The organism is Neorhizobium sp. 05N33 (genome assembly GCF_056397445.1).
The window spans coordinates 625644-681506 of record NZ_JBFTNK010000001.1; the positions used below are offsets into that span (position 1 = coordinate 625644).

The window sequence follows — 55863 nt, forward strand, 5'->3', positions numbered from 1 at the left end:
TGACGCTGCCAGGAGACTGGACATCTAACGCTAGATGATCAGCAGGCTGTGGGCACTCGGCAACCGTGCCCCAATGACGGCACCCTGCAGCTGATCCAGGAACAACGGCCCGAAAGACCGCGGCCGGATCCGGAAGCAACGACGCCGCAGGCTTGAAAGCCGAGGGGAAAGCTATCGAACCCGGGCGGCGTCAATCCTGTGCGCTAGGGAGACAACCGTATCAAAGTTCCGTCCATCGCCGCAGCAATGATCGCCGCTGCGATCTGCCGGAGAGGTCCGCGGGCGATGAGCATCTCCGGCGGCGGGTGTTTTCCCGGACCCGGATCAATGAAGGCCGAACATTCGTGATCCAACTCCAGCATTGCTATGAACGATGTCGCGACAATCATTTCTCCGCAGGCAGCGCATCGCAGGATATACGAGCCGCCGTGGACGACCGATTCCGTTTTCTCCAATCCGCAAGCCCTACAGAGTAACATACTATTCATGGCCCAAATTTAACCGCGCACATTGCTTCTGATCATGAGGTCATGAGGCGATCGCCAGGATAACGGCGATGACGAGCAGCAAGGGCCCCATCCACCTGAAATGACGAACCACCGGCAACTTGTGCGCCGGATTTCGCGACAAGGACAGATAGCCAAAGCCCAGGGACGTCATCCACAGCCCGGCGCAAAACATGATGAACTCGTCGATATAGGTTGCGATCATCGCGGTTGCTCCTAGCTTTGAACGGCACCGTTAAAACCTGTATATTCACTCGCCGTCATCAGATAAAGCACCGGCGCGCGGACGGAAGGAAAAAGTGCAGAGCGTTCGACACTTCCGTGCGATACGGTCACGATGTCACTGTTGACCTCCAGGCTCCGCACCGTTGGTAATCATCGACGGCCAGAAAGCTGCTATAATTAATTGAGCTCCCATCACACGCGGACCGACGAGCCACCTATAGAAAGACGGTGCTTAGGGTGGAGACGAAGCGATTCCACAACAACCCGACGCAGATTTTCGGCGGAAGGCAGCGTCAAGATTGTCTTGCGTTGGACCGCTGCAAACATGCATGATGGAGAAGTTCATTGCATCAGCGGGGATGAGGCATCGCTCCGGCAACGGGTCCTGCGCGGAGATATCCAAATGGCCGACACGAACAATGTGAGACGTTGGTTGCTCGTATTGGCGCTTCAAAATCCGGCTTAATTGAAAGAAATTCGGTTGAAAGCCACGATAGGCTTGAAAGATGTGGCTCTGGATGCCGGTGTTTCGCTCAGTACCGCGTCCCATGTTCTCAACGGAACAGCGCCCATATCCATAGAAGTTCGGGAGCGGGTGCTTAAATCCGCGCAAAGGCTGGGATATCTGGAAAAGCGCCGAAGCCGGGCGACGATCGCCACGCTTCGCACGATCCTCCTGGCGATCACCAGCGAAGCGGCGCCTCACAGCGACGTCAATCTCGTCAGCTGGACGATGCTCAACAGCCTGCGTCAGGAATGCGAGCGCCTCAGCATCCGGATCGTCCCTTTCGTCAGCGCCGGCAGCCGGATCGACGCGAGTGAGGTGCGCCGCATGGCGCAGGTCGAAAATGTCGACGGCATCGTCATCCTCAACGACGACCGGCCGGAACTGATCCGCGTCCTTGCCGCAGGACGGGCGCCGCTCGTCATCCTGAATGGCGAGGACCCTTCGATGCTGGTCGATACGGTCACCGGTGAAAACCGCTTCGGCGCCCGCCAGGGAACAGAGCACCTGCTTTCGCTCGGCCATCGCCGTATCCTGCATCTGACCTGGAAGGGCAGGACCACCATCCGCCGCCGGTATGACGGCTATGCCGATGCACATCTTGCGGCCGGCCTTACCGTATCGCCGGAGATGATCGTCGAGGCGGAGGGATACGAGCCCCACCAGGGCGAGCAGGTGATCCGCCAATTGCTTTCCGAAGATAGCAGCCTGCGCGGCGCAACCGCGATCTTCTGCGCCGCCGATAACCTGGCGCTCGGCTGCCTAAGGGCGCTGGCGGCATTCGGCATGCGCGTGCCGGAAGAAATGTCCGTGCTCGGCTTCGACGATATCGTGCCGGGGGAGTTCAGCACACCGCCGCTCTCGACCGTCCAGTTGCCGACCGACCGGCTAGGGGCGGCCGCTATCAGCCTTCTGGAACAACGGCTCGTCGCCAACGACCCGCTGCGGCCGGCCTACCGGCTGGAGCTCGGCTGCAAGCTGGTGCTGCGGGGTAGCGTCGCGCTGCCCCGCAGGTGAAGTTCATTTCATTCCGGTGCCGGCAATGCCGGTGGTGATGTATTTCTGCAGGAACAGGAAGACGACCGTGACCGGCGCCAAGCTCAGGAAGGTCATGGCGAGGATGTAATTCCACTGCACGGAAAACTCGCCCTGGAAGGCGTTGAGCCCGACCTGCAGGGTGAAGTTTTCGCGGCTGCTCAAGACGATCAACGGCCAGAGGAAGTCGTTCCACCGCCACAGGACGGAAAAGATCGCCAGCACCGCGAGTGCCGGCGCCGTCAGCGGCAGCACGATGCGCCAGAAGATCCGGAACTCGCTTGCCGCGTCGACGCGGGCCGCCTCGATGAGTTCGTCGGGAATGGTGAGCATGTACTGGCGCAGCAGGAAGACGCCGGTCGGCGAGGCAACGGTCGGAATGATGATACCCCAGAGACTGTCCACCAGGCCGACGCCGACGACGACCAGATAGGCTGGGACCATGACCACCGTCAGGGGGATCATCAGCGTTGAGATGATCAGCACGAAAATCGCCTTCTCGCCCCGGAACCGGTATTTCGACAGCGCGAAAGCCGCAAGCGCGTTGACGACGAGCGTCAGCAGCGTTGCCACGAAGGTGACGAAGACCGAATTCTTCAGAAAGGTGAGGAAGTCGAACCGGGTGAGCGGATCGGTATAGTTCTCGGTCGCGATCGTAAGCCGCTGGACCGGCGACATGTTCTTGACGTCGACGCTGAGAGGCGGTCCGGGATTGCTCGGATCGACCATCTGGGCTTTCAGCCCGATGCGCCGGACCATCGCCATCTCGCGCCGCTGACCGTCCACATCGACGGTCCAGAGGCTGAGCGGAGCCTCAAAGCCCGGTACGGTCTGCTGAACCGCCGCACGCGGCAGCAGCGTCGGCGGAAAGCGGGTGATCTCGGCGGCAGGCTTGAAGGAGGATAGGCCCGCCCAGACCACCGGAATGAGCACGGCGAGCGTGCCCAGGATCAGCCAGGCCCAGGAGAGAATATCGGTGACGCCGATCCGCCCCGGTCGGCGGGTGCGGGTCAGGAAGGCGATGGGTGAGAGGCCTTGCGACATGGTCAGGACTCCATCTTGCGGCCGAGCCGCAGCTGTATGAGCGTCAGGGCCAGCAGCACGAGGCCCATCAGCACCGACGCCGCCGAGGCGAGGCCGAAAAGGCGCAGGTCGCTGCCGAAGGCCATCTGGTAGATGTACTGCACGATGAAGCTGTTTGCGGTGCCGGGCCCACCGCCATTGGTCAGCACCCAAGCCTCATCGAAGATCTGGACCGAGCGGATCATCAGGAGGATCAGCACCACGAGCAGGTTCGGCCCGAGAAGCGGAAGCGTGATCCGGAACAGCGTGCGCCGGGGCGAAGCCGCGTCGATCGAGGCCGCTTCGTAGAGATCCTTCGGAATGGCCTGCAGGCCGGCGAGAAGGATCAGCGTATAAAAGCCCATGTGGAACCAGACCGAGACGACCACCACGAAGAAGCGCGACCAGCCGACGTCCAGCAGGAAGATTTCCGGCGGCACGCCGAGCGTCTGCAGGAAGGCGTTGAGCAGGCCGTTGCGGTCCAAAAACCACTTCCAGATCAGGCCGATGACGACCGGCGACAGCAGGACGGGATAAAAGAACATGGCCCGGAAGAAACCGCGGGCGGCCATCGCCCGGTTGAGGATGAGCGCCGTCACCAATGCCACGAGCAGGGTCGCGGCAACGTTGAAGCCGACGAACCAGAGCGTGTTCCAGACCGCCGTCCAGAACAGGGATTCGCGGCAGCTCCCCGGACGAAGGTAGTCCTCGCACTGCAGGAGCTGACGGAAATTGTCGAAGCCGACGAAAGGCCGCTCCGACACGAAAAGGCCAGTGCCGCCGGTAAAGGCGTAGCCAACCGCAATGGCGATGGGGAGGAAGGTGAAGATGCCGAAAAGGATGAGGTTCGGCGCGAGGAACAGATAGGGCATCCGCTTCCTGCCCATCAGCCGCTCAAAGCCGTTGATCGGCGCCTCGACGATGCCCATGACGAAGTCGAGGGCACGGCCGCCGAGATCGGTCGCCTTAGGCGTGCTCATGGACATCACTCCGTTGGCTAACGGCCTGCGGCAGAGCCAGGCCGCTATCGGGATCGAAGACGTGCACCCGGCCGGATAGCGGCATGATCCGCAGAAGGTCGCCGGGCCGCGGCGCGAAATGACCGGTCTGGTGGACGATGATCTGTTCGTCCCGCCCCTCGAGCGTCCCGTAGACATAGGTCTCGGTCCCAAGGCTCTCGTGATACTGGACGACGAACGGCAATCCTTCGTCGCCGACCGAAAAATGCGCGGGCCGTATGCCGACAAGCACGGCCTGGCCTATCTTCGCCGCGGTGGGGTCGATCGACGCGGTGAGCGGAGCGCCGTAGCCGGCGTCGATCGTCACCCCGGCTTCGCCGACCGCCGTCACCTGGCCCTTCAGCATGTTCATCCGCGGGGATCCCAGGAAGCCCGCCACGAAGAGGTTCCGCGGGTTGTCGAAGAGTTCGAGCGGCGTTCCGACCTGCTCGATCCGGCCGGCATTGAGCACGACGATCTCGTCGGCCATGGTCATCGCCTCCACCTGGTCGTGGGTGACGTAGATCATCGTCGTTCTCAGCTGGCGATGCAGCCGGGTGATTTCCGCCCTTGTCTGCACCCGCAGCGCCGCGTCGAGGTTCGAGAGCGGCTCGTCGAAGAGGAAGATATCGGGGTTGCGTACGATCGCGCGTCCGATCGCGACACGCTGGCGCTGGCCGCCGGAAAGCTGCCTTGGCTTGCGATCCAGATAGGGCTCGATCGCCAGCATCCGCGCCGCCTCCCCGATCCGCGTCTCGATTTCACTGCGCTTGAATTTCAGGTTTTCGAGCCCGAAGGCGAGGTTCTTGCGCACGCTCATATGGGGATAAAGCGCATAGGACTGGAAGACCATGGCAATCTTCCGTTCTGCCGGCGAAAGCTGGACCACGTCGCGCCCGCCGATCTCGATGCCGCCGGCGCTGATGTCCTCCAGTCCCGCGATGATCCTCAGAAGGGTCGACTTGCCGCAGCCGGATGGACCGACGAAAACGACGAACTTGCCGTTGTCGATCGTCAGGTCGATGCCGTGCAGAACGGTCAGCGCGCCGAACGCCTTGGTGACATTCGTAAGTTTCAGATTTCCCATTCCCTGCTCCCGTCAGGTTCAGTCACTTTATGGACGACGCTCTCGACGTTCCAGCCTTCCGGTATCGGTTGCGGCCTCTCGAAATGCGTCTCCTCGATCGTAATTCCCTCTGTGCCGGCGGTAAAAAGCGCCGGCATGCCGCCCGGGTAGTCGACAAGGCCGACCACCCGCCCGTCCGCGCCCTTCGTCCATGCATTCGCCCGGCCGGCAGCGTCAGCGCTCGGCGCGATATCCGCGTTGGTCGGCCTCAGATCATAACGAAGTCCGGTGCCGAGCGGGCCCTTCCGCTGCCGCAGTCGCAGCCGCGAGAGCCTGACGCCGTGGATTTTCGCGGCGGAAGTCGAAACGAGCGCGATCGCCCCGTCCATTTGGCCGCGCAGGTCCTCGACGACGAGATTTCGAACGGCGCCGGCCCGGCGGGTGGGGATGCGATCCACCACCGTCACCGTCAGCGCTTCGCCCGATCCCCAGAAGCCGTCGAGCGTCTCGTGGCAATCGACTTCTATCCGGGAGAAGCGGATATTGGTCATGTGGCCGCCGTCGCGCGAAAACAGTCCCAGTCCCCGGTTTGAATCGTGGACGCGGCAGTCCTCGAAGACGACGCCGGTGAAATCGCCGTAGGATTCCGTGCCGATCTTGAGCGCGCAGCTGTTGCTTGCGACCAGGCAGCGGCGCACGAGCACGTTTTCGCATTCTCCGATCGCTTGTCCGTCGGGTCCGGCGCTGGTCTTCAGGCAGATGCCGTCATCCGCGGTCGCTATGTCGCAGTCCTCCACAACCGTATGCCGGCAGGCGTCGAGCACGAGGCCGTCGGTATTCGGCATGCGCCGGTTGTTCGAGATCTTTGCGCCGCCGACATAAACGTCGTCGCAATTGACCAGGTGCAGCGTCCACATCGGCGAATCGACGATTTCCAATCGCTCGATCCGGACGCCGCGGCAGGATTCGAAGACCACCACCCGCGGGCGGAATTCCGCCGGGACAAAGGTGCCCATAGCCTCATCGTTGCCGGCGATGAAATGTTCGCCGCCCGCCTCGATCCGTCCGGGGCCGGTCAAGGCTATATCCGTCGCGTTTCTGGCGACGATCATGGCACGGTTCGAATTCTCGGCGACAACCGAAACCGATGTCTGCTCGTAGGCTCCGTAGTCGGCGGCTGGGCGTAGGATCGCGCCCATCGCCAGATGAAGCTCGACGCCGGATTGCAGCCGCAGGCCGCGCGTATTGTGGATACCTTCGGCAAGTTCGACGCAGCCGCCGCCGCGCGCGGCTACCTGGTCGATCGCCGCCTGAATGCGCGCCGTCTCGTCCTCCTGCATGGGCTCGATGAGAAGGGACGGGAACCTGTTCATGCGCCCTCCTCGCCCTCGAGCAGGACTTCCGTCAGAAGCAGCATCGTCAGCGCCTGCCCGTAAGGGGTCGGCAGGTTGGGGATCCGACGATAGAAATCCAGATCGTGCCCCATCGGCGTGCCATCCGAAACGCCCTGGACGACGCCCTCGCCATCGACCTGGGAGAGCACGGCCGCCAGCGCGCGTTCCGCATGCACCCGGTTGGAAGGATCCAGGATGCCCGCATCGATGCCGCGCAGGATGCCGTAGGCGATCCCGGCCGTCGCCGATGTCTCCAGGGGCGATGTTGGGTCGTCGAGGAGCGTATGGAACATGCCGTCGGGGCGTTGCAGTCGCTTCAGCGAGCGCACCTGGCTCGCAAGCACGTTCGACAGGAAACGCTTGTCCTTTTCCTCGAGGTCGGGAACGAGCTCGAACAGTTCGGGAATGGCAACCGTGATCCAGGCGTTGCCGCGCGCCCAGAAGGCCCTGGCGAAATTGTGCCGGCCGTTGAAGGTCCAGCCGTGATACCACAGGCCGGTGACGGGGTCGGACAGATAGCGGGAGTGCACCATGAACTGGTAGACGGCCTCGTCGATCCAGTCGCGACGTCCGCAGGCAACGCCCGCCCGCGCCAGAAACAGGCCGGCCATAAACAGCGTATCGTCCCAGAGCTCGCCGTCGTTCAGCCGTTCCTTGACGACGTGCTGAAAGCCGCCGTCCTCGGTCTTCGGAAGCCGGTGGACGAGCCAGTCCGCCCAATCCTCGACGAGCGCACGGAAATCCGGCCGGTCGACGTGTTCGATAAGGATGGCGAGCGGTAACATCGGTGCCGTGCTGTTGATCTGCCGCGGCGGCAGGCCCCGGCCGATTTGCCGGCCGTACCAGGCGACGAGGTCGTCGATGGCCTTCCGGTCGTCGGCGGCAAGCGCGCGGCGCAGGAAGCCGTAGAGGCCGACGCCGACCTCCCAGTCCCATTCGTCGAACTGGATACCGCCGTCCGCATCGGCACCGGCAAGGCCTTCCTTGATGCCCTTGAGGCGGCTGAACGCAACCGCGACCTGATCGATCGTCTCCTGCAGGGCCGGTTTGTTGAGGGTCATCGAATCCATCGGTCGGAATGTCCTTTATGCATAGAATGGATGGTCGCCGTCGCCGGCGGTCGTGCTGTCATAGGTCAGGACCGGCACGGGCTGGTCGTGAATGAACGGCCGCGGCTCTCCGCCAACGGTGAATTCGCCGGCATAAGAGAGCGTCAGTATTTCGCGGTCCGGCGGCGAAAGGCTCAGCACCTTGTCGTCGATGTCGAACGAGACGGAGGTGGCGCGGATACGTTCGGCGAAACGACGGAAAGCGGCTTCGTCGCCGGCGCCCACGACGGCCGCCCAGCCGGTGAGCGCACCCTCGGAGCGCACCTCGCACCCGGCGGTCGCTCCGTCGGTGACGAGATCAAGCCCGTTCGTGGCGTAGAGCGCCGCGAAACCGCGGCCCGAGCGGGTGATGAGCCAGTTTCCGTCCATGACGACCTCATCCAGGCCGTCGCGACCAAGATAGGCATGGGTCCAGGCATGGCGCGTGCCTTCGGTGTCGGCGATCAGCAGGGCGACGTCGCGATATTGCATCACGCGCGGCAGGATACCGTTGCCGGCCCAATAGGACGGACGCTGCGTGCCCCAGGGGTCGTCTTCGCCGGGATGGTTGACCCAGAGCCTCGCCATCGGGTGGCCGGCAAGCCGGATATCGAGGACGTGCTGCTGGTGCCCCCGGCGGCCCGTCTTGTGATCGACCACGGTCGAGAGCTGCGAAGCTTCCGTCTTGAAAAGCACGAGCTTGCCGCTTTCGAGCCCCTGGGCGTAGCGCGCTTCTATCGAGCGTCCGGGCGCCAGCTGGGCAAATTCCGGCAGGTCGGCCGGCGGCGCGTAGGAACCGGCGCAGAACATCGGCAGGGAAGCGACGCCGCCGTTCAGCCAGCCGCTGCCGAACGCCACGCGGGCGAATGGCGCCAGCTCCGTCAGAGGCCCGGCCCGCAGCTCCTTGTCGTAGGCGCGCCCCTGCGACCCGGCGGGAACGCCCGCCAGCGTATGCAGCGCGATCATCCGGAAGATCAGATCCAGCTGATGGCGAGCGCGCGGGGCGATATCGTCCCCGCCCCAGCGTTCGAGGGCGAGCAGACCGATGAAATCCACCGGATAATAGGCTGCGGAATTCCACTCGGCGAGGCCGTGCGCCTCGACGCTGTCGAACCAGCGGCGAAGCCGGCCTTCCGCCAGCCGCGCTTGCTCGCGGCCCGTCCTGCCGGAAGCGGAGAACACGGTATCCGGCATCAACTTGCCGGCGATCAGCTGGCTGGTGTGGAAGCACAGGACATGGTTCTCGCTCCAGAACCACATGACGTCGTTGCCGGGCTCGTCCACCCAGTAGCGGTAGCCGGCGACGGAGGCGCGGATGTCTGCCGCCGTCTCCGGCGGCAAGACATGCTCATATTCGCCGAGGAGCCAGAGGAGCGGCACCATCACGAAATCCGAGCAGTCCTCCCGCCGGTCGATGATCTCGAGCGTGGCGGCGATGATCCTGTCCATCGCCTCGCGTTCGATCTCGCCCGCTGCAGCCATGGCGAGCACGCGGCCGATCCGCTCGGCGCCGAAACGGGCGCTGAAGATCAGCGCCTCACGCTTGCGATCGGCAAGGGTGGCGGCGGCTTGCGGCAGGACGAGGCCGCTCATGAAGGCCGCGTCAATGTGGCGGGCGACGGCCGCGGCGCCGGAACCGATCTTCAGCCTGATGCCGTGATACCCGTCCGGCAGGCCTTTGATTGCGGGAGCGACAAGCCGCGTCTCGACGGCACCTAATATCAGATCCGCCTTCGCCAGCACCGCCCGGTCATGACCATGGCTGTAGACCTCGATGCCGACCGGCAGATCGGCCCCCGGCGGGGTGTCGAAGAGAATTTCCAGCGGGCGGTCGACGAAAACGTCGGCGGCGGGCCGGATGGCGCGCGCGAGGAGCTCGAGCCCCCGGACCTCCTGCCGGTCCAGTGCGGTGGGCAGGGCGATGTCCAGCGGCTGGGTATCGGCCAACTCCAGCTCGAAGAACCAGATCGTGTCCCGCTCCGCCAGGTCTTCGGTCAGCACAAGGACGTCATTGTCGCCGGCCTTCAGCCTCAGGACGATCCCGGTCTCGCTCTCGACGTTGCGCCGAAAAGGCTCGAACCGCACCTGTTCCTCGCCATTGACCCAGATCCGCACGCCGCCGCAGGTTCGCAGCCGCATCGGGACGTGGCGGGCAGCCTCGGCGCAGAAACTGCCGCGCAGCCAGCGGCCGACATGGGTGGGCACGTGCCAGAAGCCGGTGAACTCGACGCGGCGGTTCGGCCCCGGCAGGTTCAGGGAGGCCGGCTTCCAGTCGTGCTCGGCACGGACTTCCCGTCCGACCATCTGCGCCTGGAAGGCCTTCCTGCAAGGCAGGTCGCCGACATCCACGAAGCCGTTGATGAAGCGGTAATTGACGCGATCTTCCGCCGGCGCCGGCTCACCTGGAAAATACACCTGGCGCAAATCCGAGACGACCCATGCGGTGACGGTTTCGCCCGGGGCGACATGATAGCTGGCGCCGCCGGAACGGCCTGCGGCTGCAGGTGAGTGCTCCATGACTGCCTCCCTCAGATCATGAAAATCTTTTCATAAATTGAACTCGCACGTCAGCTTTGTGAGCAGTTTCGAATTTAACGCGACAAGACAGCTTGACGTTTGGATTGTCAAGCTTCAAAAAGGAAAAATTCGAAGGAAAATCCGAAAGGAAATCTTCCGAATTGTGAAAATATTTTCATTGGGAGGATGAAAAATGCAGAGACTTCTATCAGGGATAGGTGCGTTCGTATTCTCGGCCTTCGCTCTTTCCGGCGCGGCCATGGCGGACGCCAAGACCATTACTTTCCTGTTCACCGACGACGACCAGGGTTATGTCGAGCGCATGGCCGCCTTGAGCAAGGAGTTCGAGGCGTCACATCCCGACGTCAAGGTCAATTTCGTATCGTCCGGCTATGACGCGGTGGTCAAGCAGCTGCCGGTCCAGCTGGCGGCAGGCAAGGGACCGGACCTCGCCAAGATCACAGATTGGCAGCTCGCGCCCTATTATCTCGACATGCGCTCCTACATGAAGGACCCGGACGCCTTCGCCAAGCTCCACGGGGACAGCCTCAACCAACTCCGCCTGCCCAATATCAACGATCCGAAGTCGATCAACGGCTACGTCGCGTCCCAGACACTGAACCTGCCGTTCGTCAACAAGACCTTGTTCGAGCAGGCCGGCGAACCGCTGCCCGGCCCGAAGGCCACGCTCAAGGAGATCGTGGAAGCCTCCGCCCGCGTCGCAAAGGCGACGGGCGCGCAGATCCCCTTCACCATGGACCGGTCGGGCCACCGCTTTTCCGGCGGTGCCTATTCCTACGGTTCGGTCTATGTCAAGGACGGCAAGTTCAACTTCCCGGATGCAGGCGCGCGCAAATATATCGCCGACCTCTATTCCTGGACCCAGAACGGCAGTTTCCCGAAGGAAATGTGGGGCGCGGCCGGCGGCTCGCAGTACAAGAACATGGGCGACGAGTTCGTCAACGGCAATGTCGTCACCTATCTCGCCGGCAACTGGATGGTGAACCCCTTCCAGAAGAAGATCGGCAACGCCTTCCAGTGGACGGCCATCAATGCACCCTGCGGCGACGCGGGTTGCTATGCAATGCCGGGCGCGACCGCGATCGTCGGCTTCAAGCGCACCGAACATCCCGAAGCGGTAGCACAGTTCATCGAATTTCTCGGCTCCGAAAAGGTGCAGCGCGAAATCGCCGAGAGCTATGTCATCCTGACCGGAGCGGACATCAAGAACCCGCAATACAAGATCTCCAGCGACGACGCCAAGGCATCCATGGCGGTGTTTCTGGACAACAAGAAGAACGTTCCGCAGGCCGCGCGCGATTTCGAACGCATGAAGGGCGGGACGGCGATCTACCAGCAGATCGTCCAGCGCATGAGCCAGCTCATCGTTGGCGAATTGAGCCTGGAGGAAACCTACAAGAATCTCGAGGCCGACGCCGGCAAGATCAATGAGGCGCTGGCAGCAAAGTGACGATCAGGCATGCCGGGTGGCGATGCAGCCCGGCATGCCTTACCGAAGACCTGAGGTAAGAACTGCTGCGATCGGGTGACAGGTGCTCGGCTGCCTGTCTCTCAGACCGGCAGCTAAAGGCCCGCCCCGGTATCAATTTCCAAGGGCCACGCGCCAGTCGCCCTCAGGCCGGCTCACCCGGCTGCGGCACCGACAGTGGTCATGCCGACCACCAGCAAAGCCATGATGATCAGCAGCCAACGCGCCTGATACACGCTCTCTTCCATCTGAACCTCCTTTTGAAGCCGCCGTGAACGCCGCGATTGCGGCCCAAGTTCCGCGTTCGCGGCCTTTTCCTCGTCGCACCGGACCTTGGTCGATGTCGCTCATGGTCAAAGGTCCAAGCCTGGATCGGACTGAAGCCCCAAGGCGGGAACATGCGCCGTCGGAAGCCAGTTTTCTCCACAGCTTCGGGAACGCGGTCGCGGTCAGAAGCATGTGGAAACTCAAGGAGATAAAAGACATGAACATGATCATGCGCGCGGCCTTTGCCGCGGCCCTTCTGGCGGGCACAACCCTGTCCGCATTCGCGCAAACCAGCAGCACCGTCGGAACCGGAGGAACCAGCGCCGGCGGCGGAACGTCCAGCAGCACGATTGGTACCGGCGGCAGTTCTGCCGGAGGAACGAATTGTGCGCCGGGCACCACCAACTGCAACTCCGGTTCCGCCTCGACCCTGGGTACCGGCGGGTCTTCCGCAGGCGGCGGCCAGTCGAGCAGCTCGGTTGGCACCGGCGGTTCGGCGGCAGGCTCGGGCAGCGGCTCCGGCTCGGCGTCGACGCTCGGCACCGGTGGCACGTCCGCAGGCGATGGCCAGTCCAGCAGCTCGGTCGGCACCGGTGGATCTGCGGCTGGCTCGGGTAGCGGCTCGGGTTCCGCCTCGACGCTCGGCACCGGCGGTACGTCGGCCAAGGACGGCATGTCGACCAGCTCCGTCGGAACTGGCGGCAGTTCGGCGGGCGCGGCCGGCTCGGAACACGGACAGGGCAAGAAGGCATGTCCTCCGGGCCAAGCCAAAAAAGACGGCGCTTCCTGCTAGTTCCATCCATCGGACGAGGGCGGATCGTTCCGCCTTCGCCCTATCAATAGGAGAGCCGAAATGACCTCGGCATCAATCGTATATAAGGGAACCTTCGCGCTGCCGCTGATCCTGACGACCTTTATCGCGATCTCGGCCTTTGCCACCGAAACCATCAAGCTTGACGACGGCACCACCTGCACCGTCATCGAAAGCACGGGCTCGACCGGCAATGGGACATCCACATCGGTCACCGCAGGCGGCGGCAGCGTTTCGTCCTCGACGACAATCGACGGCAAGACAACAACGATGAACTCGGGCGGCGGCTCGGCTTCGTCCAGCGCCGGTTCGTCCGTCACAACCGGAACGGCCGGCAATCAGGCTTTCTCGACGGCAAGCGTCACCCGCCCCGATGGAACCGTTATCACCCGTCGGTCAGACGGCACCTGTGACGTCACCAAACCGCAGAAATGAAGGAGATGGACATGTCGAAGAAACTATCACTGGCGTGCCTGGCGCTGATCGTCTCGGTTGCTACCACACCGGTGCTTGCACAGGACTGCAACGCTGCCGGCACGGTCGGCTCCGGCGGCAGCGCCGCCGCAGGCGGCACATCGGCAAGTACCCTCGGCACTGCCGGAGCCTGTCGGACCGACAGCGGCACGACATCCTCGATCGGCTCCGGAGGCAGTGCGGCGACGGCCGATGGCAAAGCCCGAAGCCAGACCAAGATCAACGAGAACCCGAACCAGCTGAAGGCGCAGTCGCGGGCGCAGGCCATGGACCAAGGCACCTTCAGCAAATCACAGACGAAGACTCGGGTTAAGGGTGACGAGCTGCAAAGCAAGACGCGCAGCATGTCCCACGTACCGGGGCAGAAGCCGGTCAAAAGCAACACCGAGAGCAATGTCGTTTTGCCGCAGCAGTGATTTGGTCATCGATGGATCGGCTCCCGCGAAAGAGCGGGAGCCGGCGCCGGCGGCGCAAGCGGATGATCCCCGCGTGTTCAGTCCGCTGCTCGCTGATTGGAACCGAACGGCGGCTTGAAGCTTTGAACCGCGCAGACTTCGGAGGATGAAGATGGACGAAGATACTTTTGCGCAGCTCAGCTCGATGAGCCAGAACCTGCAGAAACGCGCCCTCGCGCTGTCCCACCAGGGAAAGGATGCCGATCTTGCGATGCTGATGTCGGCGCAGGCCGTGACAATGGAAGCGGTCAAATCCCTGGGGGAAGCCTTGAACAGGATCAATGGCCCGCTGGGGCTTGGCGCAGCGGGAGACTAGCTTCGCGCTTTCTCTCGTTCGTGCGCGCCGCCTTTTTCAACCGCGTCGCCAATCCGGAACGGAACTTTCAGCCCAGCGGCCGGTTCGGGCACGCAGGAGGAGAACGAGATGCACCGCAAACCCGCCCATCAACACGAACTGGTGTTCTACATTGGGCTCAACGCGGCCCTCGCCTGTTTGATCGCAGCCAGCATCTTGCTCGCGGCAACGATCTGAGCTTCGGTTTGCTCCAAGAAGCCGTCGATCGATGTCGAGCCGGACGGCGCTGTAGGAGCATTGTCCTCTTCGTTTTACGGCAGCTGGCGAAGGAACTATTTGCCGATCCCCCTGTTGGAGCCTTCATGAACGACACGTCCAGAAAAGCCGGCAACAACATGATGAAGTTCGTCGCCACGATCCTGACAGCGGCGCTTGTCATAGGTGCTATCTATTTCTTCTTGCTGACACCCGGACAGCCGACAGGTCCGCAAACACAGCCCTCTCCCCACGCCATTGATCAGACGAACTAACGAACCATGAAGCAACGCGAAACCCCGACGGGTTTGTCGCCCTCGGCAGATCCCGAGCCTCAAAAGAAGCGCAAGGTCGTTGTCGGTCGCGGCTTGGCCATTTTCGTCGCCGGCGTGGCTGTCGCAGCCTTCTGCCTTTACGTCCTCATCGCGCTCTACGGGATCTATGCCAGCACCTAAGCACCGCCAGATTGGGGTTTGCGCCTGATCGTTCATCAGGAGCCGACCGTTCAAATTGCTCCGTTCCGGCTTTGAGATCGGTAACCACCCAACCAGCTAAGCCATCGCATATTCTTGTCATATGATAATTGTGATCAAAATTCGCATCAGAACGAGACGCCGAGGAAACCCCAAAAATGCCCGACCGAATTCCGGGAAATGCGCGTGTGCCAGCCACGGTCCATTGCTGGTCAGAAGATGTCCCAAGCCAGACCTTCGTCTCGTTGGAAAAGGCCCTGGCCTACTGCAAAAAGAATATCGGCGAGCTCCCGGCCATCGAGGTCTTCGTGCATTGCGGACAGGTCCCCGAGCCGATCATCAGCGGTGACGAACTGGCGGCACTGATAAAGGCAAAACGGCGCAACCTGATCTGACGAAGCCTGTTCAGCTGCGGCCAATATCTGCAACGCAGGCGAGGACGCGCCTTGGCCGCATATGAGCTTGCGACATTAAAGGTGACTGCGTTTATCTTGTTATAGCGAGCAAGAACGGCTATTCGCCGTGGCAGACTTGAACCAGGACCTGCCATGCTCATGCTAAAATCCACCTTGACCGCGCTGCTGATCGCTGCAGCATCCAGCTTGACCGTTTCCCCGGCGTTCGCGTCGACGAAATACCCCCTGACCCTCGAAAATTGTGGGGCGCAGGTCAGTTTCCCGAAGGCTCCCGAGCGGGCGATCGGGCTTGGTCAGAACAGCGCGGAGATCCTGCTGCTGCTCGGCCTTCAGGACAAGATGGCCGGTACTGCCTTCTGGCCGAGCAAGGTGCTGCCGCAGCTTGCCGAGGCCAATACGAAGGTCAAGCTTCTGAGCGTCGAATTCCCGACCTTCGAATCGATCCTGGCGGAGAACCCGGATTTCGTAGCGGCCGCTTTGCCAAGCCTGCTCGGCCCAAGCAGCAAGGTCGCCAAACGTGAGGACTTCGACAAGGTCGGCGTCCCGACCTATCTCTCGCCCAGCACCTGCCTCAGCACCAAGGAGGTCAAGGACCAGTACGGCAGCCGCGCGCAACTCTGGAACATGGATCTGCTCTACAAGGAGATCGACGAGCTTTCGCAGATTTTCGATGTCTCCGATCGCGGCCAAGCGCTGATCGCCGACTTCAAGAAGCGTGAAGCGGCATTGCGTGCGAGCGTGGCAAAGGATGGCAAGCAGCTTTCCTATGTCTTCTGGTTCTCAAGCCAGTCGCCCTCATCCGACGCCTATCTGGGAGGCAAGAACGGCGCATCGGGCTTCATCGCCGACCTTCTCGGGGGCAAGAACGCCGTCACCGCCGAAGCCGAATGGCCGACACTCGGCTGGGAAAGCATCATCGCCGCCAATCCGGACGTGATCGTCGTCGCCAACCTGGACCGCAACCGCTGGGAACTCGACAAGCCGGAAGCCAAGATCAAGTTCCTGACCACCGACCCGGCCGTCAGCCAGATCACCGCCGTGAAGAACAAGGCAATGGTGGTGATGGACGGCCAGGCCATGAACCCGACCGTGCGGACGATCTATGGCGCCGAACAGGTGGCCGAACAGCTGAAGGCCCTCGGTCGTCTGAAGTGATCGTGAGGCGCAACCCAGTTCGACAGTTTTCCGCCTTCGCGGCTGTGCTGGTGGCGTCGCTTGCAGCTATCGGGCTTGCCGTCGGCATAAGCGTCGGGATCGGCGATCTGCCGATCCCGCTCGCAACGACCTTTTCAGCCGTCACCAATCGGCTGGGATGGACCGCGGTGGGGCTCAACCGTATCCACGAAACCGTCATCTGGGATTACCGCCTCAGCCGGGCATTGGTCGCGGCGTTCTGCGGCGCGGGCCTTGCGCTGTCGGGAGCGATCATGCAATCGCTGCTGCGCAACCCGCTGGCCGAACCCTATGTGCTCGGTATCTCCGCCGGCTCGTCCACCGGCGCGGTCGCGGTCATCATCCTCGGTGTCGGCGCAGGCACGGTTTCACTCTCGGCCGGGGCCTTTGCGGGTGCCTTCGCCGCCTTCTTCTTCGTCGCACTGCTTTCGAATGGAACCCGCGGCGGCGCGGACCGCACCATTCTTGCCGGCGTGGCCGCGTCGCAGCTCTTCAATGCCTCGACCTCCTACATCGTCACGACATCGGGTAACGCCCAGCAGGCGCGCGACGTGATGTTCTGGTTGCTCGGCAGTTTCGGCGGTGTACGCTGGCCGGAATTGACGCTGGTCTCGATCGTCGTCGGCATCGCGCTTGTGGCCTGCCTGCTCTATGCCCGGGTGCTGGATGCGTTCGCCTTCGGCGACGAGGCGGCGGCGTCGCTCGGCGTCAATGTCGGGCGGGCACGCATCGTTCTTTTCGCGCTGACGGCGGTGATGACCGCGACGATCGTCAGCATGGTCGGCTCGATCGGCTTCGTCGGCCTTGTCGTACCGCATGTGGCGCGCTTCCTAGTCGGGCCGCTGCATGTCCGATTGCTGCCGGCCTGCGCGGTTGTCGGTGCCGTTTTCATGGTGGTGGCGGACATTGCGTCACGCACTCTCATCCCGCAGCAGGTCCTGCCGATCGGCGTCGTCACCGCGCTGGTCGGCGTGCCCTTCTTCTCGATCATCCTCTACCGGTTTCAACGCGCGTCATGAGCATCAAGACCGAGAACCTCACCTGGAAAATTGGCAGGAAGACCATCCTCGACGGCGTTTCCTTCGAGGCACAGCCGGGTAAGACGCTCGGCTTGCTCGGACCCAACGGCTCGGGAAAGACCTCGCTCCTGCGTCTGCTCGCCGGGTTGAAACCGCCGCATTCAGGCTCAATCCTGCTCGAAGGCAAGGATCTCAAGACGATCGGGCGGCGTTCGATCGCAAAGCGGGTCGCCTTCGTCGAACAGCATGCCACCACCAATGCCAATCTGAAGGTCGTCGACGTGGTCAAGCTCGGGCGGTTTCCGCACCGGTCGATATTTTCGGGCTGGACGCTCACCGATGACGAAGCGGTTGAGACCGCGCTTGCGCGTGCCGGGATGGCGCACAAGCGCAACGATCGCTGGCAATCGCTTTCGGGCGGCGAGAAGCAGCGGACCCATATTGCCAGGGCGCTGGCGCAATCGCCGAAGGAACTCATCCTCGACGAGCCGACCAACCATTTGGATATCCAGCATCAGATCGGCCTGATGCGGCTGGTTTCCGGCCTGCCGATGACGAGCATCATCGCGCTTCACGACCTCAATCATGCAGCGATGTTCTGCGACCAACTGATCATCATGCAAAATGGCAGGATCGTCGCGTGCGGGGCGCCGGAAGAGGTGATGACCGAAGCTCTGCTCAGGGACGTATTTTCCGTCGAGGCGCGGGTCGAGGCGTCACCGCATCATTCGCGGCCGCATATTCATTACCTCGTCTGATCATTTCCCTTGCGACGAAAGCGTAACGATCGCGAAGGCGCATGCGCCGCCCCCTCTGTCACGCTCCGGATGCTTGGCAGATTTTCAAGAATTCCAGAGACGGATTTGCCAGGTCGGTGCGTTTAAGCGGTATGGAAGCCAAGGATTGCCTCGACAGGGTTGTCATGAACGTTGTTCATCCTTCGATCGGATAGTGGGATAGATTCTCGCGTGCTGATCGACCGTAAAGAATCGGACTGATGATGGACGACCCTGATGCAGACCTGGTCGAAGGTATAGCTTCGGGCGACCCCCAGGCGATGCGCAAGATGGTGGCGGCAAAACTGCCAAGAATATTGCTGGTCGCGACGCGCATGCTGGGCGACAAGGGCGAGGCGGAAGATGTCGCTCAGGAAACTTTTCTACGCATATGGAAACATGCAGGTGGCTGGCGACAGGGAAGAGCGAAGTTTGACACCTGGGCTCATCGGGTCGTGCTCAACTTATGCTACGACCGACTTCGCCGCCGAAGGGATATCCTCGTCGCGGAGGCTCCGGAGATGGTTGACCATGGCCCGTTGCCCGACGCCGGATTGTTGTCCGACGACCGGGATGGCGAAACGGTGCAGCGCGCACTGCAAAGCCTGGCGCCACGCCAGCGGGAAGCGATCATTCTGGTGTATTATCAGGACATGTCCAATCGCGATGCGGCGGACGTGATGCAAATCAAGGTCGATGCGCTCGAGAGCTTGCTGGCAAGGGGACGCCGAACGTTACGGGTGATCTTGAACGGAGAAATGACATGACCGAGAAAAAAGCACCTTCGATCGATCGCGAGGCCTTTCGGGCCCTGATCGATGCCTATGGATCGAGCCCCCATCGTTGGCCCGACACTGTCAGGGATGGCGCGGTCTCTTTCATGGAAACCGAGGAAGGCCGCGTGCTGATGACGGATGCCGATCAGCTCGACGCGGTCTTATCCCGTCTGCAGTCGCCCTCGCCTTCAACCCGCCTGACGGCCGGCATTCTCGCCGATGGCGAAACATGGCTCGCCAGGAGGACGAGATTGCGTCGCTGGGCGATCAGCGCCGGATTGATCGGGGTCGGGCTTGCCGGCGGCCTGACGGGCGCCGTCGCGGTCGTCGTCGTCACGCCCCCGCCTGCTCTTTCCCTGAACGGCACCATGACCGCGTTCGGCGAATTGCAGTCCGACAGTGAGTGGACGCAGGAGGCACCATGACCGACATCCAATTCAGAAGGCTGGTGATTTCACTGCTTGCGCTCAACACGTTCCTCATCTGTGCGCTTGCAGGTGCCGGGCTGGTCTATCTGAGGACAGACCCGCCGCCCGCCGTTACCCGAATGCCGCTCGCTGGCGAGCAACTCTCCAAGGATGATCGGGAGGCCTTTCAACGCGCCATGAACGATGCTCGCCGCACGGTACGCCAGACTTCACTGGAAGCGCGCCAGGCCCGTATAGAGGCTGCCGCGCTGATGGGCGAACCGGAACTCGACGCAAAGGCTCTGGCAAGTGCGCTGGACCGCGCGCGCCGGGCGGAGATTGCCGTGCGCGCCGCCACCGAAGACCGGGCCGTGGAATTTGCGCAGGGACTGCCTCTCGAAGCCCGCCGGCGGCTGGCCGAGGGGCTGCTGGCCCGCGAGGCTCCCCGTCCAGCCACGAAATGACCGCATTTGGAAAGCGACGGATTTGCCGCCTGCCGCCGTTAAAGAGCCTATGACGAAACGGAGTTCGTATCGGTTATGGCCAATTCCAAAGACATTGACGCCGCCCTGACACTTTGGCGCTTTGGCCTCGGCGCGCGCGAAGGCGATCTGCAGGCGATCAAGGACGACCCCCGCGATCTTCTGCGGCAGGAGGTGGTTGAATGTTATACGCCGACGCCCGTCGGGCCGGCACTGCGTTCCAGCGCCGATCTGCTGATGTCCCTGATCGAGTACAACAAGGAAATTCAGGCCGAGCGCGACCGTCCTGCCGCGGCGCCAATGCCCGGTCCGCAGCCGGTCGCAACAGCCGCCGGCAACGCCATGGAGGCAACCCGCCCCACCGGCGGCATGATGGATCCGGGGGCGATGGCAGCTCCATCCTCGCAACCGGATAAGAAAGCAACACCGGCTTCGAAACGCCCGTATCTTCCCCAGCAGATCCTCATTGCCGAGGCTGATGCCCGGTTCAACGGCACGATACACCAGCCGTTGATCGGTTTCGGCGAACGGCTCGCGATGTTTTGGGCAAACCATTTCGCAATTGCCACCGGCAAGGGCGGCGACGTGCATATCATGGCCGGAGCCTTCGAACGCGAAGCGATACGCCCGCATGTCTTCGGCCGCTTCGAAGACATGCTGCTTGCGGTCGAGAGCCATCCGGCCATGCTGTATTTCCTCGATAACCATCAATCGATCGGCCCGAATTCGCAGGCCAACAAGAACGGAAAACGTGGGCTCAACGAAAACCTCGCCCGCGAGATCATGGAGTTGCACACGCTGGGGGTAAATGGCGGTTACGATCAGGCGGACGTGACATCGCTTGCGCGTATCATCACCGGCTGGACGATCTACCGCGATGAAAAACGTCCCGGCCCGATGGGCAGTTTCGTCTTCAATAGCTCTGCGCACGAGCCCGGCGACCATCCGGTGATGGGGATGACCTATGCCGAGGACGGCGTGGAACAGGGGCGTTCCGCACTTCGCGACCTGGCCCGCCACCCAGCCACGGCCAAACACATCGCCTTCAAGCTCGTTCGGCATTTCGTCGCGGACGAGCCACCGGCCGGTATCGTCCGCAAAGTCGCTGCGGCTTACACGAAGACACACGGCGACCTTTCTGCGGTCTACAAGGCGCTGATCGACAGCGAGGAAGCCTGGAACCCTGAATTGTCCAAGATGCGACCGCCGCTCGACTACGTGGTGGCGATGATCCGGGCAACAGGTCTCAGGCCAAAACCAGAGCAGATCATGTCCACCCTCAACGCACTCGGCCAGCCCTTCTGGAACCCTTCCGGCCCGAACGGTTTCTCGGATGTCACGGATGGCTGGGCTTCGTCTGAAGGTCTTGCCACCCGGATCGACGCCGCCAGCATTTTCGCCCATCAGGCGAGCGGGACAACGGATCCCAGAGAGTTCGTCAAGGACCGGTTGGGACCGCTTCTTTCTGCCGAAACGCTGCAGGCGGTGGCCCGGGCCGAAACCAAGGCGCAGGGCCTGTCGATCGCATTCCTTTCCCCCGAATTTCAGAGGCGTTGATCATGTTGTGCGAACATATTTCCCCGACCCGTCGTGCCGTTCTGGGCGCTTCCGGCGCGCTCTTCGCCTGGGCCTTCATGCCCCGCTTCGCACATGCCGCCGGAGGGCGAGACCCGCGTTTCGTGACGATCATCCTGCGTGGTGCGCTGGATGGCCTGACGGCGGTCCCGCCGATCGGCGATCCCGACTATGAAGCGTTGAGGCAACAGAGCGCCATGCGGATTGATGGCGCCAATCCGGCACTGCCGCTTGACGGCTTCTTCGCCCTGCATCCCTCAATGCGCAATTTTCAGCGTCTTTTCCGTGCGGGGCAGGCGGCCGTCGTGCATGCCAGTGCAACCGCCTACAGGGACCGCTCGCATTTCGACGGGCAGGACGTCCTCGAGTCCGGCTTTCCGTCGCCGGGCCATGTTGAAACCGGCTGGCTCAATAGATTGCTCGAAGGATTGCCGGCGGGTGAAAGGGTGGCGCCAGGCGCCACCGAACGCGTGCGGGGGCTATCGGTCGGAACGACTGCGGCACTTCTCATCCGCGGCAAGGCGCCGGTGCTCGGTTGGGCGCCTTCCATCCTGAAACCGGCCGACGGCGATCTCGCTCCCCGTCTGGCCGATCTCTACGGACAGAAGGATCCGGTTCTCGCCCGCCTTCTCCAGGAAGGGATCGACACCGGGAAAATCGCTTCCGGCATCGACATCAAGGCGCGCGGAGGTCCGGGAGACCCGAACGGCATGGAACAGATGGCAAGAGGCGCTGCCCGGCTGATTGCTCATCCTGAAGGCCCCCGCGTCGCGGCTCTGGCTTTCGAAGGATGGGATACCCACGCTCAGGAAACCGATCGGCTGGCAAAATTGCTGACCGGCCTCGACAACTCGCTTGCCGCGTTCGAGCAGGAACTCGGCCCGGTCTGGAAGGATACCGCGATCCTGGTCGCGACGGAGTTCGGCCGCACGGCCCGCATCAACGGAACCGAGGGCACCGACCACGGCACGGGCACGACGGCCTTTCTGGCCGGCGGCGCGATCCGCGGCGGCCGGGTCATCACCGACTGGCCCGGATTGAAGGAAGCGCAGTTGCGCGACGGCCGCGACCTTGCGCCAACCACCGACATCCGGGCGATCATCAAGGGTGTCGCAAGCGATCTCCTCGGCGCGAACGCCAACCATCTCCGCGACGTGGTTTTCCCCGGCTCGGAAAGCGTTCAGGCGGCAAAGGGTCTGATCGTGTGAAGGCATTGGAACCGGGGCCCCAAGACAGCTATGCCGACATCTGATGATGTTCGAAGCTTTGCAGCTTCTCTGTTCCAAGGGCGTCTGGAACAAACCAAGCCGGTGATTGTTGTTGGCCATCCGCAATCGGAGGTCACGACATGAAACTTCTGGTCATCACGGCCGCAGCCGTTCTTTCGCTGTCGGCTAACCTCACGTCAGCGCAGGAGACGCCCAACGCGTCTCCGGGCACACCACCGCCGGCCGAGGCGGATCGCTCCCCGAAGGCGCCGTCGCCTGTCACTCGAGAACTTGACGCAGACAGGGACGGAAACGAATGGCGGATGGCACCCATGGCAGACCGTTCGCCGCCGCGGGAGCGGGGAGCGCGGTTCCGCATCGAGAACGGCCGGACCACGATCGACCTGCGTTGTGCCGACGGCGAACCGACGAAGGATTGCGCGGATCTTCTCCTGCAGGTGCTGGACCGGCTGCAACGAGGAAACTCCTCATACGATTCCGACTCTCGCGACTACGGCCGGGACCGCTCACGTGATCGCTGAAGCGGGCTAAGATAGCGGATCTTCTCCAAGGCGTTTGAGCTTAAGGCGGCGCGGAAGCGACCACAGAGAAGCTGAAGCACAGATGAATACGGACTTCAGCAACGGTTCAACGACCCTGCCGCAATCTGTCACCGTGTGCACTCTGGAGGAAACCGATGCGCAGGATTATCTTGGCGGCCAGTCTGGCCGCAGCTTGTCTGTTCGGCGGCGCGGCAAACGCCATGCCGATTGGCGACATTGTCGTCCCCGCGAAGCCAATCGCCGAAAAAGTCGATTGGGCTTGCGGCCGTGGTTACCACATGAACCCGTGGGGCGATTGCCGCCCCAACCACTGGCGCCCGCCACCGCCACCGCGCTATTATGGCCATCGGTGGGACCGTCGTGATCGATGGGACGACCGGGGACCGCCGCGCTGGGAAGGCCGAGGTTACTGGCGCGATCGCCGGGACTGGCGTTGAAATGAAAAAGGCCCTTCTGTTCTGCAGAGGGGCTTTTTTCTTGGTCACGCCGGCTGCGATGACCGGTATTACGTCTCCGAGACCGTAGGGCGCGCGCAACGTTCCTCCTCCCCCGCGACAAGTCGAGTTGGCTGCTTTCATTGGATTGAATTTTAGCCATTCCTAACGAACATTTTCGGGTTCGGAATGTTGGGTAGCCAGGAGGAAACGGCTATGAAAAAGGACAGCAATCGACAGGTCAGGATCCCTGGGCCGCGCGATCACGACGTCGCAGAACACTGCCGCAAGAATGGGATGAGGCCGGAAGACGAGAGGAAGATGCTGAGGCTGCTGGGAAAGCACGCCCCTGCCCATGAGATCCACTCGAACTCTCCGCCGCGACCACCGCGGTTCCGTTAACGAGCGGCAATGGCGCTTCAGATGGCTACAGCCCCATTCCCGCCGGCCGCGTCCGATGCACCCCCTTTGGAACGAAAGCGAATTGCTCGGCAATGCCCAACAGGTCCGCAGCAAGGTGCAGCGCCGAAAGCCACATCTCGGTACCCTGCAAGCTTCCTGCCTGACCGTCGGCGAAGGCAAAACCTCGTTTCGGCTGCCACCGGTCCGGCGAATGCAGGATAATGTCCTCGGCCACGGTTTCCGCGTGGCTGCGCATGAAATCCGTTTGTTTGAGGCACAGCCAAAGCGGATGGACCGTGTCGAGCAGATTGCAGGCCGTATAGGTTGGGCCGGAAAAACCACCATTGTTTCGGTAATGCAAAATAACGGAGTTGATCGCGGCTTCGGGAAAAGGAACAGGAATGCCGAACTGGGCATGGGCTCCACGGGTGAGGCGATAAAAGCCGTTGACCGGTTGCAGCAGCCCTTGTTCCGCGGTCGGTTTTCCCCATAACCCGGTCGAACGATCCGCACGGGTCGTCAGCCAGCCAAAGAGGATTTCCTTACCCCTGCCGCTCCTGAAATACCGCGCGTTGAAATAGAGCGCAGTGGCGATAGCGTCCACCCGGTCGCCGCACCACCATGCGCGGGTGCTCCAGGGCAAGGCTTCCAGCCAGTCGCATAGCGCAACGGCATCCATTTCGACGCCGGAGATCGGGTGAGACGGATGGGCGCCGAGTATCTCCAGCGCATAACCGACCGCCAGCACGTTATAGAGAGAAGGAGAATCATCGCGGATGTTCTTCGCAGGACCAGGGGACCGAAACGGATCGGGGAAAAAGCCGGTCGCTGGGTCCTGTAACGCCTGCAGACGAGCGATGATCGCCTTCGCCTCATTCCCCGAAGGCTGTTCTCCAAAACCGGCGGCGATCTCGATCGCATCGCATTCATGCCTGACGCTCATGCGCGCGATGCCGTCGGCGTCCATCGACAGATAGCCGTCCGGTGTCAGATGCTGTTCCCGCACATCCCGCCACTCAGCTTCCGCCACCTTGCTGATCCGCAGCAGCGCCTGCTTCACCTCCGCACGACGCGATTTTCCAGCGGCTGTCGTTTCCCCACGACGGCGCACGACTTTGGCCGGCACCCCCGCCGCGATCGCCAGATCTGGAATGTCCTTGGTTACAACGGCCCCGGCGGCGATAACGGCACCCCTCCCGATCGTCACGCCGTCAAGGATGACCGCATTGGCACCGATCCACACATCATCGCCGATCGTAATCCCGAGTGTCTCGTGAGGCTGATCGTTGATCGGTACGTTCGGATTGTCGAAGCCGTGATTGAAGCCGACGATCGACACCAGCGACGCAATACGCACGCCGTTTCCGCACCGGACCTTTCCGGAGATGCATGCGTATGGGTTGACCGAACAATTGGAGCCGATTTCCACGTCTCCACGCACGAGCGCGTGCCCCGCAATCCAGGAACGATCGCCGAGGATCAGCGATGATGTGAAAATGCGGGCGTCGCTTGCGATGTAAGCGCTGTCTGCGATCTGCGCCCCGGCGGACCGCGCCAGTTTTTCCTTCAGCCTCTTTTGAGGATCGCCTTGGATATCCGCAGGCCTGCGCTCCCAGGGGAGGAATTGCAGCCTGGCTTCCCGATCCATCTCGGATTCGGAAACGTCTTGATGTGTCCGCATCTCGTCACTCGTTTGCACGCCGGTTTCCATGCTCGAAAAAATGCCGACAGGTCGGAATTCGGTGGATCGATGTCATCATACCAATTTTTGACATTCGCCATATTGACGAAATATAGCAGACGAATTTAAGCGTCCAGCTTTTGTTTTCGACCTCCCTCGGCGCTGATCGATGTCTCTAAAGACAAATGGAATTCACTCCCGCATTGATATGAGCCTGAATTTGTCATACACGTGTGATGAATACGGCGCAGACGCGTCGCGTCGTTGCAGCGGGGATTGAGCGTGACAACCCAGATCAAGGATCGGAACAAGGGACCGGGGTCGCTGGTGTCACGGGTCGGGGAAAGTCTTCGGACCGCAATTGCCAGCGGTCAATATTCGCCCGGCGACAAACTCCCAAGCGAAGTCGAACTGACGGAAACCCACGGCGTAAGCCGTACGGTGGTCCGGGAAGCGGTCGCGGCTCTCAGATCGGACGGGCTTGTCGAAGTGAGGCAGGGCGCCGGAATTTACGTGCTCAGCCAGGAGGCCCCCGCCCCTTCCGGCCGAAAAATCGACCGGGCGCGCGTATCGTCCGACCTGGAGGTGCTCGAGGTGCGGGCTCCGCTGGAGATCGAAGCTGCCGGGCTGGCGGCGATGCGCCGGTCTCCGGCGCAGGAAGAAGCAATTTTCGATTGTCATCGGCATATTCTGCAATGCATCGAGCAGAACGAATCGATCCGTGAGGCGGATTTTGCGCTGCATTTTGCCATCGCCGACGCCACGAACAACCCGCTATTCCGGCAACATCTGGAATTTCACGGCACTGCGGCCATTCCGCAATCGCGGGCGACGCCCGGCGAACGGTCCGGTGAACAGACCGCCTACCGCCGCATGATCCATACGGAACATGAAGCGATCGTCGTGGCGATCTCGGATCGCAACGAGGAGGCGGCGCGCAATGCCATGCGAGACCACCTGAGAGGAAGCCAGATCCGCTATCGGGATGTACTGAGGGATTTCAAAGCGTTTTCAAGCTGATGCTCCAGTAGGCCAGCCGCATGGCCGACCCGGCTTTCGGGGCCCAATCCGCTGTGAACAGCACCGAAGGTTGACCGTTTGAAAATGCGGCAAGCGCCTGACTTCACTTGCAAACTCGCAACGAGGGCGGAGACATCATCGGCGACGATCGTGACCACACCCGATCTGCATTTCATCTCAGTAGATCAAGGCTCTACGGGACCGATCATAGGGGTCAACCATCGACGCTGATTCACAGCCTCGATGGCAGTAGCGAAGGCCGGGGGACGATCGGACCGCACCCCGGGGTCCCGTTAACGCCAATTTCAGCTCACTGGCGGTCCGCCATTCATTTTCTTGGTCAGCTCAGGCCGTACCAGGTACCGCGGCCCGCTCCATGAAGGGTTAGATGTCCCTGCTCGTTTAATGCGCGCAGATGATCCTTGACGGTATTTCTGCTTGCACCTGTGGCCTTGGCCGCGTCCATCACGGTCACTCTTCCACGCTCGCGGGCCAATTCGAGAATTGCGATGGACAGCTCCGGCAGATCACCAAGAAGGATGCGCTCGCGTTCGATCTTGCGCTCCAGCTGCTGTTTCTGCCGCTGCAGGCTTCGCAGGAAGAACTCGACCCACGGATTCCAATCCTGCTCATCGGTTTGGATCGTGCCCTGTGTCCGTCGCAGAGCAAGATAATACGCTTCCTTGTTTTGCTCGATGACGCTTTCGAGGGAGCTATAGGGCACATAGGAATAACCGGCCCGAAGCAGGAGCAAGGTGGTCAAGGCGCGCGAGAGCCGGCCATTGCCGTCCTGAAATGGATGGATCTCCAGAAAAACGACGACAAAAACCGCCACGATGAGCAACGGATGAAACGTACCATCCTTCTCCTGAGCCTGTTGCCAGGCCATCAGGTCGGCCATCCGGCCCGGCGTATCGAAAGGCGATGCCGTCGTAAAGACGATGCCAAGGCTATGGCCGTCTTCGTCGAACGCTTCGACATTGTTGGAGAGCGTCTTCCAACTTCCCCGATGCCGCTCATCCTTGGTCGAGTGAATGAGCAGGTCCCGATGGAGTTGGCGGATATGGTTTTCGTTCAGGGAGATCTCTTCGAAAGCGGAAAAGATAGTTTCCGTCACCTCGGCATAGCCTGCGACTTCCTGTTCGTCACGGCTGGTGAAAAAGCCGATGCGCAGATTCGAGAGTAGCCTCTCGACCTCGCGGTCGTTCAGTTTTGCTCCCTCGATACGGGTTGACGATCCGATGCTCTCGATCGTTGCAACCCGGCGCAGGCTGGACAGTCGGTCGGGCGCGATCCGTCCCAACGCTCGCCAGGCGCCTTTGAACTCGTCAATCTCGGCGATCAGCGACAGGATTTCGGGCGTGATGCGCAGTTTGAATAGATCGAGCGCCGGCATCCATTAGTCCATCCATTTCCATCCACAAAGGGTATGGCACAACGGCATCCATTAATCCATCCATTTCCATCCAATAAGCCGGCTTTGAACCAATTGCTGGAAAAGATCGGTCTTCGCGGTCATCGATGCGGTGGCCTATGACAACAGGTCCGGAATGGCGCCGACCATGCTGACGATAGCGATGGCTTTCGGTGGATCGATGAGCTTTGGTGCACGTGATGGGGCGGCTTACGTGACCGGGCCATGCTGCTGATCGGCTTTGCCGGCGGCCTACGCCGTTCGGAGATCGTCGAGCTCGACTGCGGCCGCGACCTAACCGAAGACGGCCGTGGCTGGATCAACATCCTCGACAAGGGATGCTGGTGACGCTACGAAGTCCTGATGCAGATCGGTCGGGAAGCTCTTGCCGAGAGCCGTCTCCTCGGTCTGCCGATCTCTGCCAAGGATCTCGAAACCGAGGCCAAGGATCGGGCGGAACAGAAATACGAAGAACCGGCGCATGCTTCCATGAGGCAGTAATCGCTTCATGCCGGAACTGTCGTGCATTATCCTCGGTGGGCCGAACGGCTCCCGCAAATCATCCGCCTTCGCCAAGCTCAAGCTCGAAGGCGTCTGGAATCGAAGGAGCGCCGAGCATCTGAGATCGCCCTGCGCCAGTCGGCTTTCGTCCGCCCCTCAGGGATGTGTTGGTGCCTCGCTCATCACTGACGCGCCAGAGGCCCGACCAGACGACGAGCGGCTCGCCTCTAAGGCCTGAAACCGGTCCGGGTCATCTTCCCCCTCTTATTTATTCTTTTACTTGCATCGCAGGCGGACCTGCACAAACCCGCACAAGATCGGCAAGGATCATCCGCAGTTCCGGCCACGGCGCTTCCTCTAGGGCAGAGCGTGGATCCTCCGTTTCCAGGAGTGAATGCAGCCTCACCGCGACGCCGGCGACAGATTGAGGCACCGCACTCCACAATTCCTTTGCCAAAGCCTCCTCGACATCTGCGATTTCCTCCTCTGCTTTTTTCGCCCGGGTATATCCGACCCGCCTGTCCGCCTTCTTCCATTCGCTCCGGCTTGCCGCCAACGCGGCCCTTGCTTGCCGCCGCATTTCATCCTGATCAGTGTTCGGCAAAAGACGGTCGATCTCCCGACCGGAATAGGCCCATATGAAACCACAGTCTTCGGAGAGTGGGACTTTGGCGCGGGGGAAACTACCGAATTCTCGAATTAACTCCGTTTCAAGCTTTTGCTGCCGGCGGCAGGCTTCTCCGCAGAGCCTATGGGCAACCATCCAATCTCTCCAAAGTGATACCACCGGATCGCCTTGCTCCGATCTCTCCGTCCCCACCACCGCACCTGCCGGGGCGGGCGCGGCTGCGATCGAAGCCGCAGCACGGGACAGAAAGTTTCTGCGCATGGTCTCGGGGGAGACATCCTTATTCCCGGAGGAGGCCATTGGAACCGCCTCCGATCAAAACGACGTCCGTGAGCATCGCCCCCGGGTACGGCGCAGGTGATTTTCGGCGGGTGATTGCAGACAAAGTTCTGCTATTCTCAGAATCAGCCATGATCCAAGCTCCAAACAGCTAGATTGTGGTCAGGCCAGAGGGGATGTTACCGCATTTCCTTTGGCCGACTGCATCAATGCAGGCCCCAACTATATCGTGTAATCGTGGCGGATCAACAATATTCGCCTAAAATAGGCGATTTTAATGCTGCCGGTTCAATGCAGGATGGCTCGTGCAGCCCTTGGATTAGCTATTGCTGACCTAGCAAAATTAGCCGGTGTCTCCACTAACACCGTCGTTCGCTTCGAAACCGGCGCGGAACTCAAACAATCGACAATTGACGCGCTTCGATCTGTCTTCCAGGATGCGGGCCTCGAGTTCATCGCCGAAAACGGTGGAGGTGCTGGCGTACGATTTTCAAAGCCAGCGGGAACAGAGAAATAAGCGGGCATCACCGTCTCAAAGAGGACACCAGCTCCAGTCGGGATATTGGTTCCGGCTAGATGAGGGCTGTGGCGAGACCGTTTGGCAAAGAAGCAGAGGCCATTCCGCCTGCCTCCCGAAATTATCGTGGACCGAGTGGGGCGGATGCTCCGGCATCCAACGCGGCCTTCTCACTTGCACGCCGGCCTCCTCACGCTGCAACGCCGATGGACGTCCAGGGGAGGGGAGCGCACTTTCTCTCATGTGCATCGATCCGATGCTCGCCTGCGCCTGACTTTACTCGCAACCAGGGCGGGGCCATCATCGGCACCGATCGTCAGCCACCTGATCTGCATTTCATCTCCGTAGATCAAGGCTTTACGCGACCGATCATAGGGAGCAACCTTCGCCGCTAATTCACATAATCCGCCTCGCGTCCCCAGACTTCGATCTGGGTCAGCGCCGGAAAGGGCGACGGGTCGTCGGCCTTGATCAGGCTGTGCAGTCTGATCCATTCCACGGTCTGCTCCCTTACCGGGAAACACTGAGCCGCCCCCGTCTTGACCAGCGAGAAACATGCGGTCTCGGCGTTGGAAAAGGTGACGCTTACTTTTTCCCACCAGGCGTCGTGCGGAAAGTCCGCTCGCAGGTAGAGGACGATTTCGTCGATTTTCACCGGCCGGCCGAAATCGAGCGTCAGCGTCGCCTCGGGATCGCGATTGATCCCCCAGCTCGTGTAGGGCCAGAAGCCATGATCGTCGTTCGCCTTTTCGCCGTCGATGGCGTTGCGCGCGGCGAAGACCGCCTCCCCGCGCGTCTCCACATTCGCCTTGGCGTGTGGGAACACGGAAGCATTGGCGTGGTCATCCCATGGATTGAATGCCAGGTTCCGACGTGCCGCGACTTCCTCCGGCCGCGCCTTGCGGACGCATAGTCTGTGGATCCTGCCGTCGAATGCCCGCGGAGAATAAGGAATGCGTTTGGGACCAAAGGGGACCCCGAGCGCATAGGTCGGCCCCTTCATATATACGATCGCGGGCGTCATCGCGTCGTCGAGGGCGAGCACGAGATACCCCGGCGCGGACGCTTCGACGACGACCTGATCGCCTTCGTTGTAGCTGTCGCGATAAACGAGATACGCCTCGTCCGTGCCCGTTGCCTTGGCGCGAACCTCGCCCGCCACATCCACGACTTTCAGTGTCAGTTCCATGCTCGTCCTCCTCAGACGATCCGCAGTTTCAGGCAGGTCCCGGCAAAGGGGATGCGCAGTCGATAAATTCTCCGGGGCCAGGAGAGCCGCAGGCGGGCATCGTCGATATCGATTGCCTCGACCTCGATCTCGCCGGCTCCTTCAAGGTCGATGCGGCCGAGACCGTCGAAATGAACGGCACGGTCGATGATCGGCTCGACGCAGGTCATCAGAGAAAGCACCGCCGGCAGGCTGCCCTCGTGGATATCCACGACCTCGATCTCCTGCCCGCGCCGAAGCGTGACGGTTCGCCGGTAGGATTGTACGCGGGCCTCGACCGGATAGGCGGACGTTATGTCCAGCGATATCCACGCCTCTTTTTCGGCGAACTCAGCCTGGACATTCCGCGCCGAAAAATCCGCGCCATGTGCCTGGCCGATATCGCCAAAAGTCGGCAGGTTGTGGAAGCCGGACTGCATGGTCCAGATGTCATACCGCTCGGAAGAGAATGTTTTTGCCGTGTAGGTTTCGACGCCAATGTCGATCAGGAACGGCTTGCCGTCCTTATAGACCGTCAAGCTGCCGACATCGTTGTGGTTATGGCTTTCGCCGTTGTTGCCGCCTTTGACGGCGAGCGCAAAGTGGTCGTCGCGGGCAACGAACAGGCCAATTCCCGGATAGAACACATCGCCTGCCGGCTTCGGTTGTCCACCGATTGCCGGCGTTACCAGCAGTTCCTGCACGCGGTACCAGAGGTTCCACTCCTCCGGCAGATGTTTATGCTCCGACGACAGCCGGTCGCGCGCGGCAAATGCCGCCAAGACATCAGACCCAACGGCCCTGCCGAACAAATATTCGCGCACGGTACACGGCTCTATGACCGCGGCGGAATCGGCAAAATTGAAATACCGGCGACCGGCCACATGCATGTTGACGATATATTCCGCCATGCTGCGGATTTTTGGCGCCTTCCAGAGCAGCGTCATCGAAGCCGGCGCCACCGTGTCGAGAATGGCCATCGCCCCGGCCATGCAGAGCGCCGCATGCCGATAATAGACCACTCCCTCCTCGCAGGCCCCGTCCTCCGCGTAATCCTTGATGAAGGCATCCAGGCTGGAAAGGGCTTTCCCGACGATCTGCCGCCGCAGGTCCTGTTCCGTCTTCAGGGCAAAGGTCGAAAGCAGGACGTTCTGCGTTATCCACGCCGTCCAGTTGTTCATTCGTTCAGTGCCGTTGCCCATCCACCAGAAATGCCGGTCGAGATAGGGCGACAATATGCGCACCCGGATTTCCCGCTCGATCCGGGCGACGATCTGCGGGCTGACCTCGTCGAGCCGATCTTTCATGAGAGCTGCCACGGTTGCCAGCAGGGCAGCGGTCTCCGCAGCAAACAGATCGATGACCGGCTGCTCCGGATCGGGCAATGCAAACCGCTGCCCACCCCGCTCGTAAGCGTTATGAGCCGGAAGCTGCCAGGCGCTTTCCTCACAGATCAGGAAGACCCCGTCGACGATCGCATCGATGAACCGCCCCTTGGCCTCGATCAGCTCGGCAAGAACCAGGTCGTTCAACATCCGCCGCCGCGAAAAATACAGCGCTTCAAAGCGCGAGCGATTGCCGTTCAGCGAATATTCGCGATAGTCAGACGCCTTGATTATCGACCACGGCCGGCCAAGCGCCACCTCCGCATCCCGGATGACCGCGACGCGCATATCATCCGATACGGCATCCCAGGCGGCCCGGTCGCCGATCGGCGCGCCGGGCATGAAGTCCGCCAAAACCGGCGGCAACGACCCGGCGATCTCGCTGAACATCAACCTTCCTCCATGCGACCGATAAACGACCTCATTCGCCACCTATCATACGTATTTTAAGATGACTACAGAATTCATATGATTTATCCATAAATTTGTTTGACCAATGTGAGAGATGTGCTATCCCCTCGGTAGGGAGGCGGCACGCTCGTGACACGATGGCGAGCCGTGGATAGCCCTTGGGCGTCGATCGGAGCATCCTGGTTCGAGGAGGGATAAAGTGTCCATATCGAATTCGACCATCGCCGCAGGTGATGCGCCGGTAGCGTCCCGGCCGTCGAGCAAGGTGTTGTCGCGCCGCCGGCGCAAGATACAGAGCGCGCTGGTCGCCTACTCCTTCATCGCCCCGAATTTCCTCGGTTTTGCCGTCTTCACGCTCGGCCCGATCTTGTTCGCCTTCGTGCTGGCGTTCATGCACTGGGACGGCTCGAATGCGATCACCTTCGCCGGTCTCGACAATTTCTGGCGGCTGTTCGAAGACAAGGTCTTCATTGCCGCATTCTGGAACACGATCATCTATACGGTCGTATCGGTTCCCGCGACGCTCGCCTGTGCGCTCGGTCTGGCGATCCTGCTGAACCAGAAGATCTTCGGGCGCGACTTCTTCCGCACCGCGATGTTCTTTCCCTACGTCGCCTCGCTCGTGGCCGTCGCCGTGGTTTGGAACATGATCTTCAATCCCGAAATGGGGCCGGTGAACATGATCCTCTATACGCTTGGCCTGGACCCCAAGGACATGCCGGGCTGGGCAGCCGACCGGCATTGGGCGATGGTGACAGTCATCCTCTTCGGCGTCTGGAAGAGCATGGGTTATTACATGGTCATCTATCTCGCTGGGCTGCAGGGCATCAATTCCGAACTCTACGAGGCGGCTGATCTCGATGGCGCCAGCTCGTGGCAGAAATTTCTCTATGTCACCGTGCCGCAGCTCGGACCGACCACCTTCTTCGTCACGGTCATGCTGACCATCCAGTCGTTCAAGGTCTTCGATCAGATCTACATGATCACCCAGGGCGGCCCCGGCACCTCGACGCTGGTCCTCGTTTATCACATCTACAACGAAGCCTTCATTTCCTGGGACCTCGGTTACTCCAGCATGATTGCGCTCGTTCTTTTCTTTCTCGTACTGGCGGTCACGGTCGTCCAGTTCCGCCGACAGAGGGAGGATTGATCCGTGAAGATTGCCGGTCGCAAGGTCACCGCCAAGAGCATTGCAGTCTATGCGACGGTCATCGTCATCACCGCCGTGATGCTGATGCCTTTCGCCTGGATGCTGTCAGCTTCGCTGAAGCTCAGCCGCGACGTCTTCGTATTCCCGATCGAGTGGATTCCGTCGCAACCGCAGTGGCAGAACTACGTGGACATCTGGACGAAGATCCCGCTCGGGCTGTTCATCTACAACACATCGAAGCTGACGATCATCGTCACCCTGCTTCAGCTGCTGACGTCGAGTTTTGCGGCCTATGCCTTTGCCAAGCTCGATTTCCCCTACAAGAACACGCTTTTCCTTGGCTATATCGCGACCATTGCCATGCCCTGGCAGGTCTACATGGTGCCGCAGTTCCTGCTGATGCGCGAATTCGGCTTGAACAACACCCATCTGGCGCTGATCTGCCTGCAGGCCTTCACCGCTTTCGGCGTTTTCCTCATGCGGCAGTTCTACATGTCGATCCCGACGGAGCTTTGCGAAGCGGCGCGCATCGACGGCATGAACGAATATCAGATCTGGGCGCGCATCATGCTGCCGCTGTCGAAGCCCGCACTTTCGACGCTGACCATCTTCACCTTCGTCACCACCTGGAACGACTTCCTCGGTCCGATGATCTACCTGACCAAGACGGAGCTGAAGACGATCCAGATCGGCCTGCGTATGTTCATCTCGCAATATTCCGCCGAATACGGGCTGATCATGGCGGCATCGGTCGTCGCCCTCATTCCCGTTTTGATCGTCTTCCTGTCGCTGCAGCGCTTCTTCGTCGAAGGCGTCGCCTCGTCGGGCCTCAAGGGTTAATGTCATGAATGCTGTAACGCAGATCGCTCCCCAACCGATCACCGATGCCGAGGTCAAGGCGGCGCTCGATCTCGCCGTCGCCCAGATCCGGCGCAATCTGCCGGCCTTCACCTACGCGTGCCAGAACCATTCCAGTGTCGGCAATTTTTATCCCGCCGTCGAGAATACCCAGTGGACCGCCGGTTTCTGGCCGGGAGAAATCTGGCTGGCGTTCGAGCATACGGGCGACAAGGTTTTTCAGCATGCGGCGCAGATCCAGGTGCAGAGCTTCCTGCGCCGGATCGAGAACCGCATCGAGACCGACCACCACGACATGGGCTTTCTCTATTCGCCCTCCTGCATCGCGGCGTGGAAGCTGGTGGGCGATGAGGACGGGCGCAAGGCCGCCATCCTGGCCGCGGACCAGCTTATCGAGCGCTTCCAGCCGATCGGCCAGTTCATCCAGGCCTGGGGCCGCAAGGGTGTCGCGGACGAATACAGATATATCATCGACTGCCTGCTGAACCTGCCGTTGCTCTATTGGGCAAGCCGCGAGACGGGTGATGCGAAATACCGCGACATCGCGCTCATCCATGCCCGCACGACGCTGGCAAATTCGGTCAGGCCGGACAATTCCACCTATCATACGTTCTACATGGATCCGGTTACCGGTGCGCCCGTGCGTGGCGCGACGAAACAGGGCTACAAGGACGACAGCTTCTGGGCGCGCGGGCAGGCCTGGGGCATTGCCGGAATGGCGCTTTCCTATCGCTACGAACCGATCGACGAGTATCGTGACACGTTCGACCGGCTTCTCGATTTCTATCTGAAAAAGCTGCCGGCCGACTTGGTGCCTTACTGGGACCTGGTATTTTCCGACGGAGATGGCGAGCCGCGCGATAGTTCGTCGGCCTCGATCGTCGCCTGCGGACTGCTCGAAATGGCCGACCTTGTCGAGGCCGATGTCGCCGCGCGTTATCGCGAGCTGGCGCGGCGCATGATGAAAAGCCTTACCGAGCACTACGCGGTCAAGGACCCGGCCATGTCCAACGGCCTTGTCCTTAACGGAACCTATTCGAAAAAATCGCCCTACAACACCTGCCGCGGCGAAGGCGTCGACGAGTGCGTCTCCTGGGGCGACTATTATTACATGGAAGCCCTGACGCGCCTCTCGCGCGCCTGGTCTTCCTATTGGTGAGAGAATCCGATGGCCAGCATTTCACTGAAAAAACTGAACAAGTCCTATGGCGCCCTCACCGTTGTCCATGACATCGATCTGGAGATCGCCGACAAGGAATTCATCATTCTCGTCGGGCCTTCGGGTTGCGGCAAATCGACGACGCTCCGGATGATCGCCGGGCTGGAAGAGATCTCCGGCGGCGAGCTTCAGATCGGCGGCGACCTGATGAACGATGTGCCGTCGAAGGACCGCGACATCGCCATGGTCTTCCAGAACTATGCGCTTTATCCGCATATGACCGTCTACAAGAACATGGCTTTCGGCCTGCAGCTTCGGAAAGTGTCCCGGGATTTCATCGACAGCCAGGTTCAGGACGCCGCAAAAATCCTCGACATCACGCACCTTCTCAACCGCAAGCCGAAGGCTCTGTCCGGCGGCCAGCGCCAGCGCGTCGCGCTCGGGCGTGCCATGGTGCGCAATCCGGCAGTCTTCCTGCTGGACGAACCGCTCTCCAATCTCGACGCCAAGCTTCGCGGCACCATGCGCGCCGAGATCACCAAGCTGCACAAGCGTCTGCATGCCACCTTCATCTACGTCACCCACGACCAGATCGAGGCGATGACCATGGCGGATCGCATCGTGGTGATGAAGGACGGGCATATCCAGCAGGTTGACACGCCGCAGAACCTCTACGATCGGCCGGTCAACATGTTCGTCGCCGGCTTCATCGGCGCACCGCAGATGAACATGATGCCATCCGTGATCGAGCGGCGCGGCGACAGATATTTTGCCGCGTTCGACGGGCGGGAACTGCCATTGCCGGCGCATTTCGACAAAAGCCGCATCGCCCCCTACGAAGGCCGCGAGCTGATCGTCGGCATACGGCCCGAGAATTTCCACGAATTGCCGCCGGCCGATATCGCGCCGGAAAACCTGGCGCCCTTCGGCGCCGTCATGGAACTCGCCGAACCGATGGGCTCGGAAATCCATCTCAACATCGTCGCCGGCGGGCGCAGCTTGATCGCGCGCGTGTCGCCCCGGTTCAAGGGCGCGATCGGCGACGAGGTCAAGCTGGTCGCCGACACGACCAATATGCAGTTGTTCGACAAGGAAACGGAGCGCTCGATCCTTTATTAGGCGAGCGGGAGGAAACGGCCATGCAGTGGCTGCGCAACATGTGGACGAAGGAGGGACCGGGCATTCCGAAGAATGCGCCGAAGAAGACCGGTCTTGCCCTTTTCGTCGATACGTTCGCGCGCGAGTGGTGGGAGATGGTCAAATTGAACATCCTGTTCATTCTGGCCGCACTCTTCGTCGTCACCATCCCCGCTGCAATCGCTGCGACCGCCCGCATTTCGGTCGCCTTCCTCGAAGACCGCAACACCTATCTCCTGCGGGATTTCGCCGAAGCGTTTTTCCGATATTTCTGGCGTGCGACCGCGTGGGGGCTGGCCTTCATCGTTGCCATCGGACTCGGCGTCTATTCGCTAATCACCTATGCGGCGGCCGCCAAAGACAATCTCGTCCTGGCCCTGCCGCTGACGATCGCGCTGATCGCAACGGTTTTCATCGTCGTGGTGGCCTGCCACCTCGTCGTGCTGATGGTGATGCGCGATCTTTCGGCGCCAGTGCTGCTGCGGTTGGCAGCCATCGCATCGGTCGTCCGTCCGCTGCCGGCGCTCGGCGCGCTCGCATTCGTGACCGCGCTCTGGCTCGCGCATATCGTCTTTTATCCGGTGTCCGTGTTCATGCCGGCCACCCTCAACTTTTCACTCGGAATGTTCGCCGTCACATTCGGCGTCCATCGGGCAGCGGTCATGGTTCTAGCCCTGCCAATGGCAATACAGGCGCATCGCGAACCACAGGCTGGTGACGCTAAACATATCTAATCCAGAGACACTTCAGGGAAGGAGAACGGAAATGTATTTGGGGAAATTCGGGAGATCGGTGAGGTTCGCGATGGCGGGTCTCGCCATGGCGACGTCGATCGCAGGATCGGCATACGCACAGTCGGGCAATGCCGTGACGCTCAAATGGGCGCTGTGGGATTGGGACAAGGTGGCTTATTACAAGCCGCTCATAGCGGCATACCAGGCCAAGAATCCGAACGTTAAGTTCGAATCAGTGGACCTCGGTTCGCAGGACTACCAGCAGATGATCGCCACGCAGCTCGCCGGCGGCTCCAAGGATATCGACATCGTCACCGTCAAGGACGTTCCGAACTACACGAACCTCGTTCGCGCCGGCTCGATCTCGGACCTCTCGGGCTTCATGACGGAACAGAAGATCGACCCCGCGTCATTCGGCGGCCTCGTCGACGAACTCAAGATCGACGGCAAGATCTATGCCCTGCCGTTCCGTTCGGATTTCTGGGTCGTCTATTACAACAAGGACATTTTCGACAAGGCCGGGGTTACCTACCCGACCAACGACATGACCTGGGCGCAGTTCGACCAGATCGCCACGAAGCTCGCCGGCGGCATGGGTGCCAACAAGACCTACGGGGCGCTCTTCCACACGTGGCGCTCCACGGTTCAGCTGCCGGGCATCCTTGACGGCAAAAAGACGCTGGCGGGGCCGGATTACGCTTTCCTGAAGCCTTGGTATGAACGGGCGCTTGCCCTGCAGAAGGCCGGCGTCGTTCCGTCCTATGCGTCGCTGAAGACCTCCAATACCCACTACTCGGCGCTGTTCTTCAACAGCACGATCGGTATGCTGCCGATGGGTACCTGGTTCGTCGGCACCCAGATCGCCAAGGTCGCCTCCGGCGAGTCGAAGAGCAAGAACTGGGGGATCGTGAAGTTCCCGCATCCGGATGGCGTTGCAGCAGGCACAACCGCAGCGCAGATTTCCGGTCTCGCGGTCAACACCAACTCCGCTCACAAGGCCGAGGTGCTCGACTTCATCAAGTTCGTCACCGGCCCGGAAGGTGCGGCCATCATCGCCGGTACCGGCACGATCCCGACCGTCCGTACGCCGGAAGTCACCGCCAAGATCGCATCCCTGCCCGGCTTCCCCCAGGATCAGGCGAGCAAGGACGCGCTGCAGTCCGGCAAGTCCTTCCTGGAGATGGCCGTCAATCCGAATGCGGCGAAGATTGAGGTTGTTCTCAACCGTGCGCATGACTCGATCATGACCGACAACATCTCCATCGACGACGGCCTGAAGGAAATGACCGACGGCGTGAAGGCCATCAAGTAACAGCCCGACCCGCGGAGGCCACGTCCTCCGCGGGTCCCTCTTTCGATAAATAAATGGTTTGCCCGTGATCTACGACCCAGTCCGAGCCAATCCCCTTTGGGGGAACCCTCTTCTTTCCCGAGATGATCTTGGCAAGGCGGTGCTGGATCTCTTCAAACCGCTTCTTCCTTATTTTTCCGAAGGCGGCGCACGGGTCCGCCTGAGCGCGACCGGCGCACATTTCGATCGCGCTGCGGCTGATCTTGAAGGTTTTGCCCGGCCGCTCTGGGGGATCGTACCGCTCGCAGCCGGAGGCCATGATTTCCCGCATTGGGACCTCTACCGCCGCGGTCTCGCAAACGGCACCGATCCGTCTCATCCGGAATATTGGGGCGACATTTCCGACCGCGACCAGCGTCAGGTGGAACTGGCGGCGGTCGGTTTTGCGCTTGCCATGGTTCCCGAACACATCTGGGATCCGCTTGGCGAAGGGCAGAAGAAAACCGTCGCAGCCTACCTCCTGTCGGCCCGCGACAAGGAATTCATCGACAACAACTGGAAATTCTTCCGAGTTCTCATCGATCTCGGCCTGACACGCGTCGGCATAAGCTTCGACCGATCCATGACGGAGAAATATCTCGACGAGACCGAGGCCTTCCGGTTGGGCGAAGGCTGGTATCGCGACGGGCCGGTCAAACGCGTCGACCACTATATCCCCTTCGCCCTGCATTTTTATGCGCTGATCTATTCGGTCCTCGCAAAGGCCGACATCACGCGCGGCGATGCCTATCGCGAACGTGCCCGCCTATTTGCGCAGGATATCCGCCACTGGTTCGGCCCGGATGGCGCCGCCCTCGCCTTCGGGCGCAGCCAGACATACCGGTTTGCTGCCGGTGGCTTCTGGGGCGCATTGGCATTTGCGGGCGTCGAGGCCCTGCCCTGGGCTGAGATCAAGGGCTACTACATGCGCCATATCCGCTGGTGGTCGAAGCTTCCGATCGCCGACCGGGACGGGGTGCTGTCGATCGGCTACGGTTATCCCAATCTCCTGATGAGCGAGAGCTACAACTCTGCCTGCTCGCCCTATTGGGCGCTGAAATTCTTTCTGCCCCTGGCTCTGCCCGCCGACCATCCGTTCTGGGTGGCAGAAGAAGCGCCAGCACCCGCCTTTACGGATCCGGTTCCGCTCAAGGAACCAGGCATGGTCGCCATGCATACGCCCGGCAACGTGGTCGTCCTCGCCTCCGGCCAGCAGCACGACAAGATGCGCGGCGCCAACGAGAAGTACTCGAAATTCGTCTATTCCACGCGCTATGCCTTCAACATCGAGGCCAACGACCGGCATTTCGCCGCGGCAAGTTTTGACGGCATGCTGGGCCTTTCCGACGACGGCGTGCATTTCCGCATGCGCGAGACGCTCGAGCAGGCGCTGATCGCCGGCGACAGGCTCTATTCCCGCTGGAAACCCTGGAGCGACGTCACAGTGGAGACCTGGCTGGTGCCGGCCAATCCCTGGCATATCCGCATGCACCGCATTGTCACGCCCCGTGCCCTGCAAACGACGGAGGGCGGCTTTGCCATTGAACAGGCGGATTTCCAGGCCGATATCGCCAGCCGAGGCGAAGGCCTGGCGGCGTGGTATGGTCAGACCGACACAAGTGCAATCATCGACATCTCGCCTGCCTTCAGGCGGGATGGCCATGCCATGAGCCCGATCGCCAATACCAATCTCATTCACGCAAAGACGCTTCTTCCCCAGCTCCGTGGGCAGATCGAGGCGGGGACGACGCTGCTCGCCGCAGCGGTCATCGCGCTCCCCAATACCGAGATGGACCCGGCCTTTCTGCAGTCTGTCCCGGCCTGCCCGGATCTGGCGGAACTGGAGCGGCTGTTCCGTGCGAAAGGAGACGTGGTCCCCGCCTTCGACCTCGCCGGCGGCAAGTGACCGGGTAAGCCACGGCGCTGTGATCCCTGCATCTGAGCTAAACAGCCGCATGCCTTTTCTCAGGTGTCTAAAAATCTGTCGGCCACGCCAAGCCGTCTTGCACCAATCGACCGCGAGGCTAGTGTTGGGTACAAACGACAGCGGAAATCGATGGCAGCCAAGACCACACTCAATGCGAAGAACCTGGAAGCACTCGGCGCGCCGCGCCTGGCCGAATTGCTGATCGAGATCAGCACCGGCAGCGCGGCAAACAAACGACGGCTTCGCATGGAGCTTGCCGGCAATCACAGCAGCGCCGAGGTCGCCCGCGAAGTGCGCAAACGGCTCGCAAGCATCGGCCGTTCCCGAACCTTCATAAACTGGCGCAAGGTGAAGGGGCTCAAGACGGACCTGGAAACGCAGCGGAAGACGATCGTAGATGTCGTTGCCCCCGACGATCCGAAAGAGGCGTTGGAGCTTATCTGGCAATTCCTGGCGCTTGCCGATCCTGTGTTCGAGAGATCCGACGACGGCAGCGGCTCGATTATCGAGAGCTTTCACGACGCGTGCGCGGATGCCGGCGCGATCGCGAAGTCTTCAAGCGTCGAGAAGGACGCCCTTGCCGACAAGATCTTCGCAGCGGTGCTGAACAACGGCTATGGCCAATATGACCCGCTGATTGCGGCTATGGCGCCTGCGCTCGGCGGAGACGGTCTTGAACGACTCAAGGTTCTGTTGGGGCAGTGGTCGAAGGAGCCTGAGGACAAGATCGCCGAGAGCGATCGCCGCGTCATCGGCTGGAGCAGCAATGGGCCGATCTACGAAGACCAGGTCTACGGCAATCACCAGGAACTGCTGGTACGTATCGCCTTGCAGGAAATCGCCGATGCTCAGGGCGACGTGGATGCGTATATCGCCCAGCAGCCGGAAAAGACCCGCAGGTCGCCCTTGGTGGCAACGGACATCGCCCGCCGGCTGCTTTCCGCGGGACGAGCCGCCGAAGCGCTCGAAACGCTGGACGCCACCGATGAACGAGGCCATGCCGACACTCCGATCGAATGGCAGCTTGCCCGCACCGAGGTGCTCGAAACCCTGGGACGCGCGGACGAAGCCCAGACGGATCGATGGAAGTGGTTCGAGCACTCGCTGAACGACGTACACTTGCGCGCGTTTATCCGCCGGCTGCCGGACTTCGACGACATGGAGGCCGAAGAAAAGGCGTTCGCTTATGCCCAGGCTTTTCCGGAGGTCCATCGAGCCCTTACTTTTTTCCTGCGCTGGCCAGCGGTTGGCGAGGCAGCCAGGCTCGTGTTGAAGCGCAAGGCGGAACTCGATGGCGATCTCTATGAGCTGATGACGGCGGCAGCGGACGCTCTGGCTCAGAAACACCCGCTCGCGGCGACGATCGTTCTGCGTTCGATGATCGACTTCACGCTCGATAGAGCGCGGTCGAGCCGCAATCGCTATGCAGCGCAGCATCTTGTGGCATGTGCATCGCTTGCCCCGCATGTCGACGACTTCGGCAGCGTCGAAACCCACGACGCGTATGTCGCGGGACTGAAGGACCGGCACGGTAAAAAGCACGGCTTCTGGAGTTTGATAACCTAAGTCACCGGGAGGCGGCCGCCATCGACGGCGTTGACCGTGGCCCGATCGGTATGCGCCGCACTGGTTCCCTTTGAGTGGGCATCCGATCTTCCTCCTTTCAATCTGTTAAAAAAGGAATAACCCTCGGGCCAGCGCCCGAAACCACTTGCGATGTTGATGTGTCCAGCAAACCCGATCGTTGCCAGATCGCTGCCCCAGCCACGGACATGGCGTTCGAGATCCGGCATGCTCATATAGGGATCGTTCAGACTGCCTATGACGAGGCTTGGAAAGGGAAGCCGGGCAAGCGGTTCATGCCCGAACTCGATCATGCAGGGATGACGCCGCAAAGTCACTTCCAAGGAGCACGGTGCGACAAGTAAGGCACCGCGTATCTTCTCCACATTGCCGCGTCCGGCATAGCTCGCCGCCAGCAGGCATCCGAGGCTATGCGCAACGAGGAAGGCGCCTTCCACCACCGAAAGCGCCCTGTCCAGCTCCGCCTGCCAATCCTCGATGACGGGACAGTTCCAATCCTGCTGCTCGACGATCGAGGCGCTGGAGTGCTCCGTTGCCCAATGGCGCTGCCAGTGTCCTTCGGGCGAGCCGTTGAGACCGGGCAAGATCAGGGTCGGGAACATGTAAACCTCCAGGACTTATTGCAACCGCGCCGAAGTCAATTTCAGAACACCCTTCCTTCCTTGAGATGCCTCGTCGTACCGTTGATGAGATAATCGCCGACCACCCTCGACTTATGCAGAAGCGGATTGTGGTTGAGGACAGTGCGGATATTGCGCCAGTGACGGTCGAAATTGTTGTTGCGGGAGGTCGCCGAGCCGCCGCCGAGCTCGAACATGCGCTCGGCGCTGCGGGGGCCGAGCTGGCCGAGCACGAGCTGCGTGCGTGCCGTTGCCAGCGCGCTTGCGACCAGGGCCTCCTCGATCTCTGCTTCGTCGCCTTTGCCGAAGGCAGCCACGGTCCGATCGAGAGCCGCGGCAGCGGCCGCGACGGCCGTATCGATCGCGAAGGAGTTGGCGGCTATCTCGCCGATCACCTGCTGTACGAACGGATCCTGGTTTGCTGTTTCCGCCGCGCTGTGTGCCGCCGAACGCGCCTGCCGGCGCACATAGGCAAGCCCGTCCGTCAGCACGTTGCGAACCGCTCCAGCCGCACTTGCTGCCAGATGCAATTGACGCAGCGTCGAACAATGCCGGCCGACAAGATTGTCGAGACCCCGCGTTGCAAACTCGTGCGGGAATACCTCGACATTTTCCAGAAGAACGCCGCCGCTCGCCGTCAAGCGCTGGCCCATGCCGTCCCAGTCGTCGAGGATCTTGATACCCTCGCGATCGACCGGCAGGAGAATACCGACCGTTTGCCCCTCTTCATCCAGAGCGCTGAAAGACGCAAAATCTGCAAAGGCTGTGCCGGTGGCATACCATTTGCGGCCGTTGAGGCGATAAGTGTCGCCTTGGCGCACGATCGTCGTCGTCACCTGCCCCGGCCGTGCGGTTCCCTGCTCCGTGTGGGCGCCGCCGAACAGTTTGCCGGCGAGGATCAGCTCGACCGCACCGGCATCCCGCTCCCGTGGTTCGCTGAGAATGACGTTCTCGACATAGTTGAAATGCGAGCGCAGAGCATGCGCCACGTTGGAATCCGCTGCACCGATCGCCGCGATCATTTCGATATAGTCGGCGATAGAACCGCCCGGCCCGCCCAGCGCCACCGGGATGCGCAACGTGCCGAGGCCCAGTTCGCGAAACAGCCTGAAGGCTTCGAAGGGCAATTCGCGGTCGAGATCACGCTGCGCGGCGCCCCTGGCGATTTCGGCGGCGAAAGCGGGAACGCACGCGACAAGCTCCTCGCGTGTCACGCTTCTGGTGGTCTGCAATTTGGCGATGCTCAAGCGATTGTCTCCGAAAACGCAGAAAAAGGCATGGGGCCGGGAGAGAACCCGGCCGCCTCGATGATCGATCATCCCTCGAGATAGATGTCGGCGCCGTTGCTCCAGAGGTCCTCGACGCCGATCTTGAGGTTCTTCACCCGCTTGTCGTAGACGGTGATCACCGAAGGCGTGACGATGTCGAGCGTCGGCAGATCCTGCACGACGAGCTTCTGGAAATCGCTGAAGAGTTGCAGCCGTTTCTTCGGATCGACCTCGACGGCGGCAGTCTCAAGCAGGCGGTCGACCTCGGGGTTGAAATATTTCGAGCCGTTGGTGAAGGGCACGCCGGGCTTGAAATTCTTCGACCAGTAGAGCCGCTGGACACCGACCGTCGGATCGTAAAGGTTGCTCATACCTTCGATGGCGATGTCGAAATCGCGATCGGTGAAGATCCGCTTCACGAAGGTCGCGAAGTCCTGGCTGCGAAGCTCAACCTTGATGCCGACCTTACCGAGCGCCTGGGCAAAATATTCAGCCGTCTGCTTGGGAGGACCAGATGGCTGGGTCGGATCGATGAAGAGCTTGAAGCGGAACCCGTCGGCGCCGCGCTTATAACCGGCTTCATCCAGGAGCTGGTTCGCCTTTGCGGGATTGAACTCGTATTTCGGCAGATCGGGACTGTAGAATTTCGCGAGATCCGGGCTCACCGGCCCGTCGAGCCGCGTCGCGTAACCGAGATAGACCGTGTTGACGATGAAATCCTTGTCCACCGCATGGGCGATCGCGTGACGCACTTTGATGTCGGCGAGATACTTGTTTTCCAGGTTGAACTCGGCGCGGGCAATGCTCGGCGAATAGGCGGCCGGCGTGGTGTCGACGACCAGGTTCGGATTGGCCTTCAGGCGGTCGATATCCGTCAGCGGCAGATTGGCGGTCGAGACTTGCACTTCACCGGTTTCGATCGCCGCCACAGCAGCGGCCGGATCGATGATGAAGCGGAAGATGATCTGGTCAAGATAAGGCTTCGACGAGCCCCAGTAATCTTCGTTGCGAACGAAGAGCGCATGGCTGCCGCGCACCCACTCGACGAATTTGTAGGGTCCCGTGCCGACCGGCGCAACGTTGTGCGGGTTTTCGGCTACCTTCGTGCCTTCGTAGAGATGCTTCGGCACGATCGGCGCCTCGAAGCTGGCGAAGGCGCTGAGGAGATAGGGCGCCGGCTTGGACAGAAGGAGCTCGACCTCATGGGAGTTGAGCACGTTGGCTTTCTGGACAGAGGCGAAAGTCGCCCGACCGCGCGGATGGTTTTCCTTCAGTGCGAGAATGGAAAAGGCCACGTCCTCGGCGGTGAAATCCTTGCCGTCGTGCCACCGCACGCCCTGCCTGAGCTTGAACCAGTAGCGCAGGCCATCCTCGCTGACTTTCCATTCGGTCGCCAGAAGCGGCTGCGGATTGAACCCGCGGTCATAGGTCAAGAGGCTCTCGGTCGCCTTGCCGCTGATGTAATAGGCGGCACCCGCGCTATGGGCGATGAGCACCAGAACCGGAGGCTCGGTGCCGATATTGATCGAAACGCTGCCGCCGCGCGGTGTCTCGTCCTGTGCCTGGGACATATGCGGAACGGCGGCCGCAGCCGCAAACGCCACGGTGGAAAGCAGGAAGGCGCGGCGTGTCGGCGTCAGCACACGAGCGGTTTTGATCGTCATGAAATATCCCCCAAAGCAGCCATTCATCAAGCAGGAACGACCTGGATTTCGTCCAACACCCGATCGAGCGTGGTTACTTTGAGAATATAAAATCTACTAACTTTATCGAGATACTGGATTTCTAAAGCGATACGGAGAAATGGAAAAAGGCGGAGGTTTTTCCCGCCTTTTGGAGAATTTTTCGCGCGAGCCCGACAAAACACCAGCCCTCGCCGCAAATTTATCCTCAGCACGAATGCCGCTCCTCCAAACAGGGACGGATGTTCCGGCTTGAACGAGCCTGCCGCTCAACACACGAAGGAAATCCCACGGAACGCCCGTCGATTGGAAATCCTTCCCAAGATAGCTTCGCAAAACGCAATCGACAAAGTCTATCAACGAAATAGACTAAAGCGAACCGACCAAGCCGCTCGAACTCCGGTTCAGCCGCAGCTTGGTCACCAAACTGGATCGCGTTCAGGAGCTTATTGATGCAACCCGAATTCATCGGCCACACGTCCAACCGGGAAGGGTCCGACATCGTCCCCGCCTCCGGCCCGGTCATCGACAAGGCCTATATCCGCAACCACGTTCAGGCTGCGGAAGCCGCCGGCATCGATCGGCTGCTGATTGGCCAATTCGCGCAATGGCCGGACAACAACCAGATCGCGTCTTACGTCTTCAGCCAGACGGAACGCATCGGCGCGCTCCTTGCCCATCGACCCGGCCTGATGGCGCCGACGCTTGGCGCCCGTCAGCTCGCCACCCTCGACCAGTTTTCCGAAGGCCGTGTCTGGATCCATATCATCACAGGCGGCTCGGAGGCCGACCAGGCCCGCGACGGCGATTTCGAGGACCACGATACCCGTTACGCCCGCACCGACGAATATCTGACGGTGCTGAAGAAGGTCTGGGAAAGCGACCAGCCCTTCGACCACGAAGGCCGCTTCTATAGATTCAAGGGCGCCTTCAGCCAGGTGAAGCCATACCAGAAGCCGCGCATCCCGATCTCCTTCGGCGGTTCCTCCGATGCCGCGATCGCGGTCGCCGGCAAGCATGCCGATATCTACGCTCTCTGGGGCGAACCGCTGGACGGCGCGCGCGAGACGATCGCCAAGGTGCGTGCCGCAGCCGTTGCCAACGGCCGCACGGCGAGCGACATCCGCTTCACGCTCGCCTTCCGGACCGTCGTTGCCGAGACGGAGGATGCAGCCTGGGAAAAAGCCGCCGATATCTTGCAAAAGGTGAAATCGCAAGTCGCCCGCGTGGCCGGCGGCAATGGCGAAAAGCTGCCCTCGAATGTCGGCTCGGTGCGTCTGCGCGAAGCAGCCAAACGCGGCAAGGTGCTCGACAAGCGGCTTTGGACCGAGGTTGCAGAAGCAAGCGGCGCCGGCGGCAATTCCACCGCGCTGGTCGGGACGCCCGAACAGGTGGCCGACGCGATCCTCGATTATTACGACGCCGGCGTCTCGAACTTTCTCGTGCGCGGCTTCTATCCGACGGAAGACACCGTCACTTACGGCCGCGATGTGGTGCCGCTCGTGAAAGCGGGGATTGCCGAACGCGAAGCCAGGAAGGTAGCTGCAGAATGACCACGCCGCTCGATATCGTCGATATTCATACGCATCTCTGGCCGCCGGCCTGGGGACCTGGCGGCCAATATGCCAAACCCGCCAGCGGCTTTGCCCCCGATGTTTATCGCAAGATCACCACGCCGCAGGCGCTGGTGGACGAATTCCAGGCGGCTGGAATATCGCTCGCGATTGTCACTGCCACGATCGAAAGTCTGTTCGGTGCCGAGGGGGCCGTCGATCTTGCCGCGGTTCGCGAGGCAAATAACTGGCTTGCCACCGTCTCCCATTACGATCAGTCGCTGGTCGGCTTTGCCGTCACCGACGCGTTCAGCGGCGAAGAGGGTGCGCGCGAAGCCGAACGCGCAATCGGCGAACTCGGACTGTCGGGCCTGGTGATCGATTCCTCGCGCGACGGCAAATTCCTGAGCGATCCGTCCGTCAGGCCTATCCTCGAAGTTGCGGCACGCTACAAGGTGCCCGTCTTCGTACACCCGGTCGCCCATCCGAATTCGCAGGTGCTGATCGCAGGCGCCGGTACGCTCGGCAATTCCCTTGGCCGCGGCCTGATGAATGGTGTCGCCTTCCTGTCGGTCATTCAATCGTCGCTGCTCGACGACCTGCCGGACCTTCACCTCATCTTTGCGACCCTCGGCCTTGGCGCGATCGTTCAGGCGGCGCGCGGTGGCATTTATGGTCGTGCGGAAAGAGCGGCAGGCAAGCGCCCGAACATCTATTTCGACACGATGGGGCACGACCCGGCCATCATCCGCACGCTGACCGGTTTCTTTGGCGCAGAAAGAGTGCTGGCGGGCACGGACTGGCCGATCCTGGCGGCACTCGATAGAAAGAGCCTGACCTCCAGCCTCACCGAGGCAGGTCTGAGCGAAGCGGAAGCACGCCTCGTGGCCGGCGGCAATGCCAGGCGTCTGCTTGAGCTTCGAGAGGCGCAAGCTCAAGCGGCCGAATAGACCTTGGCCGACGACAAAGCCCCGGACCGAATCCGGGGCTTCTTTTAAAGAATTGTGTCAGTCAATTGGGCTCAGTCCCCGATCAGGCAACGCGCTGGGGACGGGCGAGCGGAACGACTTCGCCGGATGCGGCGGCCGAGCGGGGTACGCGACCTTCGACCGGATGACCCGGATCCGTGAAGCCCGGCGTGGACGGATGGCCGGTCGCGACCAGCCGGTCGACGAGCGCTTCATCCTCCGCATCGAGCTTCACGTCGAGCGCGCGGATATAGGCGTCCCACTGCTCCTCGGTGCGTGGGCCGGCGATCGCCGAGGTAATCAACGTGTTGTTGAGCACCCAGGCCAACGCGAAATCGGCAGGCGAAATGCCCTTGGCCTGCGCATGCGCCGCGATCTGCTTGGCGATGCCGATCGATTCCTCTCGGAACTCGACGTCATGCATGCGTTTGTCGCCGCGACCTGCACGGGTATCGGCGGCCGGGGCTTCTCCGACATTATATTTGCCGGTGAGAACACCGCGCGCCAGCGGGCTGTAGGAAACGACCCCAAGACCATATGCGGCAGCGGCCGGCAGTTGCTCGGCTTCAGCCGTTCGATTGACGATGTTGTAGAGCGGCTGGCTGGCGATCGGCCGGTCGATGCCGAGCTGGTCGGCAAGATGGGCGACCTCCGCGATACGCCAGCCGCGGAAGTTCGACACGCCGAAATAACGCAGCTTGCCGGCTTTGATCAGATCGGCGATCGCCCGAACCGGCTCGTCCAGGGGTGCGTCGAAGACGGCGCGGTGAAAGTAGAGGATGTCGATATAGTCGGTATCGAGATTGCGTAGCGAATTCTCGACCGTCTGGTAAACCCACTTGCGGGAATAACCGCCGAGGTTCGGACCCTTGTTGTGGGAGTTGACGAACTTGGTCGCCACCACCCAGCTGTCGCGGTTCTTCTTGATGCCGCGCCCGACCACCTGCTCCGACTTGCCGTCATGATAGACGTCGGCGGTATCGATGAAGTTGATACCCTGTTCATGCGCCTTATCGATGATGCGGAAAGCGACGTCGTCCGGCGTCTGGTTGCCGAACATCATGGCTCCCAGCGTCAGCGGCGATACCTTCAGGGCACTGCGCCCCAGATAGCGATAGTCAACCATTCAAAAACTCCCTTGTTTTCAGTTGATGCGGTCCGCGAAATGACACGCGACCTGATGGCCGGGTGCGATGGCGCGGAATTCGGGTTCGTCGGCGCGACAGAGATCTGTCGCGAGCGGGCAACGGGTGTGGAACCGACAGCCCGAAGGAATGTCGCTGGGGCTTGGCAGGTCACCGCCGAGAGGGGCTGCCTGGCGTGGCCGCGACGGATCCGGCACTGCCTCCATCAGCGCCCGCGTATAGGGATGCCGCGGATCGGACCAGAGTGTCGCGTTATCGGCGCTCTCCACGATCCGCCCGAGATACATGACCATAACCCGGTCCGCGAAATAGCGCACCACCGAAAGGTCATGGCTGATGAAGAGGTAGGAAAGGCCGAATTCTTTCTTCATCTCGACGAGCAGGTTGAGGATCTGCGCCTGGATGGAGAGATCGAGCGCCGAGACGGGCTCGTCGCAGACGATCAGTTCGGGATTGAGCAGCAGCGCCCGTGCGATGCCGATGCGCTGACGTTGACCGCCGGAAAACTCGTGAGGATAACGATTGATGGATTCCGCAGGCAACCCGACCTTGGCAACGATATTGGCGATGATCTGCCGCCGTTCGGTGCGATCGCCGACCTTGTGGACGACAAGCGGCGCTTCGAGGATTTCACCGATGGTCTGGCGCGGATTGAGAGAGGCATACGGATCCTGGAAAATCATCTGGATCGATCTGCGAACCCGCTGCAGGTTTCGCTGGTCGAGCACGGTGATATCCTCGCCTTTGAACTCGATGCGGCCTGCCGTCGGGTCGACCAGTCTGAGCACCGTTTTGCCGAGCGTGGACTTGCCGCAGCCGCTCTCGCCGACGAGTCCGACCGTTTCGCCACGTTCGACGACGAGATCGATCCCGTCGACGGCCCGCAACAGGCCGTCCCGGCTCTTGTAGTGGGTCTTGAGGTCAGAGACTGAGAGCAGCGGCATGGGGCACGGCCTTGAGGGATGTCGTGAAAGGACAGGCAACCAGCCGGTCTGCGGCCGGAACGATGAGCTGAGGCACGTGATGGCTGCAGCTGGCGCGCGCCTGATTGCATCGTGGCCGGAACGGACAGCCCGCTTCACCGACCGCCGAGACGATCGAGCCGGGAATTTCGGTGAGCGCCCCGTCACGATAATGAAAATCGTGCTTCAGTCGCGGTGAGGCGGCGAGCAGGCCGCGCGTATAAGGATGCAGCGGATCGTTAAAAAGATCGCCCGGCAGCGCCTGCTCCACCTTGCGGCCGGCATACATGACGACCACCTTGTCGGCCCATTGCGCTACCACGCCGAGGTCATGGGTGATCAGCACGACAGCCATCTGCAGCTCTCGCCGCAGCGTGTCGAGCAGGTCGAGAACCTGGGCTTGGATGGTCACGTCGAGCGCCGTGGTCGGTTCGTCGGCGATCAGCAGCTTCGGTTTGCAGGCAACCGCGATCGCGATCATCACACGCTGGCGCATGCCGCCGGAGAGCTGATGCGGATAATCGTCGACCCGCTTTTCGGGCGCCGGAATGCGCACCAGCCTCAAGAGCTCGATCGCCCGTTCGCGCGCCGCCTTGCCCGACAGTTTTTCGTGCACCTTCAGCACCTCGCCGATCTGCCGGCCGATGGTCATGACCGGATTGAGGCTGGTCATAGGCTCCTGGAAGATCATGGCGATCTCACGGCCACGCAGATGCCGCATCTCGCGTGCATCGAGCTTGGTGAGGTCGCGCCCGCCGAACGTAATGTGGCCATTGGCGATCTTTGCGGCGCGTGGAAGAAGCTGCATCAGCGCCAGCGCCGTCAGCGATTTGCCAGAGCCGGATTCGCCGACGATCGCCAGCGTCTCCCCTTGCTCGATTTCGAATGACAGATTGCGGACCGGTTCTGCACCGGGAAAGCGGATGGTCAGATTATCGACTTGAAGCAGCGGGGCCATGGTCTCAACGATCCTGCGAGAAACGGGGATTGAGTGCGTCGTTCAAGCCGTCGCCGATAAGATTGAGGGCGAGGACGGTGAACACGATTGCCAGTCCCGGCAGCGCGGTCAGATACCATGCGGTGCGGACGAGTTCGCGACCGGTACCGATCATGGAACCCCAGCTCACCACGTTCGGATCGCCAAGCCCCATGAAGGAAAGCGCCGATTCCATGAGAATTGCCGTCGCCACCATGACCGACGAGGTGACGATGATCGGCGGCAGCGCGTTTGGCAGGATCTCCCGGAAGATGATGCGGGCATGGCCGTAGCCGAGGCTGCGGGCCGCCATGACAAAATCCTTCTCGCGGATGGCGCGGAATTCGGCGCGGGTCAGCCGGGCGACCGTCGGCCACGAGATGACGGCAATCGCCAACGTCACCGTTGTCGCCGAGGGCTGAGCGATCGCCACCAGCACGACCAGCAGCACGAAGCTCGGCAGCGTCTGGAAGATTTCGATAAGCCGAACCAGGAGATCGTCAATCCAGCCGCCGAAATAACCCGCCGTCGAGCCAACCAGGACGCCGAACGTCAGCCCCAGCGCGGTTGCCATGAGCCCGACGAACAATGAAATGCGCGAACCATGCAGGATACCGGCAAGCACGTCGCGACCGAGCGAATCCGTGCCGAGCGGATAGGCGGAGTTCTGCCCCGGCCACAGGAACGGGCGGCCCACCATGGACAGGGGATCGTCCGGATAGAGGATCGGAGCGGTAAGAGCGACGAGGATGACGAAGACAAGGAAACCCGTGCCGAACAAGGCGTTCGGGTTCGACAGAAAGACCTTCAGCGCCCGCCGCCCGTTGGTCACCGCAACCGCCGCGCTCTGCTGCGAGCGGGCATCGGGTGCTTTCATGTTGGACCAAGCCGGCCCGTTCGCCGCAGCACTCGCGGCAACCGCTTCCGGCTCGGCGGTCGCCTCGCGTTCGGCCACAAGGCTGCGAAAGTTTCTGACATCGGTCGTGGACATCAGCGGGCTCCAATACGGGGGTCGAGCCAGGCGTGGATGATATCCACGGCGGCATTGGCGATGATGACGAGAAGCGAAGACAAAAGCAGGATGCCGAGCAGCACTGTGAAGTCCCGGCCCATGACAGCCTCGAAAGCGAGCCGACCGAGTCCCGGCCAGCTATAGACCGTCTCGACCACCACCGCGCCACCCAGCATGCCGCCGATATGCATGCCGGCCATGGTGGTGATCGGGATCAGCGCATTGCGCAGGATATGCCGTGCGGTGACGCCGAAAGGCGTCAGCCCCTTGGCATAGGCGGTGCGCACGAAATCCTGGTTCTTGACCTCCAGCATCGAGGCGCGCGTCAGCCGGGCATAGATCGCCACGTAGAACAGCGCGAGCGACGTCGCCGGCAGCACCATGTAGCGCGCCTTGTCGAGAATTGCCGGCACACCGGTCAGCCGCGACCCGATCGTCCCGGCGCCGCCGCTCGGCAACCAGCCGAGCTTCACCGAGAAGAAGACGATCAGCATCAGGCCGATCCAGAAGCTCGGGATCGAATAGAAAAGCAGCGAAAAGATCGACAGCAAGCGATCCGGAATACGGCCGGCGAAGCTTGCCATCAGCGAACCGAGGACGACGCCGAGCAGAATAGCGATGGTCAGCGCGAGCGCCATCAAGGTCAGCGTACCCGGCAGGCGCTGGGCGATGAGGTCGGCGACCGGCATGCCGTAGCGCGGCGAAAAACCCAGGCTGAAATGCGCGAGATTGTTGAGATAGTGCCCGAGCTGCACGAGCACGGGATTGTCGAGGCCGAAGCGCGAGCGCAGTGCCGCCATGCTTTCCGCCGTCGCCGATCCCGCCTCGCCGGCCATCACGTCGGCCGCGTCACCGGGTGCCAGCTGCAGCAGAAAGAAATTCAGGATGACGATCCCAAGCACGGTCGGGATCGCCTGCAACAGCGTGCGTCGCAGTGTTCGTGCAATTCTCAGCAGCGCCGGCATCGTGCTCCGCCTCTCAGGTTCAAGATAGCTGCACGGAGCAGCTCAAAGCTTCCGGAAACATCGATTTTGGTATCCGGTAATTTTGATAGTTGACTAATTCTATAGGCTTTGTCAAATCTGTTTGCGCAAAATAAAACCCGATAACGATGATTTTTCGAAATCACGTTTTCGATAATACTCAATTTTGGCCGATGATCGCAATTATCTCCCACGTTTCGCGAGCGAGAGGCAAGAACGCACTCGTTTGCTGCGATTGGGAGAAAAAGGCTTCCGCAGGCCTGAAGACGCGGACGAGGCATAGGAGGATACGATGACCATTCGCAACGCCATTTCTCAAATCTGGTACACGCGCTGCCCCGTGCCCACTCCGGTGGGTCTCGCGACCCAGCTCGGTCTGTTGGACGAAACCTTCGCCAGGGAGGGAATCACCCTCAACTCGATCATCGACAGCAAGGACCGGAACATCCGGTCCAGCCATTTCGATCATCACCTCGACTATTCCTTCCGCCACGGCGGCAATGTCCCGCCGATCCGAGCCCGTTCGGAGGGCAATCCGACGCGCCTCGTCGGCATTACCTGGACAGACGAGTTCCAGGCGATCATTACCTTGCCCGGCACCGGTATCAGAACGACGAGGGATCTCGTCGGTCGCCGTTTCGGCATCACCCGCCGTCCGCCCGGCATCGTCGATTTCATGGCCGCCACCGCGCTGAAAGGCCTGGTCTCCGCCCTTTCGCTGGAGGGCCTGACTTACAAGGACGTCGAGATCGTCGACATCGCGCTTCCGGATTCGGTACTCGACAATCTTGAAGGCCCGCAGCTCTACGGCCTGCGCAACCGGCAGGCCTACGGGCCGGAAATCGCCGCCCTGCTGCGCGGCGAAGTGGACGCGATCTACGTGAAAGGCACGCCCGGCATCGGTGTCGCCAACCTCTTCGCGACCCACACGGTCGCCGAATTTGGCTTCCACCCCGACCCGAAGATCCGCATCAATTCCGGCTCGCCGCGCATCCTCACCGTCGATGAACGGTTTGCCGAAGACCGGCCGGATCTCGTGGCGAAGCTTATCGAAACCTTGAAGCGCGCCAGCGCCTGGGCGGAGAGCCATCCGGACGACGTGCGCCGCTTCGTTGCCCGCGAGGTGGGCGCGTCGGAAGAGGTCGTCGCCTCCGCCAACGGACCGGACCTCCACAAGCATCTGGGTATCGGGCTCGAGCCTGAGCTGGTCGAAGCGATCGGCCACTACAAGGATTTTCTGCACGAATGGGGCTTCCTCGCCTCCAATTTCGATATCGACGCCTGGGTCGATCATCGTCCCTGGGCACTGCTCGAAACCCGTGCCGTCGCCTGATCGGAGAACATGATGACCGCTTCGATCGATTTCGCGTCGCTGATTGCCAAAGCTGAGGAACTGGGAAAACGCTTCGCGTTGACTGCCCGTCATTATGACGAGACAGGCGAATTTCCTTTCGCCAATTTCGATGCCCTTCACGAAGCCGGCCTTCTTGGGCTCGTGACAGCGGTCGAACATGGCGGCCGCGGCGGCGGCCTGACCGAAGCGCTTGCGGTCGTTTCCGCCATCGCCCGCGGCGAGCCTTCCACCGCGCTGGTGCTCTCCATGCACTATAACCAGCACTATTCGAT

Annotated in this window: 56 protein-coding genes and 1 pseudogene (1 of these 57 cut by a window edge); 36 read left to right on the forward strand and 21 right to left on the reverse strand. The window is 61.4% G+C overall.

Annotated features, from left to right (window positions below; genetic code table 11):
• Positions 1 to 203: 203 nt before the first annotated feature.
• A complete protein-coding gene (locus AC1DLT_RS02935; protein ID WP_040125504.1) occupies positions 204 to 488 on the reverse strand; it encodes a eukaryotic translation initiation factor eIF-2-beta/eIF-5 family protein in 285 nt (94 codons plus the stop codon).
• A 40-nt stretch (positions 489 to 528) separates the two neighbouring features.
• Positions 529 to 711: a hypothetical protein gene (locus tag AC1DLT_RS02940; protein ID WP_040125505.1), complete on the reverse strand. Its 183-nt coding sequence runs from the start codon at positions 709 to 711 to the stop codon at positions 529 to 531.
• 486 nt (positions 712 to 1197) lie between these two features.
• Between AC1DLT_RS02940 and AC1DLT_RS02945 the strand changes: the two genes are divergently transcribed.
• On the forward strand, positions 1198 to 2253 hold the full coding sequence (locus AC1DLT_RS02945) for a LacI family DNA-binding transcriptional regulator (protein WP_477485824.1): 1056 nt from the start codon (positions 1198 to 1200) through the stop codon (positions 2251 to 2253).
• 3 nt (positions 2254 to 2256) lie between these two features.
• Here the strand turns inward: AC1DLT_RS02945 and AC1DLT_RS02950 are convergent, their stop codons facing one another.
• Genes AC1DLT_RS02950 through AC1DLT_RS02975 form a run of 6 tightly spaced genes read right to left on the reverse strand, consistent with a single transcriptional unit; the run spans position 2257 to position 10396 of the window.
• On the reverse strand, positions 2257 to 3315 hold the full coding sequence (locus AC1DLT_RS02950) for a carbohydrate ABC transporter permease (RefSeq protein ID WP_477485825.1): 1059 nt from the start codon (positions 3313 to 3315) through the stop codon (positions 2257 to 2259).
• Between the two features lie 2 nt (positions 3316 to 3317).
• Positions 3318 to 4313 carry a carbohydrate ABC transporter permease gene (locus AC1DLT_RS02955; RefSeq protein ID WP_477485826.1) on the reverse strand — a complete coding sequence of 332 codons (996 nt, stop codon included), beginning with the start codon at positions 4311 to 4313 and terminating at the stop codon, positions 3318 to 3320.
• Positions 4300 to 5418, reverse strand: coding sequence for an ABC transporter ATP-binding protein (locus AC1DLT_RS02960; protein ID WP_477485827.1), 1119 nt, complete (start codon positions 5416 to 5418; stop codon positions 4300 to 4302). Before AC1DLT_RS02960 ends, AC1DLT_RS02955 begins: the two co-directional genes overlap by 14 nt.
• On the reverse strand, positions 5406 to 6770 hold the full coding sequence (gene pglB / locus AC1DLT_RS02965) for a polygalacturonase PglB (protein ID WP_477485828.1): 1365 nt from the start codon (positions 6768 to 6770) through the stop codon (positions 5406 to 5408). Before pglB ends, AC1DLT_RS02960 begins: the two co-directional genes overlap by 13 nt.
• Positions 6767 to 7861: a beta-galactosidase BglB gene (gene bglB / locus AC1DLT_RS02970; RefSeq protein ID WP_477485829.1), complete on the reverse strand. Its 1095-nt coding sequence runs from the start codon at positions 7859 to 7861 to the stop codon at positions 6767 to 6769. Before bglB ends, pglB begins: the two co-directional genes overlap by 4 nt.
• Before the next feature lie 15 nt (positions 7862 to 7876).
• Positions 7877 to 10396, reverse strand: coding sequence for a hypothetical protein (locus AC1DLT_RS02975; RefSeq protein ID WP_040125512.1), 2520 nt, complete (start codon positions 10394 to 10396; stop codon positions 7877 to 7879).
• 193 nt (positions 10397 to 10589) lie between these two features.
• Between AC1DLT_RS02975 and AC1DLT_RS02980 the strand changes: the two genes are divergently transcribed.
• The 19 genes from AC1DLT_RS02980 (at position 10590) to AC1DLT_RS03070 (ending at position 24146) form a co-directional block, all read left to right on the forward strand.
• Positions 10590 to 11867 (forward strand): ABC transporter substrate-binding protein, encoded by a 1278-nt coding sequence (locus AC1DLT_RS02980; RefSeq protein ID WP_040125513.1) that lies wholly within the window; start codon positions 10590 to 10592, stop codon positions 11865 to 11867.
• A gap of 502 nt (positions 11868 to 12369) precedes the next feature.
• The gene (locus AC1DLT_RS02985) at positions 12370 to 12945 is read left to right on the forward strand and encodes a hypothetical protein (protein ID WP_040125909.1); all 576 of its coding nucleotides are present in this window, start codon (positions 12370 to 12372) and stop codon (positions 12943 to 12945) included.
• 60 nt (positions 12946 to 13005) lie between these two features.
• Positions 13006 to 13398, forward strand: a complete 393-nt coding sequence (locus AC1DLT_RS02990; RefSeq protein ID WP_051900641.1) for a hypothetical protein — start codon at positions 13006 to 13008, stop codon at positions 13396 to 13398.
• 11 nt (positions 13399 to 13409) lie between these two features.
• Entirely contained in the window at positions 13410 to 13853 is a 444-nt protein-coding gene (locus tag AC1DLT_RS02995; protein WP_157885338.1) for a hypothetical protein, read from the forward strand.
• 151 nt (positions 13854 to 14004) lie between these two features.
• Positions 14005 to 14208, forward strand: coding sequence for a hypothetical protein (locus AC1DLT_RS03000; RefSeq protein ID WP_040125515.1), 204 nt, complete (start codon positions 14005 to 14007; stop codon positions 14206 to 14208).
• 341 nt (positions 14209 to 14549) lie between these two features.
• Positions 14550 to 14717, forward strand: a complete 168-nt coding sequence (locus tag AC1DLT_RS03005) for a hypothetical protein (RefSeq protein ID WP_157885339.1) — start codon at positions 14550 to 14552, stop codon at positions 14715 to 14717.
• 6 nt (positions 14718 to 14723) lie between these two features.
• Positions 14724 to 14897 carry a hypothetical protein gene (locus tag AC1DLT_RS03010; RefSeq protein WP_157885340.1) on the forward strand — a complete coding sequence of 58 codons (174 nt, stop codon included), beginning with the start codon at positions 14724 to 14726 and terminating at the stop codon, positions 14895 to 14897.
• A 176-nt stretch (positions 14898 to 15073) separates the two neighbouring features.
• Positions 15074 to 15310 (forward strand): hypothetical protein, encoded by a 237-nt coding sequence (locus tag AC1DLT_RS03015; RefSeq protein WP_157885341.1) that lies wholly within the window; start codon positions 15074 to 15076, stop codon positions 15308 to 15310.
• 153 nt (positions 15311 to 15463) lie between these two features.
• Positions 15464 to 16486, forward strand: a complete 1023-nt coding sequence (locus AC1DLT_RS03020) for an ABC transporter substrate-binding protein (RefSeq protein ID WP_040125516.1) — start codon at positions 15464 to 15466, stop codon at positions 16484 to 16486.
• 2 nt (positions 16487 to 16488) lie between these two features.
• Positions 16489 to 17523 carry a FecCD family ABC transporter permease gene (locus AC1DLT_RS03025; protein WP_244447587.1) on the forward strand — a complete coding sequence of 345 codons (1035 nt, stop codon included), beginning with the start codon at positions 16489 to 16491 and terminating at the stop codon, positions 17521 to 17523.
• On the forward strand, positions 17520 to 18281 hold the full coding sequence (locus tag AC1DLT_RS03030; RefSeq protein ID WP_040125518.1) for an ABC transporter ATP-binding protein: 762 nt from the start codon (positions 17520 to 17522) through the stop codon (positions 18279 to 18281). Before AC1DLT_RS03025 ends, AC1DLT_RS03030 begins: the two co-directional genes overlap by 4 nt.
• Before the next feature lie 239 nt (positions 18282 to 18520).
• A complete protein-coding gene (locus AC1DLT_RS03035; protein WP_040125519.1) occupies positions 18521 to 19066 on the forward strand; it encodes an RNA polymerase sigma factor in 546 nt (181 codons plus the stop codon).
• The gene (locus AC1DLT_RS03040) at positions 19063 to 19500 is read left to right on the forward strand and encodes a hypothetical protein (protein ID WP_040125520.1); all 438 of its coding nucleotides are present in this window, start codon (positions 19063 to 19065) and stop codon (positions 19498 to 19500) included. Before AC1DLT_RS03035 ends, AC1DLT_RS03040 begins: the two co-directional genes overlap by 4 nt.
• Positions 19497 to 19946, forward strand: a complete 450-nt coding sequence (locus tag AC1DLT_RS03045; RefSeq protein WP_040125521.1) for a periplasmic heavy metal sensor — start codon at positions 19497 to 19499, stop codon at positions 19944 to 19946. Before AC1DLT_RS03040 ends, AC1DLT_RS03045 begins: the two co-directional genes overlap by 4 nt.
• A gap of 75 nt (positions 19947 to 20021) precedes the next feature.
• Positions 20022 to 21521, forward strand: coding sequence for a DUF1800 domain-containing protein (locus AC1DLT_RS03050; RefSeq protein ID WP_040125522.1), 1500 nt, complete (start codon positions 20022 to 20024; stop codon positions 21519 to 21521).
• Between the two features lie 2 nt (positions 21522 to 21523).
• Complete coding sequence (locus tag AC1DLT_RS03055; RefSeq protein ID WP_040125523.1) at positions 21524 to 22747, forward strand: DUF1501 domain-containing protein; 1224 nt, start codon at positions 21524 to 21526, stop codon at positions 22745 to 22747.
• A gap of 140 nt (positions 22748 to 22887) precedes the next feature.
• Positions 22888 to 23289, forward strand: a complete 402-nt coding sequence (locus AC1DLT_RS03060) for a hypothetical protein (RefSeq protein WP_040125524.1) — start codon at positions 22888 to 22890, stop codon at positions 23287 to 23289.
• 221 nt (positions 23290 to 23510) lie between these two features.
• Complete coding sequence (locus AC1DLT_RS03065) at positions 23511 to 23747, forward strand: GCG_CRPN prefix-to-repeats domain-containing protein (protein ID WP_437179078.1); 237 nt, start codon at positions 23511 to 23513, stop codon at positions 23745 to 23747.
• A 213-nt stretch (positions 23748 to 23960) separates the two neighbouring features.
• Positions 23961 to 24146 (forward strand): hypothetical protein, encoded by a 186-nt coding sequence (locus AC1DLT_RS03070; protein WP_040125526.1) that lies wholly within the window; start codon positions 23961 to 23963, stop codon positions 24144 to 24146.
• Positions 24147 to 24171: 25 nt separating this feature from the next.
• Here AC1DLT_RS03070 and AC1DLT_RS03075 read toward each other — a convergent pair whose 3' ends face one another.
• Positions 24172 to 25827, reverse strand: coding sequence for an acyltransferase (locus AC1DLT_RS03075; protein WP_040125911.1), 1656 nt, complete (start codon positions 25825 to 25827; stop codon positions 24172 to 24174).
• A gap of 282 nt (positions 25828 to 26109) precedes the next feature.
• On the opposite strand from AC1DLT_RS03075, the gene AC1DLT_RS03080 reads away from it, so the two are divergent.
• The gene (locus tag AC1DLT_RS03080; protein ID WP_080719407.1) at positions 26110 to 26847 is read left to right on the forward strand and encodes a FadR/GntR family transcriptional regulator; all 738 of its coding nucleotides are present in this window, start codon (positions 26110 to 26112) and stop codon (positions 26845 to 26847) included.
• A gap of 340 nt (positions 26848 to 27187) precedes the next feature.
• On the opposite strand, the gene AC1DLT_RS03085 is transcribed toward AC1DLT_RS03080, so the two are convergent.
• Positions 27188 to 28243: a Fic family protein gene (locus AC1DLT_RS03085; protein ID WP_040125528.1), complete on the reverse strand. Its 1056-nt coding sequence runs from the start codon at positions 28241 to 28243 to the stop codon at positions 27188 to 27190.
• A gap of 225 nt (positions 28244 to 28468) precedes the next feature.
• Here AC1DLT_RS03085 and AC1DLT_RS03090 point away from each other — a divergent pair.
• Together AC1DLT_RS03090 and AC1DLT_RS03095 are read left to right on the forward strand one after the other, a co-directional pair.
• Positions 28469 to 28600 (forward strand): annotated as a pseudogene (locus tag AC1DLT_RS03090) (integrase); the annotation flags it as partial.
• A 24-nt stretch (positions 28601 to 28624) separates the two neighbouring features.
• Entirely contained in the window at positions 28625 to 28762 is a 138-nt protein-coding gene (locus tag AC1DLT_RS03095) for a hypothetical protein (protein ID WP_173426782.1), read from the forward strand.
• 268 nt (positions 28763 to 29030) lie between these two features.
• On the opposite strand, the gene AC1DLT_RS03100 is transcribed toward AC1DLT_RS03095, so the two are convergent.
• Positions 29031 to 29525 carry a hypothetical protein gene (locus tag AC1DLT_RS03100; protein WP_157885342.1) on the reverse strand — a complete coding sequence of 165 codons (495 nt, stop codon included), beginning with the start codon at positions 29523 to 29525 and terminating at the stop codon, positions 29031 to 29033.
• A gap of 421 nt (positions 29526 to 29946) precedes the next feature.
• Here AC1DLT_RS03100 and AC1DLT_RS03105 point away from each other — a divergent pair, with 421 nt between their 5' ends.
• On the forward strand, positions 29947 to 30186 hold the full coding sequence (locus tag AC1DLT_RS03105; protein ID WP_080719386.1) for a helix-turn-helix domain-containing protein: 240 nt from the start codon (positions 29947 to 29949) through the stop codon (positions 30184 to 30186).
• Between the two features lie 391 nt (positions 30187 to 30577).
• Here the strand turns inward: AC1DLT_RS03105 and AC1DLT_RS03110 are convergent, their stop codons facing one another.
• Both AC1DLT_RS03110 and AC1DLT_RS03115 read right to left on the reverse strand, forming a co-directional pair.
• Positions 30578 to 31375 (reverse strand): discoidin domain-containing protein, encoded by a 798-nt coding sequence (locus tag AC1DLT_RS03110; RefSeq protein WP_477485830.1) that lies wholly within the window; start codon positions 31373 to 31375, stop codon positions 30578 to 30580.
• 11 nt (positions 31376 to 31386) lie between these two features.
• Entirely contained in the window at positions 31387 to 33168 is a 1782-nt protein-coding gene (locus tag AC1DLT_RS03115; protein ID WP_477485831.1) for a heparinase II/III domain-containing protein, read from the reverse strand.
• Positions 33169 to 33388: 220 nt separating this feature from the next.
• Here AC1DLT_RS03115 and AC1DLT_RS03120 point away from each other — a divergent pair, with 220 nt between their 5' ends.
• From AC1DLT_RS03120 to AC1DLT_RS03155, 8 genes are all read left to right on the forward strand, one after another.
• Positions 33389 to 34339 carry a carbohydrate ABC transporter permease gene (locus tag AC1DLT_RS03120; RefSeq protein ID WP_040125531.1) on the forward strand — a complete coding sequence of 317 codons (951 nt, stop codon included), beginning with the start codon at positions 33389 to 33391 and terminating at the stop codon, positions 34337 to 34339.
• 3 nt (positions 34340 to 34342) lie between these two features.
• Positions 34343 to 35179, forward strand: a complete 837-nt coding sequence (locus AC1DLT_RS03125) for a carbohydrate ABC transporter permease (RefSeq protein WP_040125532.1) — start codon at positions 34343 to 34345, stop codon at positions 35177 to 35179.
• Positions 35180 to 35183: 4 nt separating this feature from the next.
• Positions 35184 to 36356, forward strand: coding sequence for a glycoside hydrolase family 88 protein (locus tag AC1DLT_RS03130; RefSeq protein ID WP_040125533.1), 1173 nt, complete (start codon positions 35184 to 35186; stop codon positions 36354 to 36356).
• Between the two features lie 9 nt (positions 36357 to 36365).
• Entirely contained in the window at positions 36366 to 37475 is a 1110-nt protein-coding gene (locus AC1DLT_RS03135) for an ABC transporter ATP-binding protein (RefSeq protein WP_477485832.1), read from the forward strand.
• 20 nt (positions 37476 to 37495) lie between these two features.
• Positions 37496 to 38227 (forward strand): DUF624 domain-containing protein, encoded by a 732-nt coding sequence (locus AC1DLT_RS03140; protein ID WP_477485833.1) that lies wholly within the window; start codon positions 37496 to 37498, stop codon positions 38225 to 38227.
• 31 nt (positions 38228 to 38258) lie between these two features.
• Positions 38259 to 39539, forward strand: a complete 1281-nt coding sequence (locus AC1DLT_RS03145) for an ABC transporter substrate-binding protein (protein ID WP_477481566.1) — start codon at positions 38259 to 38261, stop codon at positions 39537 to 39539.
• Between the two features lie 64 nt (positions 39540 to 39603).
• Complete coding sequence (locus AC1DLT_RS03150; protein ID WP_477485834.1) at positions 39604 to 41463, forward strand: DUF2264 domain-containing protein; 1860 nt, start codon at positions 39604 to 39606, stop codon at positions 41461 to 41463.
• Positions 41464 to 41613: 150 nt separating this feature from the next.
• Positions 41614 to 43050 carry a DUF6880 family protein gene (locus AC1DLT_RS03155; RefSeq protein WP_477485835.1) on the forward strand — a complete coding sequence of 479 codons (1437 nt, stop codon included), beginning with the start codon at positions 41614 to 41616 and terminating at the stop codon, positions 43048 to 43050.
• Here AC1DLT_RS03155 and AC1DLT_RS03160 read toward each other — a convergent pair.
• The 3 genes from AC1DLT_RS03160 to AC1DLT_RS03170 all read right to left on the reverse strand — a co-directional run bounded on the left by AC1DLT_RS03160 (position 43047) and on the right by AC1DLT_RS03170 (position 46620).
• Positions 43047 to 43670 carry an RBBP9/YdeN family alpha/beta hydrolase gene (locus AC1DLT_RS03160; protein ID WP_477485836.1) on the reverse strand — a complete coding sequence of 208 codons (624 nt, stop codon included), beginning with the start codon at positions 43668 to 43670 and terminating at the stop codon, positions 43047 to 43049. The two genes, AC1DLT_RS03155 and AC1DLT_RS03160, sit on opposite strands and share 4 nt — an antisense overlap.
• A gap of 41 nt (positions 43671 to 43711) precedes the next feature.
• On the reverse strand, positions 43712 to 44935 hold the full coding sequence (locus tag AC1DLT_RS03165; protein ID WP_477485837.1) for an acyl-CoA dehydrogenase family protein: 1224 nt from the start codon (positions 44933 to 44935) through the stop codon (positions 43712 to 43714).
• Between the two features lie 68 nt (positions 44936 to 45003).
• Positions 45004 to 46620, reverse strand: coding sequence for an ABC transporter substrate-binding protein (locus tag AC1DLT_RS03170; RefSeq protein ID WP_477485838.1), 1617 nt, complete (start codon positions 46618 to 46620; stop codon positions 45004 to 45006).
• Positions 46621 to 47090: 470 nt separating this feature from the next.
• Between AC1DLT_RS03170 and AC1DLT_RS03175 the strand changes: the two genes are divergently transcribed.
• Together AC1DLT_RS03175 and AC1DLT_RS03180 are read left to right on the forward strand one after the other, a co-directional pair.
• A complete protein-coding gene (locus AC1DLT_RS03175) occupies positions 47091 to 48191 on the forward strand; it encodes an LLM class flavin-dependent oxidoreductase (protein WP_477485839.1) in 1101 nt (366 codons plus the stop codon).
• On the forward strand, positions 48188 to 49141 hold the full coding sequence (locus AC1DLT_RS03180; RefSeq protein WP_477485840.1) for an amidohydrolase family protein: 954 nt from the start codon (positions 48188 to 48190) through the stop codon (positions 49139 to 49141). The genes AC1DLT_RS03175 and AC1DLT_RS03180 overlap by 4 nt, the downstream gene beginning before the upstream one ends.
• Positions 49142 to 49223: 82 nt before the next feature.
• On the opposite strand, the gene AC1DLT_RS03185 is transcribed toward AC1DLT_RS03180, so the two are convergent.
• The 5 genes from AC1DLT_RS03185 to AC1DLT_RS03205 are packed head-to-tail and all read right to left on the reverse strand — an operon-like array spanning position 49224 to position 54219.
• Positions 49224 to 50285, reverse strand: coding sequence for an aldo/keto reductase (locus AC1DLT_RS03185; RefSeq protein ID WP_477485841.1), 1062 nt, complete (start codon positions 50283 to 50285; stop codon positions 49224 to 49226).
• Positions 50286 to 50303: 18 nt separating this feature from the next.
• Positions 50304 to 51248, reverse strand: coding sequence for an ABC transporter ATP-binding protein (locus AC1DLT_RS03190; protein WP_040125542.1), 945 nt, complete (start codon positions 51246 to 51248; stop codon positions 50304 to 50306).
• The gene (locus AC1DLT_RS03195; RefSeq protein WP_477485842.1) at positions 51226 to 52224 is read right to left on the reverse strand and encodes an ABC transporter ATP-binding protein; all 999 of its coding nucleotides are present in this window, start codon (positions 52222 to 52224) and stop codon (positions 51226 to 51228) included. Before AC1DLT_RS03195 ends, AC1DLT_RS03190 begins: the two co-directional genes overlap by 23 nt.
• A gap of 4 nt (positions 52225 to 52228) precedes the next feature.
• Positions 52229 to 53233, reverse strand: coding sequence for an ABC transporter permease (locus tag AC1DLT_RS03200; RefSeq protein WP_309493838.1), 1005 nt, complete (start codon positions 53231 to 53233; stop codon positions 52229 to 52231).
• Complete coding sequence (locus tag AC1DLT_RS03205; RefSeq protein ID WP_247031227.1) at positions 53233 to 54219, reverse strand: ABC transporter permease; 987 nt, start codon at positions 54217 to 54219, stop codon at positions 53233 to 53235. The genes AC1DLT_RS03200 and AC1DLT_RS03205 overlap by 1 nt, the downstream gene beginning before the upstream one ends.
• A gap of 310 nt (positions 54220 to 54529) precedes the next feature.
• On the opposite strand from AC1DLT_RS03205, the gene AC1DLT_RS03210 reads away from it, so the two are divergent.
• Entirely contained in the window at positions 54530 to 55570 is a 1041-nt protein-coding gene (locus AC1DLT_RS03210) for an ABC transporter substrate-binding protein (RefSeq protein WP_477485843.1), read from the forward strand.
• A gap of 12 nt (positions 55571 to 55582) precedes the next feature.
• A protein-coding gene (locus AC1DLT_RS03215; protein ID WP_477485844.1) for an acyl-CoA dehydrogenase family protein crosses the window boundary here: on the forward strand, positions 55583 to 55863 show its start. Its footprint extends 952 nt past the window's final position; the window shows 281 of its 1233 coding nt (coding positions 1-281); its start codon is at positions 55583 to 55585; its stop codon lies off the right edge, out of view.

What these genes read in the sequence shown, in the direction of transcription:
- AC1DLT_RS02935 (WP_040125504.1), bottom strand. Translation starts at nt 488, where the DNA reads ATGAATAGTATGTTACTCTGTAGGGCTTGCGGATTGGAGAAAACGGAA.
- AC1DLT_RS02940 (WP_040125505.1), bottom strand. Translation starts at nt 711, where the DNA reads ATGATCGCAACCTATATCGACGAGTTCATCATGTTTTGCGCCGGGCTG.
- AC1DLT_RS02950 (WP_477485825.1), bottom strand. Translation starts at nt 3,315, where the DNA reads ATGTCGCAAGGCCTCTCACCCATCGCCTTCCTGACCCGCACCCGCCGA.
- AC1DLT_RS02955 (WP_477485826.1), bottom strand. Translation starts at nt 4,313, where the DNA reads ATGAGCACGCCTAAGGCGACCGATCTCGGCGGCCGTGCCCTCGACTTC.
- AC1DLT_RS02960 (WP_477485827.1), bottom strand. Translation starts at nt 5,418, where the DNA reads ATGGGAAATCTGAAACTTACGAATGTCACCAAGGCGTTCGGCGCGCTG.
- pglB (WP_477485828.1), bottom strand. Translation starts at nt 6,770, where the DNA reads ATGAACAGGTTCCCGTCCCTTCTCATCGAGCCCATGCAGGAGGACGAG.
- bglB (WP_477485829.1), bottom strand. Translation starts at nt 7,861, where the DNA reads ATGGATTCGATGACCCTCAACAAACCGGCCCTGCAGGAGACGATCGAT.
- AC1DLT_RS02975 (WP_040125512.1), bottom strand. Translation starts at nt 10,396, where the DNA reads ATGGAGCACTCACCTGCAGCCGCAGGCCGTTCCGGCGGCGCCAGCTAT.
- AC1DLT_RS02980 (WP_040125513.1), top strand. Translation starts at nt 10,590, where the DNA reads ATGCAGAGACTTCTATCAGGGATAGGTGCGTTCGTATTCTCGGCCTTC.
- AC1DLT_RS02985 (WP_040125909.1), top strand. Translation starts at nt 12,370, where the DNA reads ATGAACATGATCATGCGCGCGGCCTTTGCCGCGGCCCTTCTGGCGGGC.
- AC1DLT_RS02990 (WP_051900641.1), top strand. Translation starts at nt 13,006, where the DNA reads ATGACCTCGGCATCAATCGTATATAAGGGAACCTTCGCGCTGCCGCTG.
- AC1DLT_RS02995 (WP_157885338.1), top strand. Translation starts at nt 13,410, where the DNA reads ATGTCGAAGAAACTATCACTGGCGTGCCTGGCGCTGATCGTCTCGGTT.
- AC1DLT_RS03000 (WP_040125515.1), top strand. Translation starts at nt 14,005, where the DNA reads ATGGACGAAGATACTTTTGCGCAGCTCAGCTCGATGAGCCAGAACCTG.
- AC1DLT_RS03005 (WP_157885339.1), top strand. Translation starts at nt 14,550, where the DNA reads ATGAACGACACGTCCAGAAAAGCCGGCAACAACATGATGAAGTTCGTC.
- AC1DLT_RS03010 (WP_157885340.1), top strand. Translation starts at nt 14,724, where the DNA reads ATGAAGCAACGCGAAACCCCGACGGGTTTGTCGCCCTCGGCAGATCCC.
- AC1DLT_RS03015 (WP_157885341.1), top strand. Translation starts at nt 15,074, where the DNA reads ATGCCCGACCGAATTCCGGGAAATGCGCGTGTGCCAGCCACGGTCCAT.
- AC1DLT_RS03020 (WP_040125516.1), top strand. Translation starts at nt 15,464, where the DNA reads ATGCTCATGCTAAAATCCACCTTGACCGCGCTGCTGATCGCTGCAGCA.
- AC1DLT_RS03030 (WP_040125518.1), top strand. Translation starts at nt 17,520, where the DNA reads ATGAGCATCAAGACCGAGAACCTCACCTGGAAAATTGGCAGGAAGACC.
- AC1DLT_RS03035 (WP_040125519.1), top strand. Translation starts at nt 18,521, where the DNA reads ATGATGGACGACCCTGATGCAGACCTGGTCGAAGGTATAGCTTCGGGC.
- AC1DLT_RS03040 (WP_040125520.1), top strand. Translation starts at nt 19,063, where the DNA reads ATGACCGAGAAAAAAGCACCTTCGATCGATCGCGAGGCCTTTCGGGCC.
- AC1DLT_RS03045 (WP_040125521.1), top strand. Translation starts at nt 19,497, where the DNA reads ATGACCGACATCCAATTCAGAAGGCTGGTGATTTCACTGCTTGCGCTC.
- AC1DLT_RS03050 (WP_040125522.1), top strand. Translation starts at nt 20,022, where the DNA reads ATGGCCAATTCCAAAGACATTGACGCCGCCCTGACACTTTGGCGCTTT.
- AC1DLT_RS03055 (WP_040125523.1), top strand. Translation starts at nt 21,524, where the DNA reads ATGTTGTGCGAACATATTTCCCCGACCCGTCGTGCCGTTCTGGGCGCT.
- AC1DLT_RS03060 (WP_040125524.1), top strand. Translation starts at nt 22,888, where the DNA reads ATGAAACTTCTGGTCATCACGGCCGCAGCCGTTCTTTCGCTGTCGGCT.
- AC1DLT_RS03065 (WP_437179078.1), top strand. Translation starts at nt 23,511, where the DNA reads ATGCCGATTGGCGACATTGTCGTCCCCGCGAAGCCAATCGCCGAAAAA.
- AC1DLT_RS03070 (WP_040125526.1), top strand. Translation starts at nt 23,961, where the DNA reads ATGAAAAAGGACAGCAATCGACAGGTCAGGATCCCTGGGCCGCGCGAT.
- AC1DLT_RS03075 (WP_040125911.1), bottom strand. Translation starts at nt 25,827, where the DNA reads ATGCGGACACATCAAGACGTTTCCGAATCCGAGATGGATCGGGAAGCC.
- AC1DLT_RS03085 (WP_040125528.1), bottom strand. Translation starts at nt 28,243, where the DNA reads ATGCCGGCGCTCGATCTATTCAAACTGCGCATCACGCCCGAAATCCTG.
- AC1DLT_RS03095 (WP_173426782.1), top strand. Translation starts at nt 28,625, where the DNA reads ATGCAGATCGGTCGGGAAGCTCTTGCCGAGAGCCGTCTCCTCGGTCTG.
- AC1DLT_RS03100 (WP_157885342.1), bottom strand. Translation starts at nt 29,525, where the DNA reads ATGGTTGCCCATAGGCTCTGCGGAGAAGCCTGCCGCCGGCAGCAAAAG.
- AC1DLT_RS03105 (WP_080719386.1), top strand. Translation starts at nt 29,947, where the DNA reads ATGCTGCCGGTTCAATGCAGGATGGCTCGTGCAGCCCTTGGATTAGCT.
- AC1DLT_RS03110 (WP_477485830.1), bottom strand. Translation starts at nt 31,375, where the DNA reads ATGGAACTGACACTGAAAGTCGTGGATGTGGCGGGCGAGGTTCGCGCC.
- AC1DLT_RS03115 (WP_477485831.1), bottom strand. Translation starts at nt 33,168, where the DNA reads ATGTTCAGCGAGATCGCCGGGTCGTTGCCGCCGGTTTTGGCGGACTTC.
- AC1DLT_RS03130 (WP_040125533.1), top strand. Translation starts at nt 35,184, where the DNA reads ATGAATGCTGTAACGCAGATCGCTCCCCAACCGATCACCGATGCCGAG.
- AC1DLT_RS03135 (WP_477485832.1), top strand. Translation starts at nt 36,366, where the DNA reads ATGGCCAGCATTTCACTGAAAAAACTGAACAAGTCCTATGGCGCCCTC.
- AC1DLT_RS03140 (WP_477485833.1), top strand. Translation starts at nt 37,496, where the DNA reads ATGCAGTGGCTGCGCAACATGTGGACGAAGGAGGGACCGGGCATTCCG.
- AC1DLT_RS03145 (WP_477481566.1), top strand. Translation starts at nt 38,259, where the DNA reads ATGTATTTGGGGAAATTCGGGAGATCGGTGAGGTTCGCGATGGCGGGT.
- AC1DLT_RS03155 (WP_477485835.1), top strand. Translation starts at nt 41,614, where the DNA reads ATGGCAGCCAAGACCACACTCAATGCGAAGAACCTGGAAGCACTCGGC.
- AC1DLT_RS03160 (WP_477485836.1), bottom strand. Translation starts at nt 43,670, where the DNA reads ATGTTCCCGACCCTGATCTTGCCCGGTCTCAACGGCTCGCCCGAAGGA.
- AC1DLT_RS03170 (WP_477485838.1), bottom strand. Translation starts at nt 46,620, where the DNA reads ATGACGATCAAAACCGCTCGTGTGCTGACGCCGACACGCCGCGCCTTC.
- AC1DLT_RS03175 (WP_477485839.1), top strand. Translation starts at nt 47,091, where the DNA reads ATGCAACCCGAATTCATCGGCCACACGTCCAACCGGGAAGGGTCCGAC.
- AC1DLT_RS03180 (WP_477485840.1), top strand. Translation starts at nt 48,188, where the DNA reads ATGACCACGCCGCTCGATATCGTCGATATTCATACGCATCTCTGGCCG.
- AC1DLT_RS03185 (WP_477485841.1), bottom strand. Translation starts at nt 50,285, where the DNA reads ATGGTTGACTATCGCTATCTGGGGCGCAGTGCCCTGAAGGTATCGCCG.
- AC1DLT_RS03190 (WP_040125542.1), bottom strand. Translation starts at nt 51,248, where the DNA reads ATGCCGCTGCTCTCAGTCTCTGACCTCAAGACCCACTACAAGAGCCGG.
- AC1DLT_RS03195 (WP_477485842.1), bottom strand. Translation starts at nt 52,224, where the DNA reads ATGGCCCCGCTGCTTCAAGTCGATAATCTGACCATCCGCTTTCCCGGT.
- AC1DLT_RS03200 (WP_309493838.1), bottom strand. Translation starts at nt 53,233, where the DNA reads ATGTCCACGACCGATGTCAGAAACTTTCGCAGCCTTGTGGCCGAACGC.
- AC1DLT_RS03205 (WP_247031227.1), bottom strand. Translation starts at nt 54,219, where the DNA reads ATGCCGGCGCTGCTGAGAATTGCACGAACACTGCGACGCACGCTGTTG.
- AC1DLT_RS03210 (WP_477485843.1), top strand. Translation starts at nt 54,530, where the DNA reads ATGACCATTCGCAACGCCATTTCTCAAATCTGGTACACGCGCTGCCCC.